49 protein-coding genes (2 of these 49 running past the window's edge) are annotated in these 57,468 nt (G+C 63.3%); 33 read left to right on the top strand and 16 right to left on the bottom strand.

What is annotated here, in order from left to right; all coding sequences use genetic code 11:
- From P3T21_RS13625 to P3T21_RS13615, 3 genes are all read left to right on the top strand, one after another.
- A protein-coding gene (locus P3T21_RS13625; protein WP_429256457.1) for an ABC transporter substrate-binding protein crosses the window boundary here: on the top strand, positions 1 to 266 show its end. It extends 772 nt beyond the left edge of the window; the window shows 266 of its 1,038 coding nt (coding positions 773–1,038); its start codon lies off the left edge, out of view; it ends in the stop codon at positions 264 to 266.
- Between the two features lie 91 nt (positions 267 to 357).
- Positions 358 to 1,170: an ABC transporter ATP-binding protein gene (locus P3T21_RS13620; RefSeq protein WP_429256456.1), complete on the top strand. Its 813-nt coding sequence runs from the start codon at positions 358 to 360 to the stop codon at positions 1,168 to 1,170.
- Positions 1,171 to 1,218: 48 nt separating this feature from the next.
- Complete coding sequence (locus tag P3T21_RS13615; RefSeq protein WP_429256455.1) at positions 1,219 to 2,043, top strand: ABC transporter permease; 825 nt, start codon at positions 1,219 to 1,221, stop codon at positions 2,041 to 2,043.
- Positions 2,044 to 2,158: 115 nt separating this feature from the next.
- Here P3T21_RS13615 and P3T21_RS13610 read toward each other — a convergent pair whose 3' ends face one another.
- Complete coding sequence (locus P3T21_RS13610) at positions 2,159 to 3,133, bottom strand: NADPH:quinone oxidoreductase family protein (RefSeq protein ID WP_429256454.1); 975 nt, start codon at positions 3,131 to 3,133, stop codon at positions 2,159 to 2,161.
- 160 nt (positions 3,134 to 3,293) lie between these two features.
- Between P3T21_RS13610 and surE the strand changes: the two genes are divergently transcribed.
- From surE to P3T21_RS13585, 5 genes are read left to right on the top strand one after another with little or no spacing between them, the layout of a single operon-like run.
- Positions 3,294 to 4,052: a 5'/3'-nucleotidase SurE gene (gene surE, locus P3T21_RS13605; RefSeq protein ID WP_429256453.1), complete on the top strand. Its 759-nt coding sequence runs from the start codon at positions 3,294 to 3,296 to the stop codon at positions 4,050 to 4,052.
- The gene (locus P3T21_RS13600) at positions 4,049 to 5,179 is read left to right on the top strand and encodes a protein-L-isoaspartate(D-aspartate) O-methyltransferase (RefSeq protein ID WP_429256452.1); all 1,131 of its coding nucleotides are present in this window, start codon (positions 4,049 to 4,051) and stop codon (positions 5,177 to 5,179) included. Before surE ends, P3T21_RS13600 begins: the two co-directional genes overlap by 4 nt.
- 5 nt (positions 5,180 to 5,184) lie before the next feature.
- Complete coding sequence (locus P3T21_RS13595) at positions 5,185 to 6,147, top strand: peptidoglycan DD-metalloendopeptidase family protein (protein ID WP_429256451.1); 963 nt, start codon at positions 5,185 to 5,187, stop codon at positions 6,145 to 6,147.
- An 11-nt stretch (positions 6,148 to 6,158) separates the two neighbouring features.
- Positions 6,159 to 7,250 (top strand): RNA polymerase sigma factor RpoS, encoded by a 1,092-nt coding sequence (gene rpoS / locus P3T21_RS13590; RefSeq protein WP_429256450.1) that lies wholly within the window; start codon positions 6,159 to 6,161, stop codon positions 7,248 to 7,250.
- A 4-nt stretch (positions 7,251 to 7,254) separates the two neighbouring features.
- Complete coding sequence (locus P3T21_RS13585; RefSeq protein WP_429256449.1) at positions 7,255 to 8,028, top strand: 3'-5' exonuclease; 774 nt, start codon at positions 7,255 to 7,257, stop codon at positions 8,026 to 8,028.
- A gap of 22 nt (positions 8,029 to 8,050) precedes the next feature.
- On the opposite strand, the gene P3T21_RS13580 is transcribed toward P3T21_RS13585, so the two are convergent.
- Positions 8,051 to 8,962, bottom strand: coding sequence for an endonuclease/exonuclease/phosphatase family protein (locus P3T21_RS13580; RefSeq protein WP_429256448.1), 912 nt, complete (start codon positions 8,960 to 8,962; stop codon positions 8,051 to 8,053).
- A 149-nt stretch (positions 8,963 to 9,111) separates the two neighbouring features.
- Between P3T21_RS13580 and rlmD the strand changes: the two genes are divergently transcribed.
- On the top strand, positions 9,112 to 10,458 hold the full coding sequence (gene rlmD, locus P3T21_RS13575) for a 23S rRNA (uracil(1939)-C(5))-methyltransferase RlmD (RefSeq protein WP_429256447.1): 1,347 nt from the start codon (positions 9,112 to 9,114) through the stop codon (positions 10,456 to 10,458).
- A 163-nt stretch (positions 10,459 to 10,621) separates the two neighbouring features.
- Here rlmD and P3T21_RS13570 read toward each other — a convergent pair whose 3' ends face one another.
- A complete protein-coding gene (locus P3T21_RS13570; protein WP_429256446.1) occupies positions 10,622 to 11,431 on the bottom strand; it encodes an outer membrane protein assembly factor BamD in 810 nt (269 codons plus the stop codon).
- A 140-nt stretch (positions 11,432 to 11,571) separates the two neighbouring features.
- On the opposite strand from P3T21_RS13570, the gene P3T21_RS13565 reads away from it, so the two are divergent.
- The 11 genes from P3T21_RS13565 (at position 11,572) to P3T21_RS13515 (ending at position 24,813) form a co-directional block, all read left to right on the top strand.
- Positions 11,572 to 12,843 (top strand): RluA family pseudouridine synthase, encoded by a 1,272-nt coding sequence (locus P3T21_RS13565; protein WP_429256445.1) that lies wholly within the window; start codon positions 11,572 to 11,574, stop codon positions 12,841 to 12,843.
- On the top strand, positions 12,840 to 13,673 hold the full coding sequence (gene pgeF / locus P3T21_RS13560) for a peptidoglycan editing factor PgeF (protein ID WP_429256444.1): 834 nt from the start codon (positions 12,840 to 12,842) through the stop codon (positions 13,671 to 13,673). Before P3T21_RS13565 ends, pgeF begins: the two co-directional genes overlap by 4 nt.
- 546 nt (positions 13,674 to 14,219) lie before the next feature.
- Positions 14,220 to 16,058: a class I poly(R)-hydroxyalkanoic acid synthase gene (gene phaC, locus P3T21_RS13555; RefSeq protein ID WP_429256634.1), complete on the top strand. Its 1,839-nt coding sequence runs from the start codon at positions 14,220 to 14,222 to the stop codon at positions 16,056 to 16,058.
- Positions 16,059 to 16,217: 159 nt separating this feature from the next.
- Positions 16,218 to 17,399: an acetyl-CoA C-acetyltransferase gene (locus tag P3T21_RS13550; RefSeq protein ID WP_429256443.1), complete on the top strand. Its 1,182-nt coding sequence runs from the start codon at positions 16,218 to 16,220 to the stop codon at positions 17,397 to 17,399.
- 202 nt (positions 17,400 to 17,601) lie between these two features.
- Positions 17,602 to 18,342: a 3-ketoacyl-ACP reductase gene (locus tag P3T21_RS13545; protein ID WP_429256442.1), complete on the top strand. Its 741-nt coding sequence runs from the start codon at positions 17,602 to 17,604 to the stop codon at positions 18,340 to 18,342.
- Between the two features lie 134 nt (positions 18,343 to 18,476).
- Positions 18,477 to 19,094 (top strand): polyhydroxyalkanoate synthesis repressor PhaR, encoded by a 618-nt coding sequence (gene phaR, locus P3T21_RS13540; RefSeq protein ID WP_429256441.1) that lies wholly within the window; start codon positions 18,477 to 18,479, stop codon positions 19,092 to 19,094.
- A 109-nt stretch (positions 19,095 to 19,203) separates the two neighbouring features.
- A complete protein-coding gene (gene rimO / locus P3T21_RS13535) occupies positions 19,204 to 20,595 on the top strand; it encodes a 30S ribosomal protein S12 methylthiotransferase RimO (RefSeq protein WP_429256440.1) in 1,392 nt (463 codons plus the stop codon).
- A 3-nt stretch (positions 20,596 to 20,598) separates the two neighbouring features.
- Positions 20,599 to 21,525 carry a sugar kinase gene (locus P3T21_RS13530; RefSeq protein ID WP_429256439.1) on the top strand — a complete coding sequence of 309 codons (927 nt, stop codon included), beginning with the start codon at positions 20,599 to 20,601 and terminating at the stop codon, positions 21,523 to 21,525.
- Between the two features lie 185 nt (positions 21,526 to 21,710).
- Positions 21,711 to 22,895, top strand: coding sequence for a beta-ketothiolase BktB (gene bktB, locus P3T21_RS13525; protein WP_429256438.1), 1,185 nt, complete (start codon positions 21,711 to 21,713; stop codon positions 22,893 to 22,895).
- A 39-nt stretch (positions 22,896 to 22,934) separates the two neighbouring features.
- Positions 22,935 to 23,567: a hypothetical protein gene (locus tag P3T21_RS13520; protein ID WP_429256437.1), complete on the top strand. Its 633-nt coding sequence runs from the start codon at positions 22,935 to 22,937 to the stop codon at positions 23,565 to 23,567.
- Between the two features lie 61 nt (positions 23,568 to 23,628).
- The gene (locus tag P3T21_RS13515; RefSeq protein ID WP_429256436.1) at positions 23,629 to 24,813 is read left to right on the top strand and encodes a cystathionine beta-lyase; all 1,185 of its coding nucleotides are present in this window, start codon (positions 23,629 to 23,631) and stop codon (positions 24,811 to 24,813) included.
- A gap of 33 nt (positions 24,814 to 24,846) precedes the next feature.
- On the opposite strand, the gene serB is transcribed toward P3T21_RS13515, so the two are convergent.
- Positions 24,847 to 25,686: a phosphoserine phosphatase SerB gene (gene serB / locus P3T21_RS13510; protein ID WP_429256435.1), complete on the bottom strand. Its 840-nt coding sequence runs from the start codon at positions 25,684 to 25,686 to the stop codon at positions 24,847 to 24,849.
- A 186-nt stretch (positions 25,687 to 25,872) separates the two neighbouring features.
- Here serB and P3T21_RS13505 point away from each other — a divergent pair, with 186 nt between their 5' ends.
- Together P3T21_RS13505 and ligD are read left to right on the top strand one after the other, a co-directional pair.
- On the top strand, positions 25,873 to 27,099 hold the full coding sequence (locus P3T21_RS13505; protein ID WP_429256434.1) for a cytochrome P450: 1,227 nt from the start codon (positions 25,873 to 25,875) through the stop codon (positions 27,097 to 27,099).
- Positions 27,100 to 27,287: 188 nt separating this feature from the next.
- On the top strand, positions 27,288 to 30,071 hold the full coding sequence (ligD, locus tag P3T21_RS13500; RefSeq protein ID WP_429256433.1) for a DNA ligase D: 2,784 nt from the start codon (positions 27,288 to 27,290) through the stop codon (positions 30,069 to 30,071).
- A gap of 83 nt (positions 30,072 to 30,154) precedes the next feature.
- On the opposite strand, the gene P3T21_RS13495 is transcribed toward ligD, so the two are convergent.
- Positions 30,155 to 31,093: a LysR family transcriptional regulator gene (locus tag P3T21_RS13495; RefSeq protein WP_429256432.1), complete on the bottom strand. Its 939-nt coding sequence runs from the start codon at positions 31,091 to 31,093 to the stop codon at positions 30,155 to 30,157.
- Positions 31,094 to 31,261: 168 nt separating this feature from the next.
- Here P3T21_RS13495 and P3T21_RS13490 point away from each other — a divergent pair, with 168 nt between their 5' ends.
- On the top strand, positions 31,262 to 32,278 hold the full coding sequence (locus tag P3T21_RS13490) for a zinc-binding alcohol dehydrogenase family protein (protein ID WP_429256431.1): 1,017 nt from the start codon (positions 31,262 to 31,264) through the stop codon (positions 32,276 to 32,278).
- Between the two features lie 167 nt (positions 32,279 to 32,445).
- On the top strand, positions 32,446 to 32,991 hold the full coding sequence (locus P3T21_RS13485; protein ID WP_429256430.1) for a DUF6013 family protein: 546 nt from the start codon (positions 32,446 to 32,448) through the stop codon (positions 32,989 to 32,991).
- A 27-nt stretch (positions 32,992 to 33,018) separates the two neighbouring features.
- On the opposite strand, the gene P3T21_RS13480 is transcribed toward P3T21_RS13485, so the two are convergent.
- Positions 33,019 to 33,834: an ABC transporter permease gene (locus P3T21_RS13480; protein WP_429256429.1), complete on the bottom strand. Its 816-nt coding sequence runs from the start codon at positions 33,832 to 33,834 to the stop codon at positions 33,019 to 33,021.
- On the bottom strand, positions 33,831 to 34,562 hold the full coding sequence (locus P3T21_RS13475; protein ID WP_429256428.1) for an ABC transporter ATP-binding protein: 732 nt from the start codon (positions 34,560 to 34,562) through the stop codon (positions 33,831 to 33,833). The genes P3T21_RS13480 and P3T21_RS13475 overlap by 4 nt, the downstream gene beginning before the upstream one ends.
- Positions 34,563 to 34,658: 96 nt before the next feature.
- Here P3T21_RS13475 and P3T21_RS13470 point away from each other — a divergent pair, with 96 nt between their 5' ends.
- The gene (locus tag P3T21_RS13470) at positions 34,659 to 37,052 is read left to right on the top strand and encodes an AsmA family protein (protein WP_429256427.1); all 2,394 of its coding nucleotides are present in this window, start codon (positions 34,659 to 34,661) and stop codon (positions 37,050 to 37,052) included.
- Between the two features lie 134 nt (positions 37,053 to 37,186).
- On the opposite strand, the gene P3T21_RS13465 is transcribed toward P3T21_RS13470, so the two are convergent.
- Complete coding sequence (locus P3T21_RS13465) at positions 37,187 to 37,684, bottom strand: hypothetical protein (RefSeq protein WP_228878737.1); 498 nt, start codon at positions 37,682 to 37,684, stop codon at positions 37,187 to 37,189.
- A gap of 463 nt (positions 37,685 to 38,147) precedes the next feature.
- Between P3T21_RS13465 and P3T21_RS13460 the strand changes: the two genes are divergently transcribed.
- The 3 genes from P3T21_RS13460 to P3T21_RS13450 all read left to right on the top strand — a co-directional run bounded on the left by P3T21_RS13460 (position 38,148) and on the right by P3T21_RS13450 (position 42,382).
- Positions 38,148 to 39,770, top strand: a complete 1,623-nt coding sequence (locus P3T21_RS13460; protein ID WP_429256426.1) for a sensor histidine kinase — start codon at positions 38,148 to 38,150, stop codon at positions 39,768 to 39,770.
- 59 nt (positions 39,771 to 39,829) lie between these two features.
- Entirely contained in the window at positions 39,830 to 40,303 is a 474-nt protein-coding gene (locus P3T21_RS13455) for a response regulator (protein WP_429256425.1), read from the top strand.
- Positions 40,304 to 40,378: 75 nt separating this feature from the next.
- Positions 40,379 to 42,382 (top strand): response regulator, encoded by a 2,004-nt coding sequence (locus P3T21_RS13450; RefSeq protein ID WP_429256424.1) that lies wholly within the window; start codon positions 40,379 to 40,381, stop codon positions 42,380 to 42,382.
- 94 nt (positions 42,383 to 42,476) lie between these two features.
- On the opposite strand, the gene mscL is transcribed toward P3T21_RS13450, so the two are convergent.
- The 4 genes from mscL to mfd form a co-directional block, all read right to left on the bottom strand.
- Positions 42,477 to 42,917, bottom strand: a complete 441-nt coding sequence (gene mscL, locus P3T21_RS13445; protein WP_429256423.1) for a large conductance mechanosensitive channel protein MscL — start codon at positions 42,915 to 42,917, stop codon at positions 42,477 to 42,479.
- Between the two features lie 144 nt (positions 42,918 to 43,061).
- On the bottom strand, positions 43,062 to 44,105 hold the full coding sequence (locus P3T21_RS13440; RefSeq protein ID WP_429256422.1) for a threonine/serine dehydratase: 1,044 nt from the start codon (positions 44,103 to 44,105) through the stop codon (positions 43,062 to 43,064).
- Positions 44,106 to 44,162: 57 nt separating this feature from the next.
- Positions 44,163 to 45,395: an acetylornithine deacetylase gene (argE, locus tag P3T21_RS13435; RefSeq protein WP_429256421.1), complete on the bottom strand. Its 1,233-nt coding sequence runs from the start codon at positions 45,393 to 45,395 to the stop codon at positions 44,163 to 44,165.
- Between the two features lie 117 nt (positions 45,396 to 45,512).
- Positions 45,513 to 48,989: a transcription-repair coupling factor gene (gene mfd / locus P3T21_RS13430; RefSeq protein WP_429256420.1), complete on the bottom strand. Its 3,477-nt coding sequence runs from the start codon at positions 48,987 to 48,989 to the stop codon at positions 45,513 to 45,515.
- Positions 48,990 to 49,108: 119 nt separating this feature from the next.
- Between mfd and ispD the strand changes: the two genes are divergently transcribed.
- Both ispD and ispF read left to right on the top strand, forming a co-directional pair.
- Entirely contained in the window at positions 49,109 to 49,819 is a 711-nt protein-coding gene (ispD, locus tag P3T21_RS13425; RefSeq protein WP_429256633.1) for a 2-C-methyl-D-erythritol 4-phosphate cytidylyltransferase, read from the top strand.
- A 31-nt stretch (positions 49,820 to 49,850) separates the two neighbouring features.
- Positions 49,851 to 50,330, top strand: coding sequence for a 2-C-methyl-D-erythritol 2,4-cyclodiphosphate synthase (ispF, locus tag P3T21_RS13420; protein WP_429256419.1), 480 nt, complete (start codon positions 49,851 to 49,853; stop codon positions 50,328 to 50,330).
- A gap of 168 nt (positions 50,331 to 50,498) precedes the next feature.
- Here ispF and P3T21_RS13415 read toward each other — a convergent pair whose 3' ends face one another.
- The 4 genes from P3T21_RS13415 to ompR form a co-directional block, all read right to left on the bottom strand.
- Positions 50,499 to 51,023, bottom strand: coding sequence for a carboxymuconolactone decarboxylase family protein (locus tag P3T21_RS13415; RefSeq protein ID WP_429256418.1), 525 nt, complete (start codon positions 51,021 to 51,023; stop codon positions 50,499 to 50,501).
- A 75-nt stretch (positions 51,024 to 51,098) separates the two neighbouring features.
- Complete coding sequence (locus P3T21_RS13410; protein WP_429256417.1) at positions 51,099 to 51,647, bottom strand: peroxiredoxin; 549 nt, start codon at positions 51,645 to 51,647, stop codon at positions 51,099 to 51,101.
- 242 nt (positions 51,648 to 51,889) lie between these two features.
- Entirely contained in the window at positions 51,890 to 53,239 is a 1,350-nt protein-coding gene (locus P3T21_RS13405; protein WP_429256416.1) for an ATP-binding protein, read from the bottom strand.
- A gap of 46 nt (positions 53,240 to 53,285) precedes the next feature.
- Positions 53,286 to 54,020 carry a two-component system response regulator OmpR gene (gene ompR, locus P3T21_RS13400; protein WP_006048917.1) on the bottom strand — a complete coding sequence of 245 codons (735 nt, stop codon included), beginning with the start codon at positions 54,018 to 54,020 and terminating at the stop codon, positions 53,286 to 53,288.
- Between the two features lie 228 nt (positions 54,021 to 54,248).
- Between ompR and P3T21_RS13395 the strand changes: the two genes are divergently transcribed.
- The 3 genes from P3T21_RS13395 to P3T21_RS13385 all read left to right on the top strand — a co-directional run.
- The gene (locus P3T21_RS13395; protein ID WP_429256632.1) at positions 54,249 to 54,581 is read left to right on the top strand and encodes a hypothetical protein; all 333 of its coding nucleotides are present in this window, start codon (positions 54,249 to 54,251) and stop codon (positions 54,579 to 54,581) included.
- A gap of 242 nt (positions 54,582 to 54,823) precedes the next feature.
- Positions 54,824 to 56,410 carry a DUF1800 domain-containing protein gene (locus P3T21_RS13390; protein WP_429256631.1) on the top strand — a complete coding sequence of 529 codons (1,587 nt, stop codon included), beginning with the start codon at positions 54,824 to 54,826 and terminating at the stop codon, positions 56,408 to 56,410.
- Positions 56,411 to 56,473: 63 nt separating this feature from the next.
- Positions 56,474 to 57,468, top strand: partial view of a DUF1501 domain-containing protein gene (locus P3T21_RS13385; protein WP_429256415.1) — the 5' portion only. The gene runs 280 nt beyond the window's last position; the window shows 995 of its 1,275 coding nt (coding positions 1–995); it begins with the start codon at positions 56,474 to 56,476; the stop codon falls past the right edge of the window.

Below are 57,468 nucleotides of genomic sequence, written 5' to 3'. Positions count from 1 at the left end.
AGTGGCTGCAGACGGCGACAGGCAGCGAGCTGATCAACACCGTGCCCGAAGCGTATCTGCTCGGTGACCGCGCGCTGTATCTCGATGCGTGGCAGCACGTGAAAGAGGCTATGTCGCCGGATGGTCTGATGCCGGCCGACGGTCCCGCGACGTCGCTGAAAACACTGCAGACGTTTGACGACACGATCAAGGGCAAGCCGATCGATCTGTCGAAGACGTGGACCAACGACTTCGTCAAGAAGGCGCTCACGACCGTCAAGGCGTAGCACTGTCGCGCGTGCGTGACGAGGCGGGCGTCTTCAACGGAAGCTCGCCGCCCGCACGATCCTCAACGTATTCGAAGAAGCGAGTCGAACGATGACCGTTGCCGCACTGGCGCTCGAAAACATCACCTGCACGTTCGCTGCGCGCGACGACCGTTCGCAGCGTTACACCGCCGTCAAGGACACGACGCTGCGTATCGCGCCGGGCGAATTCGTGTCGGTCGTCGGGCCGACGGGTTGTGGCAAGTCGACGTTGCTGAACGTGGGCGCCGGCCTGCTCGAACCCTCGTCGGGTGAGGTGACGGTGTTCGGTGAACCGCTGAAGGGCATCAACCGTCGCGCCGGCTACATGTTCCAGGCCGATGCGCTGATGCCGTGGCGCTCCGCAATCGACAACGTCATGGCGGGCCTGACGTTCCACAACGTTCCACTCAACGAAGCACGCAGGCGCGCCGATGAATGGCTGAAGCGCGTCGGTCTCGGCGGCTTTGGCGACCGCTATCCGCATCAGCTGTCGGGCGGGATGAGAAAGCGCGTCGCGATGGCGCAGACGCTGATTCTCGACCCCGACATCATCCTGATGGACGAGCCGTTCTCCGCGCTCGATATCCAGACGCGCCAGTTGATGGAAAACGAACTGCTCGACCTGTGGGCCGCGAAGCGCAAAGCCGTGCTCTTCATCACGCACGATCTCGACGAAGCGATTGCGATGTCGGATCGCGTCGTCGTGCTTTCGGCGGGGCCGGGCACGCGGCCGATCGGCGAGTTCACGATCGATCTGCCACGTCCGCGCGATGTCGCTGAAATTCGCACGCATCCGCGTTTTGTCGAACTGCATGCGCAGATCTGGAGCGTGCTGCGTGACGAAGTACTGAAGGGCTACCAGCAGCAACTGACGGCCGCCTGAGCGCGGCTTTCCACCGACTGACAACTACGTTCAGGGCAAAGAAAAGACATGTGGAAGCGTGTGCGTCCGAATCGCGCCAACCTGGTGATCTGGCAGTGGCTGCTACTCGTGCTGAGCTTTCTGCTCTGGTACGTGCTGACGAGTCCGACGCTGTTGCCCGCGTTCTATTTCGACGATCCGAACAAGGCGGCGTTCTTCTTCGGCGAACCGCAGAAGGTGCTTGTGCGGATCTGGGAGTGGTTCTCGAGCGGGGAGATCTATCTGCATCTGTGGATCACGCTGATCGAGACCGTGCTCGCGTTCGCGTTCGGCACGATCTTCGGCCTGGGTATAGGACTGTGGCTCGCGCTGTCACCGATGGCGAGCGCGTTGTTCGATCCGTACATCAAGGCCGCGAACTCGATGCCGCGCGTGATTCTCGCGCCGATTTTCGGTGTGTGGTTCGGGCTTGGTATCTGGTCGAAGGTCGCGCTTGGCGTGACGCTGGTGTTCTTCATCGTGTTCTTCAACGTCTATCAGGGCGTGAAGGAAGTGAGTCCGGTCGTGCTCGCCAGCGCGCGCATGCTCGGGGCGAATCGCAAGCGGCTGTTGCGCAATGTCTATCTGCCGAGCGCGATGAGCTGGGTGTTTTCGAGCCTGCATACGGCGGTGGGACTGGCGTTCGTCGGCTCGGTGGTCGGCGAATATCTCGGCTCGGCGCGCGGCGTGGGCTATCTGATCTTGCAGGCTGAAGGCACGTTCGATATCAACACCGTGTTCGCCGGCATTCTTGTGCTGACGGCGTTCGCGCTGATCCTGGATGGGATCGTCGGCGTGGCGGAGCGTCGTCTGATGAAGTGGCAACCGAAGAGTGGTGAAACCGAGAAGCTGTAAAAAGCCTGAGAGAAAGCAGGACAACAAAAAGAAAAACGGCGCGCGATCGACGGATCGACGGATCGCGTGCCGTTTTCGTTTCCGGCCGTTTTCGAACGTAACGCTTCAGGACGCTTCAGGGCGTGATGACGATCTTCCCGATCACGCGGCGTTCAGCCATGTCACGCAGCGCGCGCGGCGCGTCTTCGAGCGCGTAGCGCGCCGAAATATGCGGACGCAGCTTGCCTGCTTTCATCCAGCCGAGCATCTGCTCGAAGCCTGCGGCATTGTTCTGCGGCTCGCGACGCGCGTAGTCGCCCCAGAACACGCCGACGATGCTTGCGCCTTTCAGCAGCGTCAGGTTAAGCGGCAGCTTCGGAATCTCGCCGTTCGCGAAGCCGACGACCAGGTACCGTCCGCGCCAGCCGATGCTGCGAAACGCCGGTTCTGAATAAATGCCGCCGACAGGGTCGTAGATCACATCCGGGCCCTTGCCATCGGTGAGCGCCTTGATGCGTTCGCGCAGATCGTCGCGGGTGTAGTTGATCGTCGCGTCGGCGCCATGTTCAACGCAGATCGCGAGCTTCTCGTCCGTCGACGCAGCCGCGATCACGCGCGCGCCGAGCGCCTTGCCGATCTCGACCGCGGCGAGGCCCACGCCGCCTGCCGCGCCCAGCACGAGCAGGGTTTCACCGGCCTTCAGCTGCGCGCGATCGACGACCGCGTGGTGCGACGTGCCGTACGCCAGCGTGAACGCAGCCGCCACAGCAAAATCGGCATCGTCGGGAAGCGGCACGCAGGCGGAGGCGGGCGCCACCGCCTGCTCGGCGAACGCGCCTGAACCCGTGAACGCGACGATGCGCTGTCCGGGTCTGAAATTCCGCACGTCGGCACCGACCGCGCGCACGATGCCTGCGACTTCCGAACCCGGCGTGAACGGCAGCGGCGGCTTCATCTGATATTTGTTCTCGATGATCAGCACATCCGGAAAATTGACGCTGGCCGCCTTGACGTCGATCACGACCTGATCGCCTTGCGGCTCGAGATCGGGAAGCGTTTCGACGGTCAGGCTCTCCGGCGGACCATATTGACTACAGCGAATTGCGCGCATCGTGTCTCCTTATCGATTGTGGCTACGCATAATCATCCGAGTGTAAATCAACCCGAACGACCGTGCGATTCCCGTGCAGCCGCGCCGTGTATTGCGCATCGGCCGGAAGGACGTCTGCGTGCCGTGTTTCATCGCATAGTTCCTCGGTTACAATCGCCGCATGCGAATCCTACTCAGTAATGACGATGGTTATCTGGCGCCCGGCCTCGCCGTGCTTTACGACGCGCTGAAGCCGCTCGCCGACGTTACCGTGATGGCGCCGGAGCAGAACTGCAGCGGCGCGTCGAACTCGCTGACGCTGTCGCGGCCGCTTTCGGTGCTGCGCTCGGCGAATGGTTTCTACTACGTCAACGGCACGCCGACCGACTCCGTGCACATCGCGATGACCGGCATGCTGGATCACACGCCGGATCTCGTCGTGTCGGGCATCAACAACGGCCAGAACATGGGCGAAGATACGCTCTATTCAGGCACCGTCGCCGCCGCGACCGAAGGCATCATGTTCGGCGTGCCGGCCATCGCGTTTTCGCTTGTCGACAAAGACTGGGTGCATCTCGAAGACGCCGCGCGCGTCGCTGCGGAAATCGTTGCGCATTATCTCGATCATCCGCTGCCGGGCCATCCGTTGCTGAACGTCAATATTCCGAATCTGCCTTACGACCAGTTGCGCGAATGGCAGGTGACGCGGCTGGGCAAGCGCCATCCGTCGCAGCCGGTGATCCGCCAGAAAAACCCGCGCGGTGAACCGATCTACTGGATCGGCCCGTCCGGCAGCGCGCGCGACGCGAGTGAAGGCACCGATTTTCACGCGGTTGCGAATGGCCATGTCTCGATCACCCCGCTGCAACTCGACCTGACCCACACGCAGATGCTGCCCGCGGCGCGCGACTGGGCGCGCGCCGGGAGCGGCGCTTCATGACCAGCGAGCGCGCAAAGCGCTTTCCGCTCGGTCTCGCCGATCTCGTGCGTGAGCCGCGCCGGTCCGAGGGCCGGCCTGGTGAAACGCGCGCGGTGGCAGGCATCAAGCCGGTGGTCGCAAGCCCTGCTGCAACGAAGCATTCGACCGCAACGCCCGCGGCAGTGAAGCCCGCGATCGCGAGGCCCTCGATCATTAAACCGGCGAACGCCACGCCCGCGACCGTCAAACCGCTGGCCAGCAAGCCGGCCATCGCCAAACCTGCGACAACTAAACCTGCGATCGCCAGATCTGCCGCAGTGCACACAGCGATCGTCAAACCGGCGACAGTGAAACCCGCGACCGTCAAACCGGCAGCAGTCAAACCCGCGGCCATCAAACCGGCGCAGTTAAAAGCATCGCCGGTCAAACCGTCTCAGATAAAACTGGCCGCGCCGCGTTCCGAGCGCACCGCAGCACCGAACGTCGCGCTGAACAGCGCAATGGCGCTGACCTCGGAACGCGTTCGCGAGCGGATGGTCGAACGCCTGCGGGCTAACGGCGTGAGCGATCAGCGTGTGCTGAAGGCGATGTCGGTTGTGCCGCGCCACATGTTCGTCGATCCCGGTCTCGCGACTCAGGCCTACGAAGATGCGGCGCTGCCGATCGGTCATCACCAGACAATCTCGAAGCCGTCCGTCGTGGCCCGCATGATCGAGCTGGCCGCGGCGGGCCGGCTGCTTGCGAGCGTGCTGGAAATCGGCACTGGCTGTGGCTATCAGGCGGCCGTGCTGAGCCAGGTCGCACGCGATGTCTATTCGATTGAACGTATCAAGCCGCTCTTCGAACGTGCGAAGACCAATCTGCGGCCATTGCGCATTCCGAACATCCGTCTGCATTACGGCGACGGACGCATCGGTTTGCCGGCCGTCGCGCCGTTCGATGCGATCGTGATTGCCGCCGCCGGTCTCGATGTGCCGCACGCGCTTCTTGAACAGCTTGCGATCGGCGGGCGGCTCGTCGCGCCGGTTGGCTCGCAGGAAGGGCAGTCGCAGGTGCTGACGCTCGTCGAGCGCACCGGGCCCGCGCAGTGGCGCGAGTCGCGGCTTGATCGCGTTTTCTTTGTACCCTTAAAATCCGGAGTGATCTGAAACCGATGAGTATGTTGCGCGCGATGCAAACAACCAGCCTGAACGACTCGACCGTCATGACCGTAGCCCGGCGTAGCGCCTGCGTGGTCGCGCTCTCCCTGTTGACGGCCTGCGCGACGCGCTTTGACGCCGCGCCCGTCGTCGACCGCTCCGGTACGGGCGCGATCGGCACGCAGGCCGGCACGTCGGCGACGCAGCCGGCCGTGCCGCTCGGACCGCCGCCTCCGGGTTACTACCGTGTGAAGCCAGGCGATACGCTGTACCGGATCGCGCTGGAGAACGGCCAGAACTATCGCGACATCGCGAACTGGAACAACCTCACCAACCCGAACCAGATCGAAGTCGACCAGTTGCTGCGCGTCGCGCCTCCGGGTGCGAACGTCGCCGCGCTGACGCCGGGCGTCGCTACGTCGCCGATTGGTGGTGGCGGTGTGCAGGCCACGCCGCTCAACGGCGCGGCACCAGGTACCGCGGGCACCTCAGGTGTGACGACGGGTGTCACCGCCGCGCCGCCGGTCTACGGCTCGGGCCTGACGGCCACGACGCCGCCGGTCGCGACGCCGCAAGCCTCCGCAAGCGATGCCAACGCTGCCGCGAACGGCAACGTTGCGTTTGCATGGCCGGTGCGCGGTCCGATCCTCGGCACCTTCGACGATTCGAAGAACAAAGGCGTGAATATTGGCGGTGCGGCGGGCGATGCGGTAAAGGCTTCGGCAGACGGTCGTGTCGTTTATGCTGGAAATGGGCTGCGCGGATACGGCAATCTCATTATCATCAAGCATGACGCGACTTATCTCACCGCATATGCACATAACCGTGCTTTGATGGTAAAAGAGGGTGACGCTGTATCCCGAGGGCAGAAGATTGCCGAGATGGGCAACAGCGATTCGGACCGCGTGATGTTGCATTTCGAAGTTCGCCGGCAGGGCAAGCCTGTCGACCCACTGAAGTATTTGCCGCCGCAATAAGCGATACGACCATGCCGAAATCGAAGCGCCGCCCGCAGCAAGCCGGAACTGAGACAGTCAGCCGTGCCACGCCTGTTTCGGTGGAGGAAGGCGGCGCTGTGAACGACGAAGACAGCGCGGACGAAATCGACAACGCCGCCGACCTTGACGAACGTCAGGCCGGCGCCGAAGAGGCCGGCGACGCGCGCGAGGGCGCAAACGATTCCGTGCCCGACGCGGACGACTTTCGCGCACTGCTTCAGGCGGAACTCACCGCCGACACCATCCAGCATTACCTCAACCGCATCAGCGTCAAGCCGCTCTTGACTGTCGAGGAAGAGCAGCGTTATTCGCGGCTCGCCAAGGCCGGCGAATTCGAGGCGCGGCAGGTGATGATCGAGCGCAACCTGCGGCTCGTCGTCAGTATTGCCAAGGGCTATCTGAATCGCGGCGTGCCGCTGCTCGATCTGATCGAGGAAGGCAATCTCGGCCTGATGCACGCGATCGAAAAATTCGATCCGACGCGCGGCTTCCGCTTTTCGACCTACGCCACGTGGTGGATTCGCCAGAGCATCGAGCGCGCGATCATGAACCAGGCGCGTACCGTGCGGCTGCCGGTTCACGTGATCCGCGAACTGAACCAGGTGCTGCGCGCGAAGCGCCATCTGGAAAAGAATTCGATGAATGCCGGCGCAGCGGCGGACCGCCGTGACGCCAGCATCGACGACATCGCCTATCTGACCGGCAAAACCACCGACGAAGTCACTGACATCCTCGCGCTGAACGAGCACACGGCATCGCTCGACGCGCCGCTCGATCTCGATCCGGCCAGCAGCCTGCTCGACTTGTTGTCCGACGACCAGAGCCAGTCGCCGGATGCCGAGGTGCAGCACCGCGAGCTGGAAACGCTGACACGGGCGTGGCTCGCGCGGCTGTCGGACAAGCACCGTCATGTGATCGAGCGCCGCTTCGGCCTGAATCACATCGAGCCGGCCACGCTGGAAGAGCTCGCCGACGAAATGGGCCTGACCCGCGAACGCGTGCGCCAGATCCAGCAGGAAGCGCTGGTGCGCCTGAAGCGGTTCTTCGCCTCTAACGGTGTTCGCAAGGACGCCGTCTTATAACCTGATGACACCCATTCTTGTTTTCGACATCGAGACGATTCCCGATGTCGCCGGCATTCGCCGTCTCGAAGGACTCCCCGCCACGCTCACCGACGACGAAGTCGCCGAACACGCCTTCGCCGCGCGTCGCGAGAAGACGGGCAACGATTTCCTGCCGCACCATCTGCAGCGCATTGCGGCAATTTCGTGTGTGTTTCGTGACAACGCGGGGTTTCGCGTGCGCTCGCTCGGTACGCTGGCCGATGGCGAGCCGGCGCTGATCCAGTCGTTCTATCGGGTGATCGAGAAGTACACGCCGCAACTGGTGTCATGGAACGGCGGCGGGTTCGACCTGCCGGTGCTTAACTACCGGGCGCTGGTCAACGGCATTCCGGCGTCGCGCTTCTGGGATCTCGGCGAGGACGATCGCGATTTCAAGTGGAATAACTACATCAGCCGCTATCACGCACGTCACACCGATCTGATGGACGTGCTCGCGATGTACCAGGCGCGCGCCAATGCGCCGCTGGATGCGCTCGCGAAGATGTGCGGCTTTCCCGGCAAGCTCGGGATGGACGGCGGCCAGGTGTGGCACGCGTTCCAGCAGGGGCGCATCGAGGAAATCCGCAATTATTGCGAGACGGACGTCGTCAACACGTATCTGCTGTATTGCCGGTTCCAGTTGCTGCGCGGTGGCTTTTCAGCCGCGGAGTACGACGACGAAATCAATCTCGTCAAAAACGCGCTCGCGCAGGAACCGGCGGCGCATTGGGCTGAGTACCTGGCGGCGTTTGGGTAGAAGGTGGCGCACGAACGCATCCTTAATCCAGTTCAAGCACGATCGGCTGATGATCCGATGCGCGCGTCGCGCCGTCGATCTCACAGCTGCGCAGACGGCCGCTCAGATCTTCCGTCGCGAACACGAAATCGCAGGTTAGCGGACCGTTCTTCCACTGCACCGTGTCGTAGACGCCGGCAGTCGGTGGCGGCGTCGCGCCGGGATGCAGTGTCGTCCAGCTGTCGATGAACGCCGGGCTGCCCGGCAGCGGCTCCAGCATCCGCTGATAGGCCTCGCTCTCGAACGCACTGTTGAAGTCGCCGCAGACGAGTGCGCTGACCGGCCGTCCACTCGCAGTGAACGGGCCGATGGCGCCTTCGGCCGCCGCCGGGTGCTTCGCGTGGTCGACGGCTTCCAGCTGAAGCCGCCGCAGTTCGTCGACCTGCGCGAGCCGTTGCGGCAACGAGTAAAACTCCAGGTGCGTTACCAGCACGCGGACTGCGCCGCCCGGCGCGTCCAGCACGGCTTCGAGCGCGACGCGCTGCATCGACGGCGCGGCCGGATCGGCTGGCCACGGTAACGTGTGGTGGATCACACGCTCGACCGGCAGCCGCGTAACCAGCGCGTTGCCGAACTGGCGACGCCGCGATGCGCCTGACGCGCCGGCCGCGTCTGTCGCCTTCAGCGCACCCGATGTACCCGAAACACCCGAAGGCACCGCTGGCAAATCAGCGCCGATCGCTTCCAGCACCGCATACCCGGGCAACAGGCGAGCGAGCTCGGCAAACTGGTCGTCGCCCGGATGCCCGGCCAGCGCGCTGAAGCCGCGCGTGATTTCCTGCAGGCACAGTACGTCGAAATCGGCAAGACGGCGCGCCTCATCGAGTGTATGCGCGAGGTCGACCTTGCCGTCCGCGCTGCGTCCCCACTGCACATTCCAGTTGATCAGCCACATTGTCAAATCTCCGGTGCAGGTTGCGGTTCGTCTACAATCTCGCCTTTCCCCACAAGTCTGTCAGGAAGCCGCAGGTGTCTCGAACTGCCCATCATCGCTCGCGTAGAAACCGCTTCGCGTCCGCGTCCGCCAGAACGGCCGCAGGTGACGTGCCTGTTATTGCCCCCATTCTCGAAATCGACTCGCTCGACATGGAAGCGCGCGGCGTCGGCCGTACGGTCAATGAAGACGGCGAGCCGGGGAAGGTCATTTTTGTCGAAGGCGCACTGCCAGGCGAGCGTGTCACCTATTTGAGTTACCGGAAGAAGCCAAAGTTCGAGCAGGCAACGGTCGTCGACGTGCTGCGCGAAAGCGTGATCCGCACGAAACCGCAGTGCCAGTTTTTCGGCACGTGCGGCGGCTGCTCGATGCAGCATCTGGATATCCGCGCGCAGATCGCCGTCAAGCAGCGCGTGCTCGAAGACAATCTCCTGCATCTCGCGAAGCTGCGCCCCGAAACGGTGTTCCGGCCGATTCACGGGCCGTCGTGGGGCTATCGGTATCGTGCGCGTCTGACCGTGCGGGACATCGAGAAGAAGGGCGGCGTGCTGGTCGGCTTCCACGAAAAGAAGAGCAGCTTCGTGGCCGACATGACGAGCTGCGAAGTGCTGCCGCCGCATGTGTCGGCGATGCTGGTGCCGATGCGTCGTCTGGTCGAAGCGCTGTCCATCCGCGATCGCATGCCGCAGATCGAACTCGCGGTGGGCGAGTCGGTGACGGCGCTTGTGCTGCGCGTGCTGGAGCCGATCAACGCCGCCGACGAACAGCTGCTGCGCGATTTCGCCGACGCACACAACGTGCAGTTCTGGCTGCAGCCGAAGGGACCGGACTCGGTCGCGCCGTTCTACCCGCTCGACGCACAGCTTGACTACACGCTGCCGGAATACAACATCCGGATGCCGTTCAAGCCGACCGATTTCACGCAGGTGAACCACCAGATCAACCGCGTGCTGGTGAGCCGCGCGCTGCGTCTGCTCGCGCCGTCCGCCACGGATCGCGTGCTCGATCTCTTTTGCGGCATCGGCAACTTCACGCTGCCACTCGCACGGATCGCGAAGGAAGTGGTCGGCATCGAAGGCAGCGACGCGCTGACGACACGCGCGCTGGCCAACGCCGAAGAAAATGGCGTCGCGGGTCACACGTCGTTCGCGTGCCGCAACCTCTTCGAAGTCACCGCCGACGATATGCGCGCGCTCGGTCACTTCGACAAGTTCCTGATCGATCCGCCGCGCGAAGGCGCGCTGGCTGTAGCGAAGGCGCTCGCTGAGATCGCGCAGAGCGGCGATGGGCCGTTGCCGAAGCGCATGGTCTACGTGTCGTGCAATCCGGCGACGCTCGCGCGCGATGCGGGTCTGCTGGTTCACGAAGCGGGCTATCGTCTGAAGGGCGCGGGCGTGGTGAACATGTTCCCGCACACGTCGCATGTCGAATCGATCGCGCTGTTCGAGCGGGATTGAGGTAGTGGCGTTGAGGCGGCACTGAGCGATGCGATTTGCATTGCTGCTGAAGTAAACGCGCGCAGATGCAGACGCCACAAACAAAAACGCCACGGTTGTCCGTGGCGTTTTTGTTTGACCCGAGCCGACGAGGCTCAGGCCGCGATCAACGGTAAAGACCCGCTTAGAACTGCCACCAGGACTTTGCCGCGCCTGGACGTGCATGCCCCGTGACATACGGGCTGTCCGGGAACGTGCCGGCCAGCACGCGCTTCGTATCGTCGGCCAGTTGCGGCTGGTCGAGCTTCTGATACGACAGCATCATGATGTGCAGCGCGTCTTCGATTGCCGGCGCGTTCTTGTATTCCTTGATCGCGAGCTGCGCGCGGTTGATCGCCGCCACATACGCGCCACGACGATAGTAGTAGTCCGCCGCGTGCACTTCGTGCGAAGCCAGCGCGTTCACGATGTAGCGCATACGTTGTGCGGCATCCGGCGCGTACTTGCTGTCCGGATATTTATCGACGACCACCTTGAACGCGTCATACGACTCGCGCAGCGACTTCGGATCGCGCTCGCTCATGTCCTGACCGGAGAAGCGGCCGAACAGACCCAGATCGTCATTAAAGTGGATCATGCCCTTCAGGTAGTGCGCGTAGGCGATGTCCGGATGATCCGGATGCAACTGGATAAAGCGGTCGATGGCCTGATCGGCATTCGCCGTTTCGCCGTCTTTCCAGCTGCAGTACGCTACATTGATCTGCGCCTGTTGCGCAAAATGGCCGAACGGGTCGCGGCCTTCAAGCTGCTCGAAGTATTTCGCGCACTTGCCCCAGTCGCCGCCGGTCAGCGCGTCCTGCGCCTCCGTATATAATTTGTTGTTGGTCCAGACGGCGGTCTCGTCCGTCTTCTCGGGCAGGCCGTGGCAGGCTGCCACGATTGCGAGCGCCGCTGCACAGGCAACATATCGGGCCGCGCTTTTCGCTTTCTGCATCGCTGCCCGGCTGGTTGATCGTGCCGCTGCATGGGCCGCTGCCTGTGCCGCTGCTTGTGCCACTGTTTGGGCCGTATTAGTAATGATGTTCAAGGCTCGCATTTTCCAGTCTAGCTTTACGTCCAGGTGACCCAGACTCAATGACCCGCTCAAAAACTCCGGGTACCGCTGCCGGTACCCGGGATAGCAACGAAGATTATAGCCCAAGCGCCGAGCCCGACGACGCGCTGGCAGCCGATTCCCTCGACGACGATCTCGTTAGCGACGTGCTCGTCCCGCAACCCGCGCAGGTCGTCGCAGGCCGGCCGGCCGACGAAACGCCGCGTACCGTGCTGGTGCCGGACGAGATGGCGGGCGATCGCCTCGACAAGGTGCTCGCCAAAGTCTTCCCCGAATTCTCGCGTAACCGGCTGCAAAGCTGGATCGAGGCGCAGCGTGTGCGCGTCGACGGCGCGCCCGCGAAAATCCGTCAGCCGGTGCCGCTCGGCGCCACGATCGAACTGATTCCCGATCTTTTGCCCGAGCAGCTGGCATTTACGCCGGAGCCGGTGCCGCTCGATATCGTCTACGAAGACGACACGCTCGTCGTGATCAACAAGCCGCCTGGGCTCGTCGTCCATCCGGCGGCGGGCAACTGGGGCGGCACGGTGCTCAATGGCCTGCTGTATCGCTACGGCGCCTCGGCGGCCGGCCTGCCGCGCGCCGGCATCGTGCACCGGCTCGACAAGGAAACCTCCGGGCTGATGGTCGTCGCGCGTACGCTCGAGGCGCAGACGGACCTCGTGCGCCAGTTGCAGGCGCGTACGGTGAAGCGTCGCTATCTCGCGCTCGTGTGGGGCAACATGCCCGAGGAAGGCACGATCGACGCACCCATCGGCCGCGATCCGCGCGAGCGCACGCGCATGGCGGTGGTCACGAGCGCGGCGGGCAAGGCCGCGCGCACGCACTTCCGGCGCATCGATTCGACGATGTGGGAACGTCAGCCGGTGTCGGCGATTCACTGCGATCTGGAAACCGGCCGCACGCATCAGATCCGCGTACATTGCGCGCACATCGGTCATCCGCTGCTGGGCGATCCGGTGTATGGGCGCGCCCGCGGCAAGCGTTCCGTGACGCCGCTGCCGGACGGCTTCGCGCGGCAGGCGCTGCACGCATGGCGCCTCGGGTTGATCCATCCGCAGACGGGTCGCTCGATGCAGTGGCGCGCAGACGTGCCGGGCGACATGGCTGCGCTTTCGGCAGCGCTCGGTCTCGGTCGTGACGACGAAGGCGCGTTCGACGATGAATACGACAACGAATACGACGACGGCGAAGACGCGTACGACACATCCCCGGGCGATCTGCCGGACGACGAAGCGCACGAAGACGACGACAGCGAACACGACGACAGCGACAGGGACGAAACACGATGACCGCACCCGACCTGACGCTCGCCGATGTCCTGCAACCCGCGTGGCGCGTGTCGCCGCGCGTGCGCGCGCTGGTGACGACGCGTAACGGTGGCGTGAGCCAGCCGCCGTTCGGGCGCTGGAAGGACGGCGTCGATCAGCCGGGCGGCCTGAATCTCGGTCGCCGCGCGGGCGACGATCCCGCGGCTGTCGAAATCAACCGCGCGCGTCTGCTGGCGCTGACGGGCGCATCGGCTGCCTGGCTCGAACAGATCCACGGCGCGGAGGTGGTGAACGCCGCCGAGGTCCTCGCGGGCGCGCAGCAGGGCGCGGCGCCGGTGCGCGCCGACGCCAGCGTGACCGGTCAGCCGGGCACGATGTGCATCGTGATGATCGCCGACTGCATGCCGGTGCTGCTGTGCGACGCGAACGGTCGCGCAGTGGGCGCCGCGCACGCAGGCTGGCGAGGTCTGGCGGCAGGCATCGTCGAGAAGACCGCGATGCGCGTCGCGGACCTCGCGGGTTCCGGCATCGAAGGGCTGCACGCTTACCTCGGCCCGTCGATTGGACCGACGGCATTCGAGGTCGGGGCAGATGTGCGTGACGCCTTCATGAAGGGTGTCGACGGTGCACAACGCGATGCCACATCTCGGGCATTCGTGCCCCGTGCCGAAGCGGCCGGCAAATACTTCGCCGATCTCCCCGCACTCGCACGCATTCGTCTGAATCAGATGGGTATTACGCAGATCACCGATGCAAATGCCTGTACCGTGACTGAACGCGAGCGTTTCTATTCGTATCGACGCGATTCCGAAACCGGTCGTATGGCGGCGATGATCTGGCTTGCAGATTGAGCGCACGGCAGGCCGATCGAAACCGCGTGGCACCAGGGTTTGCGTGAGGTTGGCGGGCTTGCGGGCCTCGAAATTTGCTGCGCCGCCGGAATCGCGCGCAAAGCGGCGGCAAACTGCGTGGATGGTCGCGTGGTTGAGCCGCATATACGACAATCAGGCCGCCATTAAACGTAAAGCAAGCCTTGTATTCAGGGCTTTTTTTACATGTACCCAAAGCGTCGATAAATTGCGATCTCAACGTCGTTCAAAAGACATGGGGAAAACGATAATTAAAAAAATATCGCACTGCGGCAAAATCGGGATCAAGCATTGACATGCCTTGCAATGGGGAGCAAGAATGTTCCTCACCACGGGGCAGGGCGTGACGAGGTCGCGAGCAATCGCCCACGTGCGCAATCACCTGCCTCTCAACCAGTCCGTCAGGACTTACCGGTCAAAGCAGGTATGGCAGCATCAAAACGTTCTACGACTTCTTCCCGTAAGGCCACTTCATCGGACGCCCCGCAACCGCAGGCCGCACCCGATACCGCGACCCCGCCCGACGGGATGCAGCAGATGCTCGACGCCTGGACAAATGCGTGGCGTTCTGTCGGTAGTGCGGCGCAGCGCCCCGAGGGCAACGCTGCGGCGCCCTGGTGGGCCGGCAGTGGCTTCGCGAACGGGGCGTCGTTCCAGATGCCCGGCATGCCACAGATGCCGTCCTTTCCCGGCATGCCGGATTTCAGCAAGGCCGCGGCGTCGATGTTGCCGATGTCACCGTTTGGCGGCTTGAAGATGCCGTCGGCGGCGATTCCGCCTGAGCGCCTTCAGCAGTTACAGTCCGACTATTCGCGCGAAGCGATGCAGCTGATCCAGCAGGCCGCCGACACGAAGCCGACCATTCCCGAACTGAGAGATCGCCGCTTCAGCGCCGACGCGTGGTCGGCGACGCCCGCGTATGCATTCACGGCCGCGTGGTATCTGCTGAACGCGCGCTATCTGCAGGAACTCGTCGACGCGATCGATACCGATGCGAAGACGCGCGAGCGCATCCGCTTCGCTGTCCAGCAATGGACCGCGGCGGCGTCGCCAAGCAACTTCTTTGCGCTCAATCCGGAAGCGCAGAAGACGCTGCTGGAAAGTCAGGGCGAAAGCCTGCGCCAGGGCGTGATGAATCTGCTCGGCGACCTCCAGCGCGGCAAGATTTCGCAGACGGACGAATCCGGCTTCGTGGTCGGCAAGAATCTCGCGAATACGGAAGGCTCGGTCGTCTTCGAAAACGAACTGCTGCAGCTGATCCAGTACAAGCCGCGTACGGCCACCGTGCGCGAGCGGCCGTTGCTGATCGTGCCGCCGTGCATCAACAAGTTCTACATTCTCGATCTGCAGCCGGCGAACTCGCTGGTCGCGCATGGTCTCGACTCGGGGCACCAGGTGTTCCTGATTTCGTGGCGCAACGCGGACGCATCGATCGCACACAAGACGTGGGACGATTACATCGACGACGGCGTGCTCAAGGCGATCGATATCGTTCGCCAGATCAGCGGACGTGAACAGATCAATACGCTGGGGTTTTGTGTCGGCGGTACGATGCTCGCCACTGCGCTTGCAGTGGCGGCCGCACGTGGCGAACACCCGGTTTCGTCGATGACGCTGCTCACCGCGATGCTCGACTTCAGCGATACCGGCGTGCTCGACGTCTTCGTCGACGAAGCGCATGTGAAGATGCGCGAGCAGACCATCGGCGGCATCGGCGGCGGACAGCCGGCCCTGATGCGCGGCATCGAGTTCGCGAACACGTTCTCGTTCCTGCGTCCGAACGACCTTGTGTGGAATTACGTCGTCGACAACTATCTGAAGGGCCGCACGCCGGTGCCGTTCGATCTGCTGTACTGGAACAGCGATTCGACGAACCTGCCGGGGCCGATGTATGTCTGGTATCTGCGCAACACGTATCTTGAGAACAAGCTGCGCGAGCCGGGCGCGTTGACGGTGTGCGGCGAGTCTGTCGACCTGACGCGCATCGATGTACCGACGTTCATCTACGGTTCACGCGAAGACCATATCGTGCCGTGGCAAACGGCGTACGCATCGGTGCCGCTGCTCACGGGTCCGATGAAGTTCGTGCTCGGCGCATCGGGGCATATCGCCGGTGTGATCAATCCGCCCGCGAAGAACAAACGCAACTACTGGGTACTCAAAGGCGAAGACAGGAACATGCCGGAAACGGCCGACGCCTGGTTTGAACAGGCCGACGAAGTCCCCGGCAGCTGGTGGCCGGAATGGACGGACTGGCTTGACCAGTACGCAGGGAAAAAGGTGAAGCCGCGTGCCGAGCCCGGCTCGGCGGAGCATCGCGAAATCGAGCCCGCACCGGGTCGCTATGTGCTTCAACGCGACGCATAGTGGATGAATGACGCGGCAACGGCGGCAGGAACAGGCGACCGCAGCTGCAGCGTCGGTAGCAAGGTAAAGCGTATTTGAAGCAAGCCGCAATCGAAGCAGATGGATTTTTAACTTGACGGGCTGCGGCGCATTTAACCGCGGTGCCCGGAGGAAATGAAAATGACTGATGTTGTGATCGTATCGGCCGCACGTACTGGAGTCGGCAAATTCGGTGGGTCGCTGGCGAAAATCGCCGCGCCCGATCTTGGCGCGACGGTTGTCCGCGCTGTTCTCGAGCGTGCGGGCCTGAAACCCGAGCAGATCAGTGAAGTCATTCTCGGACAGGTGCTGACGGCAGGTTCGGGCCAGAACCCGGCGCGTCAGGCGTTGATCAAGGCCGGGCTGCCGGCCGCCGTGCCCGGCATGACGATCAACAAGGTGTGCGGCTCGGGGCTGAAGGCCGTGATGCTCGCCGCCAACGCGATCATCGCGGGCGACGCGGATATCATCGTTGCGGGTGGTCAGGAAAACATGAGCGCGGCGCCGCACGTGCTGCCGGGTTCGCGCGACGGCTTCCGCATGGGTGACGCGAAGCTGGTCGACAGCATGATCGTCGACGGTCTGTGGGACGTATACAACCAGTACCACATGGGCGTCACCGCGGAAAACGTCGCGAAGGAATACGACATCACGCGCCAGCAGCAGGATGCGTTTGCCGCGTTGTCACAGAATAAGGCGGAAGCCGCACAGAAGGCCGGCCGTTTCGATGATGAAATTGTTCCGGTTGAGATACCGCAAAGGAAGGGCGATCCGGTACGCTTCGCCACGGACGAATTCGTGCGTCACGGCGTGACCGCCGAATCGCTCGCGGGCCTGAAGCCGGCGTTCTCGAAGGAAGGCACGGTGACGGCAGCGAACGCCTCTGGTCTGAACGACGGCGCAGCAGCGGTGGTTGTGATGTCGGCGAAGAAGGCCGAAGCGCTCGGCCTCAAGCCGCTCGCCCGCATCAAGGCGTACGCGAATGCAGGCGTCGATCCGAAGGTGATGGGCATGGGCCCGGTGCCGGCATCGCGCCGCTGTCTGGAACGCGCGGGCTGGAGCCCGTCGGACCTCGACCTGATGGAAATCAACGAAGCGTTCGCCGCGCAGGCGCTCGCTGTGCACAAGCAGATGGGCTGGGACACGTCGAAGGTCAACGTGAACGGCGGCGCGATTGCGATCGGCCACCCGATCGGCGCGTCCGGCTGCCGGATTCTCGTCACGCTGCTGTACGAAATGCAGAAGCGCGATGCGAAGAAGGGTCTGGCGTCGCTGTGTATCGGCGGCGGGATGGGCGTGGCGCTGGCGCTCGAACGCTATTGACCTCGGGTCGTGAGTGCCGCGGAGGGCGGGGTGGGTACAGCGCCGCGCCCACGCTGGCGCCGGGCGTCATGCAGTTCGCGCGGAGGCGGGATTCCGGCACGCAGTCAGGCAGGGATTCACGCAGGGCAGGAAACGGAGACAGTAGTGGCGAGGAAGGAGGCTGCCAGTCGGCACCTCGCACAACGATAATGGAGTGTGGTTTATGTCACAGCGAATTGCGTATGTAACGGGCGGGATGGGCGGCATCGGCACGAGTATCTGCCAGCGTCTGCACAAGGAAGGTTTCAAGGTCGTCGCCGGCTGCGGCCCGAATTCCCCGCGTCGTGAGAAGTGGCTGGGCGAGCAGAAGGCGCTCGGTTTCGATTTCATCGCGTCCGAAGGCAACGTCGGCGACTGGGAGTCGACCAAGCAGGCATTCGACAAGGTGAAGGCCGAAGTCGGCGAGATCGACATCCTCGTCAACAACGCCGGCATCACGCGCGACGTGGTGTTCCGCAAGATGACGCATGAAGACTGGACGGCGGTGATCGACACCAACCTCACGAGTCTCTTCAACGTGACGAAGCAGGTGATCGACGGCATGGTGGAGCGGGGCTTTGGCCGCATCATCAATATTTCGTCGGTGAACGGGCAGAAAGGCCAGTTCGGACAAACCAACTATTCGACCGCGAAGGCCGGCATTCATGGCTTCACGATGTCGCTGGCGCAGGAAGTAGCCACGAAGGGCGTGACGGTCAACACCATTTCGCCGGGCTATATTGGCACGGACATGGTGAAGTCGATTCGCCCTGATGTGCTCGAAAAGATCGTGGCGACAATTCCGGTGCGCCGCCTCGGTCATCCGGACGAAATTGGCTCGATTGTGGCGTGGCTTGCGTCCGACGAATCGGGCTTTGCGACAGGCGCCGATTTTTCGCTGAATGGCGGCCTGCATATGGGCTGATCCAGCTGGCGCCCCGCCGTGGCGGGGCGTGCTGCGGGTCAGATGGTTCCGGCGGCGTCTCGCATTGCGCAAGGGGTTCGATTGCGCGTGCGACTGGCGCCGTTTCTGCGCTCACGGGCGCTTAAAGGCGTTAAATGACAACGACTACTACAAAGAAGACGACGGCCGAACGACTCATCAAGAAGTATCCGAACCGCCGGCTGTACGATACGGAGACCAGCACGTACATCACGTTGACGGACGTCAAGACGCTCGTGCTCGATCAGGAAGACTTCAAGGTCATCGACGCCAAAAGCAATGAGGACCTCACGCGCGCGATCCTGCTGCAGATCATTCTTGAAGAAGAAAGCGGCGGGTTGCCGATGTTTTCTTCGTCGATGCTGTCGCAGATCATCCGTTTCTACGGCCACGCGATGCAGGGCATGATGGGCACCTATCTGGAGAAGAACATCCAGGCGTTCATCGACATCCAGAACAAGCTGACCGACCAGTCGAAGACGCTCTACGAAGGCAACGCGATGAATCCGGAAGTCTGGTCGCAGTTCATGAACATGCAGGCGCCGATGATGCAGGGGATGATGACCAGCTACATCGAGCAGTCGAAGAACATGTTCGTGCAGATGCAGGAGCAGATGCAGACCCAGGCGAAGTCGATGTTCAGCACGTTCCCGTTCAACAAGCAGGCGAATCCGAATCCGAATCCTGAGTCGAAGCCGGAGCCGGAGCCAAAGCCGGAGCCCGAGAAGAAGTAGCGGGAGCGGTACAGGCCACGCGCGCTCCCGCGCTTTGCGCGCAGGCGGCCAGACACGGCGGCGCGGTACAATGCGGGGTTACGTTACCGCTATCCGCCGGACCATCCCTATGCCGCAGACTTCCTCCCCCATTACGCCGACGACGGCCGCCCCGAAGGTCGGGTTCGTGTCGCTCGGCTGCCCCAAGGCGCTCGTCGATTCCGAGCAGATCATCACGCAGCTGCGCGCCGAGGGCTACGAAATCTCTGGCACTTATGACGGCGCGGATCTCGTCGTCGTCAACACCTGCGGCTTCATCGACGAAGCCGTCCAGGAAAGTCTCGACGCGATCGGCGAAGCCCTCGCCGAAAATGGCAAGGTGATCGTCACGGGCTGTCTCGGCGCAAAGAAGAGCGCGAGCGGTACCGGCCTCATCGAGGAAGTGCATCCGAAGGTGCTCGCCGTCACCGGCCCGCACGCACTGGGCGAAGTGATGCAGCACGTGCACACCCATCTGCCGAAGCCGCACGATCCGTTCGTCGATCTCGTGCCGGCCGCGGGCGTGAAACTCACGCCGCGTCACTACGCCTACCTCAAGATTTCCGAAGGCTGTAACCACCGCTGCACGTTCTGCATCATCCCGTCGATGCGCGGCGACCTCGTGTCGCGCCCGGTCGCCGAAGTGATGCTCGAAGCGGAGAACCTGTTCAAGTCCGGCGTCAAGGAACTGCTCGTCATCTCGCAGGACACGAGCGCGTATGGCGTCGACGTCAAATATCGCACCGGTTTCTGGAACGGCAAGCCGGTCAGGACACGCATGACGGATCTCGTCGGCGCGCTTGGCGAACTCGCCGCGCAGTACGGCGCGTGGGTGCGTCTGCATTACGTGTATCCGTACCCGAGCGTTGATGAAGTCATTCCGATGATGGCCGCCGGTCCGTACAAGGGCCACGTGCTGCCGTATCTCGACGTGCCATTTCAGCACGCGCATCCGGAAGTGCTGAAGCGCATGAAGCGTCCGGCTAACGCCGAAAAGGTGATGGAGCGTGTGCGCGCATGGCGCGAGATCTGTCCGGACTTGACGATCCGCAGCACGTTTATCGCGGGCTTCCCGGGTGAAACGGAAGAGCAGTTCCAGACGCTGCTCGACTTCATCCGCGAAGCGGAACTCGATCGCGTCGGCTGCTTTGCGTATTCGCCTGTCGAAGGCGCGAGCGCCAACGAACTCGACGGCGCGTTGCCTGACGAAGTGCGCGAAGAACGTCGCGCGCGTTTCATGGAAGTCGCCGAAGAAGTCTCGGCGAAGCGCATCGCGAAGAAGGTCGGCAAGACGCTGAAGGTGCTCGTCGACGAGATCAACACGGACGGCGGCATCGGCCGAACGGCAGCGGATGCGCCCGAGATCGACGGCGTCGTGTATATCGCCCCGGCCACGAAAGCATCGAAGCGCTACAAGGTCGGCGATTTCGTTTCGGTGAAAATCACCGGCGCCGATGGCCACGATCTGTGGGGTGAGGTTTAAGCAATGACGTCAGCATGTCCCGACATCCTCGCGCTCGGTGAGGCGATGGTCGAATTCAACCAGTCGTCGAAAGATCAGCCGAACTATCTGCAGGGCTTCGGCGGCGATACGTCGAACTTCTGCATCGCGGCGTCGCGTCAGGGCGCGCGTACAGGCTTTGTATCGGCGGTGGGCGATGACCATTTCGGGCGCCTGCTGGTCGACCTGTGGCAACAGGAAAATGTCGATACGTCGACGGTGCGCGTCGATGTAGAGGCGCCGACCGGCGTGTACTTCGTGTCGCACGGCCCGGACGGTCATCAGTTCGACTATCTGCGTGCGGGTTCGGCTGCGAGCCGCTACGCGCCGCGTGACCTGCCGCTCGATGCGATCGCGGCCGCGAAGGTCATCCATCTGTCGGGCATCAGTCTCGCGATCAGTGTGAGCGCGTGCGATGCGGCGCTTGCCGCGATCGGGCACGCGCGCGCGAATGGCGTGCGGGTGAGCTTCGATACGAATCTGCGCCTGAAGTTGTGGCCGCTCGCGCGGGCGCGTGCTGTGATGCTCGAAGCGATCCGCCAGACGGACATCTGTCTGCCAAGCTGGGACGACGTCACCGAACTCACGGGCCTCACGGGCCGCGACGAGATCGTCGATTTTCTGCTGGCGCGTGGCCCACGCGTCGTTGCGCTGAAACTCGGCAAGGAAGGTTCCTACGTGGCGACGCCGGATGAGCGTCGCGTCGTGCCTGGCCGCGTTGTGAAAGCCGTGGACGCGACCGGCGCGGGCGACTGCTTTGGTGGCGCGTTTATCGCACGCATCGTCGCGGGCGACGATCCATTCGAAGCCGCGCGCTATGCGAACGCGGCAGCTGCGCTGTCGACGCAGGGTTTCGGCGCGGTTGCGCCGATTCCGGACCGGCAGTCGGTGGAAAACATACTGGCCAGCTAAAGCGTCGCGCTGGCTGATGTCGAGACGCGACCGGGTCAAAGCGCGACCCGGTCAAAACGTGACCCGGTCAAAACGTGACCCGGTCAAAACGTGACCCGGTCAAAACGTGACCCGGTCAAAACATGACCCGGTCAAAGGCGGCCAACGAGCTGCCGTCCAGATCATTCAAGGAAGAGGAGCGAGCAATGCAACGAGAAGTCGTAGTGGTCAGCGCGGTACGTACCGCAATCGGCGATTTTGGCGGCAGCCTGAAGGATTTCTCACCGACGGATCTGGGTGCACGTGTCGTGCACGAAGTACTGGCGCGCGCGAACGTGCCGGGTGAAGACGTCGGTCACGTCGTGTTCGGCAACGTCGTTCATACCGAACCGAAGGACATGTATCTCGCGCGCGTCGCGGCGCTCAATGGCGGCGTCGCGCAGCACGCGCCGGCGCTCACCGTGAACCGTCTGTGCGGCTCGGGTCTGCAGGCGATCGTCTCGGCGGCACAAGGCATTCTGCTGGGCGACACCGACATTGCAATCGGCGGCGGTGCGGAGAACATGAGCCGCGCGCCATATATGATGCCCGCCGCGCGCTTCGGCCAGCGCATGGGCGACGCCCGTCTCGTCGACATGATGCTCGGCGCGCTGAACGATCCGTTCCAGTCGATCCACATGGGCGTGACCGCTGAGAACGTCGCGAAGAAATTCGACATCTCGCGCGAAGCGCAGGACGCGCTCGCCCTCGAATCGCATCGTCGTGCGGCCAACGCGATCGCGAAAGGCTACTTCAAGGAACAGATTCTCCCGATCACGATTCCGTCGAAGAAGGGCGATACCGTGTTCGATACGGACGAACACGTGCGACTGAACGCATCGGAGGAAGACTTCTCGAAGCTCAAGGCCGTGTTCGCGAAGGAAAACGGCACGGTGACGGCGGGCAACGCGTCGGGCATCAACGACGCAGCTGCGGCCGTCGTGCTGATGGATCGCAGCGTCGCCGAAAAGCGTGGCGCGAAGCCGCTGGCGCGCCTCGTCGCGTATGCGCATGCGGGCGTGGATCCGGCGTACATGGGGATCGGCCCGGTGCCGGCCACGCGCAAGGTACTCGAACGCGCGGGCCTTACGGTTGCCGACCTCGACGTGATCGAGGCCAATGAAGCCTTCGCTGCGCAGGCCTGCGCGGTCAGCAAGGAACTCGGGCTCGATCCGGCGAAGGTCAATCCGAATGGTTCAGGCATTTCGCTTGGCCATCCGATCGGCGCGACCGGCGCGCTGATCACGGTGAAGGCGCTGTACGAACTGCAACGCATCGGCGGACGCTATGCGCTCGTGACGATGTGTATCGGCGGCGGCCAGGGCATCGCGGCGATCTTCGAGCGCATCTGATTTTCGGCAACACGCCGGCACGAAGGAAGGAAAGAAAGGATGCATCAATCGAAGTCGATGAAGCAGCGCGCGCCCTGGCGTGGCCTGATTACCGGCGCATGCGCACTGGCATTGCTGTCTGGCGCGGGCATGCTGTTGCCCACGCTGGCGCACGCGCAGAGCGACGCGGTCAAGGAACTGGCCGCGCCGCCGCCGATCGAGTTGCCGCTAAAGCCGAGCAGGGAGTTCGCGAAGTTCCCGCGCTACACGGGCACGCTCGGCACGCGCCAGATCGTGCTGCGGCTCGGCGCGAAGACCGACGATCCTTCCGGCGTGCACGGCGAATATCAGTTCACGGATAACGGTGAAGTCATCCTGATTGCGGGCGATCGTGACGGCGATACGCTCGAAGTCGAAGAGTCGAACGACGGCACGCATATCACCGGAAACTGGGTCGGCAAATTTGCCGCCGACGGCACACTCGCCGGCGAGCGGATGAACGTCGACGACTCCAATCCGCAGCCGTTCGATCTGCGTCCACTCGCGGCGGGTCAACCGGTGCCAGCTGCGGCTGCCGCCGCCGCGAAAGCGCCACCGCCGGCGGCGGCCGTCAAGTCTGGCGCCGCGGCTACGCCTGCGGCGAACAATGGTCATCCAGTTGGCGGCGTCAGCAATGTCACAACGGGCGACTGACGCGACCTGCTCGAACCCGCCTCGAAAATCACGCCACTCATTTCTGAACGACGAATCCACCATGACTGACACTCCATCCAGACGCGGCCTGCAGACCCGCATCGTGCGCGCGGAAGACGACCTCACACCCGGCTTCGAATCGTTTGCCGTGCCGGTCACACGCGCGTCGACGGTGGTATTCCCGGATCTCGCGGCGATGCGCGCGCTCGACTGGCGCAACGACGCGCAGTGGCGCTACGGTCTGCACGCAACGCCGACGTCGCTTGTGCTCGCGCAGCGGCTCGCGGCGCTCGAAGGCGGCAATCACGCGCTGTTGCAGCCGTCGGGTCTGTCGTCGATTTCGAACGTGTACTTTGGCCTCGTGAAAGCGGGCGACGATGTGCTGATTCCCGACAACGTCTATTCGCCGAACCGCGATCACGGCGACTGGCTGGCGCGCGATTTCGGCATTACCGCGCGCTATTACGATCCGATGATCGGCGCGGGTATCGCTGATCTGATCCAGCCGAATACGCGCCTGATCTGGCTGGAAGCGCCCGGCTCGGTGACGATGGAAGTGCCCGACGTGCGCGCGATCACGACGGTCGCGCGGGCGCGCAACGTCGTGACGGCCATCGACAACACGTGGTCGGCCGGTCTCGCGTTCCGTCCGTTCGAACAGGGCGTCGACATCTCGGTGCAGGCGCTGACAAAGTATCAGTCAGGCGGCGGCGACGTGCTGATGGGCGCGACGATCACTGCCGACCGCGAGCTTCATCTGAAGCTGAAGGCCGCGCGGATGCGCATGGGCATCGGCGTGTCGTCGGACGACTGTTCGCTGATTCTGCGCAGCCTGCCGAGCATGAAGATCCGCTTCGAGCAGCACGACCGCAGCGCGCTTGGCATCGCGAAATGGCTGAAGACGCGTCCGGAAATCGCGGCGGTGCTGCACCCGGCGTTGCCGGACTGTCCGGGGCATGAGTTTTACATGCGTGATTTCACGGGCGCGGGCGGGCTCTTTTCCGTCGTGTTCGACGGGAAATACAGCCCGGCGCAGATCGACACGTTCTGCGAGTCGCTCGAACTTTTCTCGCTCGGCTGGAGCTGGGGCGGCGCGCACAGCCTGGCGATGCCGTATGACGTCGCGTCGATGCGCACCGGGGCGCAGTGGCCGCATCGCGGCACGCTGGTGCGCTTCTATATCGGGCTGGAGGAAGAGGCCGATCTGCGTGCGGATATCGAGCAGAGTCTGGCGGCGCTGGGCTGAGGGTGTGGTGGCTGAGGGGCGTTGAAGGGCCCCTCAAAACAACCGCAGCAACCCATCAAGCCCAACGAAGTTAAACGCGACGCTCGCCGCCTGACGCACAACCGGTTTCGCCCGAAACGCCACCGACAGACCCGCTTCAGCCATCATCTTCAGATCGTTCGAGCCGTCGCCCATCGCGATGGCGCGCTCAGGCGCGATGCCGAGTTGCGCGCAGGTTTCGCGCAACGTACGCGCCTTGACCTCCGCATTCACGATCTCGCCCACAACACGCCCCGTCAGCTTGCCGTCGACGATTTCAAGCGTGTTCGCGCGCGTGAAATCGAGCCCAAGACGCGCCTTCAGTTTCTCCGTGAAGAACGTGAAACCGCCAGAAACCAGCAGTGTCTTCAGACCCGCGGCCTTCGCACCTGCGAGCATCTGTTCAGCGCCGGGCGAAAGCTGCAGGCGCTCGTCGTAAACCCGTTCCAGCGCGCTCGCGTCGAGTCCTTCGAGCAGCGCGACGCGGCGTGTCAGGCTTTCATTGAAGTCCTTGATTTCGCCGCGCATCGACGCTTCGGTGATCGCCGCCACTTCTGCCTTGCGTCCGCAAAAATCGGCGATCTCGTCGATGCATTCGATCGTGATCAGCGTCGAATCCATGTCCATCGCGACCAGACCAAAATCGCGCAGCTGGCGGCCCGGCTCGATAAACGCGTAGTCGAGATCGTGCGCGCCGCAGTACACGTCGAGATCGGGGCGCTGCAACGGGTCCGCGTCTTCAATACGAACCGTGCGGGCGTCGACGGGCGTCGCGTGACTGCCGCGCGCAAGCGCGACGAGCGGTTTGAAATGGGATTCAGCGATCGGCGTGAGGCTTTGGATGACGAGGTTCATGACGACGCAAATAAAGGCGGGGCGAGCACGGGACGCACACAGGGCGGAGACGCTGCACGCGTGGAAAATCCGGCTATTGTAACGGTTCAGCGCTGCACACCCGCGCGCATGCGTGCGCGGTGCTGCATACTCGCCTGACGAACAAGGCGCCCCGCATAAAAAAGCGGACCAAAACGGAGACACGCCATGCCCTCAGCCGCCGACGAACTCGCGCTCGCCCGCGATTTTGACCTGCGTCACCTGACGCCTGCGTTCTATGCCGATCCGTATCCGGTCTACCACGCGCTCCGTACGCATGACCCGGTCAAACGCATGCCCGACGGCTCGCTCTTTCTCACACGCTATCGCGACGTGCAGGCGGTGTATCGCGATCCAAAGACATTCAGCTCCGACAAGACGGTCGAATTCCGGCCGAAATACGGTGCGTCGCCGCTGTATGAGCATCACACGACAAGCCTCGTCTTCAACGATCCGCCTTTGCATACGCGTGTGCGCAAGCTGATCGCCGGCGCGCTGACCGCGCGCGCGATCGCGGCGATGGAGCCCGGTTTGATCAGGCTCGTCGACGGACTGCTCGATGCCGCCGCCGCGCGCGGGGAGATCGATCTGATCGGCGATTTCGCGTCGGCGATTCCGGTCGAAGTCATCGGCAATCTGCTGGACGTGCCGCATGAAGCGCGCGGGCCGTTGCGAGGGTGGTCGCTGGCGATTCTCGGCGCGCTCGAACCGGTGCCCAACGAACAGCAGCTCGAACGCGGCAATCGCGCCGTGACGGAGTTTGTGACCTGTCTGAAAGAGCTGGTGGCCGCTCGCCGCCGTGCGCCTGGCGATCCGCTACATGACGTGCTCACGCGGCTGATCGAAGGCGAAACCGATGGCGAACGTCTGTCTGAAGCTGAGTTGCTGCAGAACTGCATCTTCATTCTCAACGCCGGTCACGAGACGACGACCAATCTGATCGGCAATGGCATCGTCACGCTCAGCGAATGGCCGGAGCAACGCGCGGCGCTGCAACACGAACCGGAGCTGATCGTGAGCGCGGTCGAAGAATGCCTGCGCTTCGAAAGCTCCAACCAGCTGGGCAATCGCATGACCACTGACGATACGGAAATTGGCGGCGTCGCAGTTGCGAAGGGCACGCCGGTTACGCTGTGTATCGGCGCGGCGAATCGCGACCCGGAACAGTTCGTCGACCCGGATCGCTTCGACATCCGCCGCGAGCCGAACCGGCATCTCGCGTTCGGCTTCGGCATTCATCAGTGCGCGGGGGTGTCGCTGGCGCGGCTCGAAGCGCGGATCGCGATTGGCCGGTTTGTGCAGCGCTTCCCGACGTACCGGCTGGGCGGTGAGCCTCTACGAGGCGGGCGCGTGCGCTTTCGAGGCTACGCGGCCGTGCCTTGTGAGGTTGGCTGAAGGAGCGCGCGTTCGAGACCGCCGGGACCCGCATCTTTTTCCGGCGCCACGCAAGACTTACGGCTTCGCCGCGTGTTAGCGGCTGAAGCCTTAAGCGGCGCAGCGCGTTAAGGCATGGCGCCCGTGCCATGACTCTACCTGTGGCACGCTTGCTGCTTCGCTCCAGTTTCATGCTTCGAGGCCCGATCATGAGCGACAGACTCGACACCTATACCCGCAAGCGTCGCTTCGACGAAACGCCGGAACCGGCAGGCGGCGCGTCAAAGAAGCGCGTGGGTGTGAAAACGTCCGCACGGACGCACACGCACGCGCTGTCGTATGTCATTCAGGAACACGACGCGCGTCGGCTCCACTACGACTTTCGTCTCGAACTCGATGGAACGCTTTTGTCGTGGGCCGTGCCGAAAGGGCCGAGTCTCGATCCTTCGGTGAAGCGTCTGGCGGTGCATGTTGAAGATCATCCGGTCGAATACGGTTCGTTCGAAGGCACGATTCCCGAAGGCAACTATGGCGCGGGCGATGTGATCGTCTGGGATCGCGGCACGTGGGAACCGGCTGGCGGTGAAGCGCACGCACGCGAAATGTACAAGTCAGGCAAGCTCAAGTTCGAACTGCACGGCGAAAAGCTGCATGGCAACTGGATGCTCGTGCGCAGCCATATGCCTGGCAGCGGCGACAAGGAGCAGTGGCTGCTCATCAAGGAACGCGACGGCGAGGCCCGTAACGAAGGCGAATACGACGTGCTGAAGGAACTGCCGGGCAGTGTGCTCGATAGCGGCAAGCGCGCGCTCGCCGCAAGAAAGACGGCGGCGGCAAAACGCCCGGCCGCAAAAAGGCACGCAACCGCAGCCGATTCGAAGAAGACCGACATCGTCACCACGCGCAGCGCGAAATCGCTGCGTGAACTGGCCGCATCGCCGGCTATCGAAGGCGCGAAAAAGGCGCCGCTTCCGGCCAGCTTCAAACCGCAGCTGGCGACGCTCGTCGACGCCGCGCCATCGGGCGACGAGTGGTCGTACGAGATCAAGTTCGATGGCTATCGCGTGCTGGCCCGTATCGATCGTCATGCAAGGAAACAGGACCCGGTGCAGATTTTCACGCGCGCGGGCAACGACTGGACCGCGAAATTCGGCAAGCAGGTCGAGGCGTTCGGGACGCTCGATATCGAATCCGCGTGGCTCGACGGCGAGGTCGTGGTGCTCGACGACAACGGCGTGCCGAGCTTCCAGCTGCTGCAGAACGCGTTCGATGCAAACCGTCCGCAGGACATGGTCGTCTATCTGTTCGACGTTCCGTTTCTGAATGGCTACGACCTGCGCGGCGTGCCGCTCGTACAGCGTCGCGCGATCCTGAAGGCGCTGCTCGAACCAGCGAAGCGCGATGTGCTGCGTTTCTCGGACGACTTCGGCTCCAGGGCCGACGCTCTGCTCAAGAGCGCACGCGAAATGGCGCTCGAAGGCATCATCGGCAAGCGCCGCGACAGTCTCTATACATCGGGACGCTCGCAGTCGTGGATCAAGCTCAAATGCCGGCGGCGTCAGGAGTTCGTGATCGGAGGCTATACCGGGCCGGCGGGCAGTCGCGTCGCCTTCGGTGCGCTGCTGCTCGGCGTGTACGACGAACACGGCAAGCTGCAATACGCGGGCCGCGTCGGTACAGGTTTCGATACGGCGCTGCTGCGCTCCATCAAGGAGGAACTCGATGCGCGGGAAACGAGCCGCATGCCGTTCGCGAGCCCGCCGCGCGAACGCAGCCGCACGCCGGTGCACTGGGTGAAACCGGAGCTCGTCGCGGAATGCAACTTTGCGGAGTGGACCAGCGAGCAGATCGTGCGGCAGGCGTCGTTCGTCAGTCTGCGTCGCGACAAACCGGCGCGGCAGATCGTCCTGGAAGCACCGCGCAAAGGAGCCGAAGTGGAACAGACGCTCACCGAATCCATGAAGGAAGCCGCCACGCCGAAAAAGCGTGCGACGAAACAGGCGGCGAAAGACAAAGCCGTCGGCACAGCCACCGAAAAGCCCGCCAGGAAGTCCGCCACCGGACGCACCGCGGGCGACGCGACGAAAGCGGGCGAGACGACCGTCGCGGGCGTACGCGTCTCGCATCCCGAGCGCGTGATCGACAAAAGCACGGGCACGCAGAAAATCGATCTCGTGCGCTATTACGAATCGGTAGCGGACTGGATACTTCCGCATCTTCAACACCGCCCGGTCTCGCTCGCGCGTGCGCCCGAGGATATCGGCGGCGAGCTGTTCTTCCAGAAGCACAGCCAGAAGCTGTCGATTCCCCATGTGGCACAGCATCCCGATCTCGATCCCGGCCATCCACCGCTGATCACGATCGATAGCGTCAAGGCGCTCGTCGGCGCGGCGCAGATGGGCACAATCGAACTGCATACGTGGAACGCGGTGGCGTCGAGCATCGAGAAGCCGGATCGCGTCATATTCGACCTCGACCCTGACCCGTCGCTCGGCTGGGACAAGATGATCGAAGCCGCCTTGCTGACGCGCTCGCTGCTCGAAGAACTCGGCCTCACCTCGTTCTGCAAGACAAGCGGCGGCAAGGGTTTTCACGTCGTCGTGCCGCTTGCGAAACACGCGGGCTGGGACGAAGTAAAGGCGTTCTCGCAGGCGATCGCGCAGCACATGGCAACGGCGCTGCCCACGCATTTCTCGGCCAGGATGGGCGCGCAGAACCGCAGGAAGAAGATCTTCGTCGACTATCTGCGCAACAACCGTGGTTCGAGCACGGTCGCCGCTTATTCGGCGCGGGCGCGGCCCGGACTCGGCGTATCCGTGCCGCTCACCTGGGATGAAGTGCCGGAGACAACTGCCGGCGATCAATGGAACATTGCCAACCTGCACGAGCGGCTCGACGCACTGAAGGAAGACCCGTGGGCCGGCTATGCAAAAACGCGTCAACGCATCACAGCCGCGATGAAGAAGCGGCTGGACGAAGCCCGGCATGAGTGAGCGATGTCGCGGGCGCTTCGTTGCCCGCGGGGGGATCGCGCGGCAAACACCGATTTACTTTGATGAAAACGCCGCGCGTGGCATCAGCGCGGCGCCTGATCCCAATACGGCGGATCGCCGAAGTGCGCGGCGAGAAAGTCGATAAAGGCGAGCGTCTTCGGCGGAACGAAGGCGCGCGTCGGGTACACCGCCCAGATCGCTACCGTGTCCGCCAGCGGGTAGGTGTCGAGAATCGTCACCAGCTGGCCGCTGCGCAGATACGTCGCCACGTCCCACGTCGATTTCAGGGCGATGCCGAAGCCGTCGAGCAACGCGTCGCGGATCACTTCGCCGTTGTCGGTCGCGAAGCGGCCGTTCACGCGCACATTGACCCGGCCGGCTGGCGTCACGAATCCCCAGTCGCGTTGATCAGACAGGATCACGCATTCGTGGTCGACGAGATCGGACGGATGACGCGGCGTGCCATGCGCCGCCAGATACGCGGGCGAGCAGCAGATCACGCGCTGGTTCACGGCAAGCCGTCGCGCGACCAGCGACGAATCCTTCAATGCGCCGAGCCGGATCGCGACATCGATGCCGGCGTCGACGAGATCGACCATCTGGTCGGACAACCGCAGGTCGATGCTGACGCCCGGATTCTGCCGCAGGAACGCGGGCATCACCGGTGACACATGCTGCCGCCCGAACGACGACGGCATCGTCACGCGTAACCGGCCCTGTGGACCCGACTGCGCGCATCCGACCGAGCCACGCGCGGTCTCGGCGGCATCGAGCAGCGTCTGCGCGTGCGTCATGAATGCCTCGCCGTCCTGCGTGAGGCTGATGCGGCGCGTCGTGCGATGCAGGAGCCGCGCGCCCAGCAGCCGTTCCAGATTCGCGATCCGCGCGCTCGCCACCGCCGCCGAAAGGCCGAACTCGCGCCCGGCCGCCGACACGTTATTCAGCAGCGCCGCGCGTACAAATAGCCCGACGTCGAGCAGATCGAGCCGTTCGCGCCCTCGTTGCAGTCGGGAAGTGGCCATTATTCTGAAAATCAGGAAAATGTTTCAGTCATTATGACTGTTTTAGAAGAAGAAAGAACGGCCTACGATCGTGTGGGTCCGATCGAAATACGCTCACTGAGGCACAAAGCCCGGAGCGCATACCGGTCGCCACGTTTTCGAATTGAATCCACGCATCAGGAGTGCTCCATGAAAGCCGTCGGTCTTCATCGCTATTTGCCCATCGACAATCCCGAATCGCTCATCGACATCGAGATCGCTCAACCCGAAGCCACCGGCCACGATCTCCTCGTCAAGATCGAGGCGATCTCCGTGAACCCGGTGGACTTCAAGGTACGCGCGCCGAAAGACCAGATCGAGAAGACGCCGCGCGTGCTGGGCTGGGACGCAGCGGGTACGGTTGCCGCCGTCGGTCCTGATGTGACGCTTTTCAAGGTCGGCGATCCGGTGTTTTATGCAGGCAGCATTACGCGGCCGGGCGCGAACAGCGAATATCACCTTGTCGATGAACGGATTGTGGGCCGCAAGCCGGCTTCGCTCGATTTCACCCAGGCGGCAGCGTTGCCGCTCACGGCGATCACCGCGTGGGAAGCACTGTTCGCGCGTCTCGGCGTGTCGCCGGAAGGCAGGGACGCGGGACGTTCGGTACTGATCATCGGGGGCGCGGGCGGCGTGGGCTCGATTGGCATCCAGCTCGCGAAGCAGCTCGGCAAGCTGAAGGTGATCGCGACGGCGTCGCGGCCCGAATCGGCGAAGTGGGCGACCGAACTGGGCGCCGACCATATCGTCGATCACTTCAAGGACATCCCGGCGCAACTGAAGGCGCTCGGCCACGAACAGGTCGACTATGTGCTGATGTTCAACGACACCGACCGGCATTTTCCCGCGGCCGCCGCTGTCATCAAACCGCAAGGCGGCATCTGCACGATCGTGGAAAACGACAGGCCGGTTCCCGTCGAACTGCTGAAGGCGAAGAGCGCTGCATTCCATTGGGAATTCATGTTCACGCGTTCGATGTTCGGTACGCCCGACATGATCGAGCAGCACAAGCTGTTGACCGAAGTGGGGCGCCTCGTCGATGCGGGCACGCTGCGCACGACGGTCGGCGAGGATCTCGGTACGATTAACGCAGCCAACCTGCGCCGCGCGCACGCGGTGCTCGAAGCAGGCCGCGCGATCGGCAAGCTCGTGCTGACCGGGTTCTGATGCAGCGAAACGTATGAGCAGAAACGGCGTCGCCGCAAGCGGGGTAACACCCGATCCTCCGGAAGCGCGCGCGTCGCCGCTTGGCGGTAGACTGGCAGGGCATCGCGTAATAACGGCTGCGCGACCCGCATCGCGGGTGCGCAGCGGCACAACAACGAGGTGACGTTATGAGCCCCAGCCTGAGATGTTTCGCCGTTTCTGTTGCTGTAGTCGTATGCGGATTTGCGACGCTGTCGCAGGCCGCCACGCCGATCACGGTTACGTCGCAGTCCGCGCCGGACGGGCCGATCAAGTACACCGTCAAGGTCACGTCGAAGCAGTTTGGCAATGCGCAGGAGACGCGCCAGATCCGCTCCGGTCAGTCCGACGACTACACCTGGAAGACCGTGCCGCCAGGCGGCGCGGTGCCGGGCACGGACCAGTGTCCGAACTACGCCTCGCTGGCGGTCGACGCGAACGGCGCGATGATCCGCCAGATACAGGTGCGGCTCGCGCCTGTGGTCGCCAATGACGGCACCGCCACCGTGCAGATGAACTTCCAGGCGCAGACGCCGAAGGGCACGAAGTCGGTCACTGCAAACGGGCAAACGGTCAAGTGTCCGAACGACGTGACGGTGAGCCAGGTGGTGCGCTTCACGATGCCGACCAACGGCACCGCGAAGACGATCACGATCAGCGACGGTACGACGGTTGCCGTGTCGGCGCGTCGGTGAGGCGTTGTGGACGCGTGATGGTGAGGCTCACCGCCCGCTTCGCGGTGAGCGCTCGATCAGCCTCGACGCCAGAAACCGGTGCTCAGCCGAGAAGAGCCGGCGATAGGTGAGCAGCACCGCGCCCACGGTTCCCAGCGCCGATGAAGCCGCGATCAGAAACATGATCACGATCTGATAGCGCACTGCCTGCAACGGAGACTGTCCGGCCAGCACCTGGCCCGTCATCATGCCGGGCAGGCTGACCACGCCGACCACGGCCATCTGGTTCAGCGTCGGAATCATGCCCGCGCGCGCCGCCTGCCGCGCCGGACCCTGCGCCGCCTCCCAGCGCGTTGCGCCGAGCGCGAGCGCCATATCGACGCGATCACGTCGCGCGGTGAGTTCTTCCGTCATGCGCTCGATGCCAAGCGAAACGCCGGTCAGCGTATTGCCCAGAATCATCCCGAGAATCGGAATCGCATATTGCGGTTCGTACCATGGATGAATGCGGATCACGACAAAGAGTCCGACCGCCGCGACGAGCCACGAACTCACCCAGATCGACACGATGCTGTCCGCACGTTGTCCCGCGTACGTGCGCAGACCGCGATCTGCGCCCGCGAAGCCGGCGATCAGCGTCATCAGGATCATCAGCGGCAGGACCACGAACCAGCGGTCGTAGGCGAACACCCAGCCGAGCACATAACCGATCGCGAGCAACTGGACGATCGTGCGCACAGCCGCCCATGCCAGCTTGCGTTCGAGATCGAGCTTCAGCACCACCGACACCGCGCCGTTCACCACGATCAGCAGCGCCGCGATGCCGACATCCCATAAACTCAGATTCTGCAGGCCCTGATTCATCGGGTATCCTCCCGTGCTTCGCTGTGCGTGGCAGAAGGCCCAGCGGATGCAGCCGGTTCGCTGAGCACACCCGCACGCATCGTCAGATGCCGGTCGCTCACGCGTTTCGCCTGCGCCGGATCATGCGAGACCCACACCGACGCGCGTTGTGCGTCGCCCGATGCGAGCCACGTCCCAACGAGCGCTTCGATCGCATGGGATGACTCAGGGTCGAGCGATGCCGTCGGTTCGTCGAGCAGCAGCACTTCAGGCGCGAGTTGCAGCACGCGTATCAACGCGGTGATCTGCGCTTCGCCGCCGGACAGTTCGCTCGCCAGCCTGTCGAGGAAATCATGGCCGCGGCCGGCCTGCACCGCGAACGAAATCGCGCGGTCGCGATCGAACCGCACGTCGCGATAGGCGCCCAGCGTGTACGGATAACGCAGGTTGTCTTCCACGGTGCCGTCGAGAATGGCGGGCCGCTGCCGGATATAGGCGATGTTGCGGCGATAACGCGTAATCGTGGCGCGTGAAACGGGCTTGGCATGCCATCCGATATGGCCTGCATCGAGCGGATCGAGCAGCGCGAGCATGCGTAGAAATACGCTCTTGCCGGACCCGGACGGGCCGGTCACGGCGACGCGGTCGCCGGCGGACAGCGCAAGAGAGGTCGGCTGGAGCAGTACGTTGCCGCGCTGCGCATCGCGGCGGCAGATGTCGAATGCTTCGACGATCGGAATATCCGTCATGGTGGATCGGGCGGCGTGTGTGGCAGTGCGTCATGATAGACGCAGCAGGGCGGGCACGACACGTGCTGCGCTAACGATAAAGGGAAAGGAGCCTTCATGGCGGTGTCGCGACGTGCTGGAAAATTTTTCGCGTGGGTGCTGGCGGTTCTCGCTGTGCTCATCGCAGCGCTGGTCGTTTTCATTCTGACATTCGACTGGAACCGCGCACGTCCGTATATCAGCGACAAGGTCAGCGAGGCTATCGGCCGGCCGTTCGCGATTGAAGGCGATCTGAAGGTCGGCTGGCGCCATCCGGTCGGCGAGACGGGCTGGCGCTCATGGGTGCCCTGGCCGCGCTTTTCGGCGGAGAACATCACGGTCGCCAATCCCGACTGGTCGAAGCAGAAGCACTTTGCCACACTCGATGAAATCGATTTTCAGGTCAAGGTTCTGCCGCTGCTCGCGCACGACATCGTCATTCCCGCGATCAATTTCGTGAATCCTTCCGTCGATCTGGAACGACTCCTCGACGGTCGCAATAACTGGACGTTCAAGATTGCCTCGTCGAGCCCTTCGGAGTGGAAGCTCGAATTGCACGATATCCAGTTCGCCAGGGGCAATGTCGCGTATTCCGACCAGCAGAAGAAGGCCGACGTGCAGATGGTCATCGATACTCTCGGCCAGCCGGTTCCGATCGGCGATGTTATGAAACAGCAGGAAGAGGCGTCGCGAGGTTCGTCGGCGCAGGTGGTCGGCAAAGAGGGTGCGAGCAGGCTGACGCAGCAGGTTGATGCGGCGGCGGCATCGGAGGCGGCGGCTGAGGCGGCTTCGGCGTCGGGCGCTTCCGGGGCCGCGGGGGCTGAGAAGGCGGCATCGGGCACGGCGGTCGTCGCGACCGCCTCGGGCGCGAGCGCGCCGCAAGCCGTGTCGGCGCGCGAGACGGTTCCACCATACGGTATCGGCTGGACGATCAAGGGCACCTATAACGCGACGGCGCTATCGGGTAGCGGCAAGGTCGGCGGCGTGCTTGCCGTGCAGGACACCACCCGGCCGTTCCCCGTGCAGGCCGATGTGAAGGTGGGCGACACGCATATTGCCGTGGTCGGCACGGTGACGGACCCGGTGCATCTGGCCGCGATCGATATGCGGCTGTGGTTGCAGGGCGTGAGCGCGGCGCATCTCTATCCGCTGACGGGCGTCACGCTGCCCGACACGCCGCCTTACGCGACCGAAGGGCATCTGACGGGCCAGTTCAAGCCGGACGCCAGCGTCTTCAAGTACGAAAACTTTACAGGTCGGGTAGGGGGAAGCGACCTGAACGGGTCGATGACCTACTACGCACAGAAGCCGCGTCCGCTGCTGCAGGGCGAAATGGTGTCGAACCTGCTGCAATTTTCGGATCTCGCGCCGGTCATCGGCGCCGATTCGAATGCGAGCAAGGCGAAGCGCGGCGCCGCACCGGACCAGCCGTCGGGCAAGGCGTTGCCGGTCGAGGAATTCCGCACTGACCGCTGGAAGGCCATCGACGCCGACGTGACGTTCACCGGCCGCCGCATCATCAAGGACCCGAGCCTGCCGGTCACCGATCTCTATACGCATGTCGTGATGAAGGACGGCGTGCTGGCGCTGGAGCCGCTCAGGTTCGGCGTCGCGGGCGGGTCACTCGATTCGGATATTCATCTCGACGGCAGTGCCACGCCGCTCAAGGCCCGCGTTGGATCGCAGGCCCGCCATCTGCGGCTGAAGCAGCTGTTCCCGACCGTGAAAACGATGCAGAGCGCGCTCGGCGAAATCAACGGCGACGCCGCGCTGTCCGCGACCGGCAATTCGCCCGCGGCGCTGGCTTCGACATCGAATGGCGAAGTGAAGGCGTTGATCACCGACGGCACGGTGAGCCGTCTGTACATGGAGGCGGCCGGGTTGAACGTGGCGAATGTCGTCTACGAAAAGCTTTTCGGCAAGCGCGACGTGAAGATCAACTGCGCGGCGGCGGACTTTATCGTGACGAACGGTGTGCTCGATTCGAAGGTGTTCGCGCTCGATACCGACGACGCCGTCGTCAATATGGATGGCCACATCAACCTGAGCGACGAGTCAATGGACCTCAACATCCATCCGCACACGAAAGGCTTCCGCGTGTTTTCGCTGCGCTCGCCGCTGTATGTGAAGGGGACGTTCAAGGATCCGCACGTCGGCGTCAACGCGACGGCGCTCGCCGTACGCGGCGGCGCGGTGGTAGGCCTTGGATTGCTCAACCCGTTCGCCGCGCTGATTCCGCTGATCGCGCCGAGCAACAACAAACCGCTGCCATGCAACGATCTGCTCGCGCAGATGCGCGCGCGTCCCGATGCGCCGCCCGCCGGCCAGAAGATGACGACGCCGCGCGGCGTCGATGCAGCGGCTTCGGCGGCGAACGGCGCGCGGCTCTCCGTGCCGAGCGCACCGTCGCCGGCATTGGCGCCTGCGACGCGAATGTCGCCAGCCAGCGCGGCGGAATACAAGGGAAGCTGATTCCCGCGATTCCCCGACCTGGTCGCGCGTCGATGCATGCGCCGACACAAAAACGACAGTGGGGCGTTGCCGCCCGACTGTCGTTTTGAAATAACTACCGCAGCAACTACCGCAGCGAGAATCTGACCGGAAAACTACCGAAGCGAGCGCGGTGCGGCATCGCCGGCCGCGTCCTGTCTGCGCACACCGCGGCGCGCACCAGCGGCGGCCTTTGCTGCACCGAACTCGGGCAGAATCCGCGCACGCGCGCGGCTTGCGAATACGAGAAAGCCGAAGCCGTTTGCCTCGTACCAGTAGCCGCCGTTCTCGAGTCCATCGAGCGGCTGCTCCAGCGCATTCGCAATCGATTCGATACAGCGCCGACGCAGTTCAGCGACTTCAGGATAGGGAGGATGGGCGCCGCGTACACTGCACAGCAGCACATCGAGCCCCGGGAGGACATGAGCGTAGAGCACGGGTTCGTCTTGCGCACGGGCCCGCGCGATCTTGGTGTCGAGCTGGCCGAACGGTTTGAAATGCCGCAGTACCGCGAGGAACGACTCATCGCCGTCCGCCTTCGCGCGCCTACGCTTTTTCGGGAAGGACATAAAAATTCGCCTGAAAAAGAATTGCAAGAAACGCAGCGTCCTCATGCGACCACTCCCGGCTTCGCGCGCCGCACGTCGATCTTTTATAGCATACGGTGATGCCGGATTCACGGTGATTCGACGGTTCGTCCGCATCACTCCACCCGCACGATTCATGCTCTATCTGCTCGCCGCGCGCTTTCGCATCTCCGAACATCTAACACCATAATAGACTCAGCCGCCGCGCTGGTGACTCCGGCACCCATAAAAAAGGCATTTTTATGTGTGCCAGCACATGTGTGCCAGCACATCTCCATACGGCGTTGAAATATCGCGGATTCACGTCGATAATGGCCCGGCCCTTTATCTGCCGGCGGTTTGCCCGCAAAAGCCGGCCGCATTCGAGCCTGTGTCTTTGCGAAGGCCGACCGCTCGATCCAATGTGGGACCTGACGCTTGGGACCTGACGTGGGACCATCGCCGGGATACGACGGCACGTCGTCGCAACTGCAAGGACTGCCGGACCCTCATGAACCTTTATACCAAAGGCCTGTTGCTCATCGCGGTCCCCGGCGCCATCGAACTGGCGCTGCTCGGCGCCGTGTTCAACACGCAGGCACAGACCGCGCAGGCCGCGCAATGGGTTACGGGCAGCGCGCAGATTCTCTATCGTGCCTCGTCCGTCATGGGCCCGTTGCTGAGCGAGGCAGCGCGCGTACGCACAGCGCTCGTCACGGGCGATGCGTCGTTCGTCGGCGGCAACGAGGTGTGGCCCGATCTCACCGGAAAGCTCGCGCAGCTCGATCAGCTGGTGGCCGATAGTCCGCAGCAACGGCAGCGCGTGCGTGACATGCGTGAAGCCGTCGATGGCTATCACGCTCATGCCGACGCGGTCGCGCAGGCGCTTCGCAACAAACGCGACGTTACCGCGCTTGTCGCCACCGAGCGCGAGGACGTGCCCGCTTCGATCGCCGTGTTCCGCGATCGCCTCGACGCCTTTAATGCAGCGGAATCCGGTCTCGACGCCGCACGTCTCGCGGCGCTCTCGGAGAATCGCCAACGCCAGCAGTCCACACTGATCGCGGCGATCGTCGGGTCGATGCTGATCTGGGCAATCACGGCGCTGGTGGTCGCGCGCCACTTTGGACGACGGATCGCCGTTCTGACGGGCAACGCGGAACGGCTCGGCAACGGCCAGCCGCTCGCCGAGCCACTGCCCGGCCGTGACGAAATCGCCACGCTCGACGCCGTGCTGCACCAGACCGGCGCGCGCCTGCGGCTGGCCGGGCGCGAACACGCGACGCTGAAGGCGAGGCTTCAGGCACGCGCGGCCGAACTGGCGATCGTCAATGAAGAACTGCGGCAAGGCACGCAGGACAACGAGATGTTCATTTACAGCGTGTCGCACGATCTGCGCTCGCCGCTCGTCAACCTGCAGGGTTTTTCGAAGGAGTTGCAGGTTTCCTGGGACGATCTGCGCGCGACCGTCGAGTCAGCGAAACTGCCCGAACACGAACACCTGCGGCTGGCGGCCGTGCTCGACGGCGACGTGCGCGAGTCGCTACGGTTCCTGCGCACGGCCGTGACGCGCGCGGCCGCGATCATCGAAGCGCTGCTGTCGATCTCGCGCGCCGGTCGGCGCGAATATCATCCGCAGCGCGTGAGTGTCGGCAGAGCGGTGGCGCGGGTCGTCGACGCGTTGCAGGGCACCGTGCGTGAGCGCGCCGCGGTGGTGACCATGCGCGAGTTGCCGCCGGCGTGGGGCGATCCGGGCGCGATCGAGCAGATCTTCAGCAACCTGGTCGCGAACGCGCTCAACTATCTGGATCCGGCGCGGCCCGGCCGCATCGAAATCGGCGCGCTCGAGTCCGACGCATCGGACGCGCGCGGCGTGGTCCTGCCCCTCGCCAGCAGGACGCGCACCTACTATGTGCGCGACAATGGCCTTGGTATTCCGACTGCTTACATGCCGAAAGTATTTCGTGCGTTCCAGCGGCTGCATGGCGATATCGCGAAAGGCGAGGGCATTGGCCTCGCGCTCGTGCGGCGGATCGCCGAGCGGCACGGCGGGCGGGTGTGGGTGGAATCGACGGAAGGCGTCGGCTCGACGTTTTTTGTCGCGCTGCCGGAGCAGCCGGCGCGAAACGTATGAAGAAGCGCCACACATGAGCATGCGGCGCATTACAGACAGAAGCGGTCACGGAGGCAAACATGTCACACGGGGAATCGGTGGGCATCATCCTGATCGAGGATGACGACGGCCACGCCACCCTCGTCGAGCGCAATCTGCGCCGGGCGGGGCTGACCAACGGCTTCGTGCGCTTTGCCGACGGCCAGGAAGCGCTCGATTATTTCTTTGGCGAGCCTGCCGGCGATGCGGCTTCGGAACGGCCTTCGCGCGACGATCTCGCGAATTTTGTCGTGCTGCTCGATCTGAAGATGCCGCGTGTCGACGGCTTCGAGGTGCTGCGCCGGCTGAAGGAAGCGCCGGAGACCGCTGCGTTGCCCGTTATCGTGCTGACTACCACCGACGATCCGCGTGAAATCGATCGTTGTTATGAGCTTGGCTGCAACGTCTACATCACCAAGCCGGTCGAATATGATGCGTTTATCGAGGCCGTGCGGCGCCTCGGGTTTTTCCTGCAGGTCGTGAAGCTACCGCCGGGCCGGCAGATTGCGTCGTAACCGGCACCGCAATCAATCGCGCAACCTCGTGCGCAGGTTCGCCAGCAACAGGGCATTCGCATACGAAACGCCACCATGACCGACGACGCATCGCCACTTCAACCCGCCTATGTGCTCGTTGTCGACGACGACGAGGGCATTCTGCGCCTCGCGCGGAAGTCGCTCGACCGGGCGGGCTATCGTGTGACGACGTGCGCGACGGTTGACCGCGCGCGTGAACGCATCGCGCAGGAAGCGCCCGATCTCATCGTGCTCGACTATCAGCTCGACAGCGCGGAAACCGGCCTCGACTTCTTCCGCCGTCTGCGTGCCGAGGGGGTGCGCATTCCGGCCGTCCTCGTCACCGGCTTCACCGACGAATCGCGGGTGATCGAAGCGTTGCGCGCGGGCGTGTCGGACGTCGTGCCGAAATCGGGCGATTACCTCGACTATCTGCCGGAAGCGGTGGACCGCGCGCTGTCACAGGTGCGTTTGCAGAAGGCGTCGGCGGAAGCGGTGTTATTGCGTGATCGCGAACAACACTACCGCACCCTATCCGAAGCGTTGCCGCATCTGGTGCTCACCTGCGACGCGAACGGCGACTGCGATTTCTTTTCGAAGCAGTGGTTCGAGTACACGGGCCTGACGGAAGCCGTTTCGCACGGTCTCGCGTGGCTCGGAGCCGTGCATCCGGACGATCGCGAGGAAATCCGTCAGACGTGGCTCAAGGCCGTGCGCAGCGGTGCGACCGACTATCGGCACGAACTGCGCATCCGGCGCCACGACGGCGCGTATCGCTGGTTCGCCGCGCGTATCGTCGCCGTGCAGGATCCGGACGGTAGCGTAAGCAAGTGGTTCGGCAGTTGCACCGATATCCATCCGCAACGCGAAGCGATCGAGGAGCGCGAGCGGCTGCTCGCATCAGCGCAGACCGCCCGTCAGGTCGCCGAAGAAGCGAATCGCGCGAAGGACCGCTTTCTCGCGATGCTGTCGCACGAACTGCGCACGCCGCTCACGCCTGTGCTGGCCGGCGCGCGCGTGCTCGAAATGACGCCGGATCTGCCCGAAAGTGCCCGTGCGGGCGTGCGGATGATCCTGCGCAACGTCGAACTGGAAGCGCGACTGATCGACGATCTGCTTGATCTCACGCGTGTGGCTAATGGCAAGTTGCGGCTGTCGCTGGAAACGGTCGATGTGCACGACGTGATCGACAGCGTGCTCGAACTCTTTCGCAGTGAAATCCAGATCAAGCAGCAGGACGTGCATGTCGACAAGGCGGCGCAGCATCACTACGTGCTTGCTGACCGCGCGCGGCTGCAGCAGATGCTCTGGAATCTGATCCGCAATGCGGCGAAGTTCACGCCCGACGGCGGCCATATCTACGTGCGCACGCGCGATGAACGGATGCAGATCCAGATTTTCATCGAAGACACCGGCATCGGCATCGAGCCCGAGCAGATCGGCAAGCTCTTCAATGCGTTCGAGCAGGGCAGCCAGAACATGACGCGCCAGTTTGGCGGCCTGGGTCTGGGTCTCGCGATCACGAAGGCGCTGACCGATGTGCATGGCGGCACGGTCACGGCAAAGAGCCCTGGCGCGCATTGCGGCGCGACGTTTACGATCACGATGCCGACGGCCGCGAAGCCGGCCGAACCGGTCATGATCGACGCGCTGGCTGAGCCGCATCCCGAGGGCGGCCTCGCGATCCTGCTGATCGAGGATCACCTGGATACAGCCGAAGTGATGGCGCAGCTGGTTCGCGGCCTGGGTCACGAGGTGACGGTTGTGGGCCGCGTGGCTGACGCACTCGCGGCGACGCAGACAGAAGCGTTCGATCTGGTCGTGAGCGACATTGGCTTGCCGGATGGCACGGGGCTCGATTTCATCATGGCGTTCCGCGAACACTCAGACGTGCCCGCCGTCGCGCTGACAGGTTTCGGCACCGACGACGACGTGCGCCGTTGTCTTGCGGCGGGCTTCACGTCGCATCTGACGAAGCCCGTCAATTTCACGCAGCTCGAGCAGATGATCGAGAACGCAGCGAGTGCGAAGAGGAGCAAGGCTGACAGCGCAGATGATCTCGACCCTGCGTCTGCCTGACTTCCATCGATAAAACAGAAAGGCCTGCGTGACATTCACGCAGGCCTTTCTGTTTCCAGCGACGCTGTGAAAAGCGCAGGGTCAGCGGAAATGATCAGCGCGCCTGGCTCTTCAACGTATCGCGGATTTCGCGCAGCAGAACGACGTCTTCGGGCGTTGCCGGCGGCGGTACATCGACGGCCGGCTTACGGAGATTGTTGATGAACTTCACCATCAGGAAAATGATGAACGCAAGAATGATGAAGTTGATCAACACCGTAATGAACGAGCCGTAGCCAAATACGGCGACACCCGCGGTCTGCAGATCTTTATAGGAATCAGGATTGCCCTTGAACGTGTCGGGTATATGTCCGAGCCGGATAAACATGTTCGAGAAATCGAGGCCGCCGAGAATGACACCGACAACCGGCATGATCAGATCTTTCACGATCGAATTGACGATGGTGGAAAAAGCGCCGCCGATAATCACACCGACAGCGAGATCCATCACGTTGCCCTTGATGGCGAATTCCTTGAACTCCTTGATCACGCTCATTGTTGCTTCCTCCCTTGGAATCGAGGCAGATGCCCTCGGTTTTGCGTTTGCGGTCAGCACAATGATAGCCAACGCGAGGGTCAACGGGTAGGGTTTTGCTGGCGATGCCGCTACAAAACCGCGTGTCGACGATGATTCGCGCGGTCAGATGGATGCGTTCGCCTCGCGTTGAATCAATGCGCGTGCGCTGTCGATATGCGCGGTGAAGGCGGCGGGATCGATATTGGTCCCGCACAGCAGCACGCCTACGCGCTTGCCCTGCAACGTGTCGCGCAACGGGCCGAGCAGCGCAGCGGTCGCCGCGGCGCACGCCGGCTCGACGGCGATCTTCAACTGGTTGAACAGCGTGAGCATCGCGATACGCAGTTCATCGTCGGTGACGGTTACGATGCGGTCGATGTGCCGGCGGCACAGCTCGTAGCTGTATTCCTCGGTATACGGCGCCATCAGCGAATCAGCGATGCTGTGCAGGTGATGCAGCCTGACCGTGTGCTTCGCCGCGAAACTCTTGCTCATCGCGTCGGCGCCTTCCGGTTCGACGCCGTACACGTGCACACGCGGATTCGCGAGCCGCAATGCGGTCGATACACCGGCAGCCAGTCCGCCGCCGCCGATCGGCACGATAACGGCATCGAGATCGGGCGTCTGCGTGGCCCATTCATAACCGAGCGTCGATGTGCCCAGCACGGTGCGATAACCGTTAAACGGATGCACGAAGTAGCGGCCTTCCTCAGCTTCGATCCGGCGCACCACTTCGAAGGCTTCGGCGGGGCCGCCCGCCATCACGATCTCCGCGCGGTACTGCTCGCATAACGCGATGCGCGCCGGATTCGCCGAATGAAACAGTACGACCTTCGCGCTGATGCCAAGCCGCATTGCCGCATAGGCGACCGCGACCGCATGATTGCCGCCCGATACGCACGTGACGCCCGCACTGCGCTGCGCGTCGTCGAGTGCGAGCAGATTCGTGAACGCACCGCGCGCCTTGAAGCTCCCGCCCGACTGGAGCAGCTCGAACTTGAAATTGAGCATTGTGCCTTCGAGCGACGGGAAATCCTGCCGCTCAAACACGGGCGTGCGCACGACCCACGGCGTCAGCGCAAAGTGCTGCGCGGCGATGTCGTCGAGCGTCGGAATGGGCTCGCCGTCAATCGTGTGGTCGGTGTGATGCGGGGTGGCGGTGGACATGGCGTTGGCTCTGTGTGATTCGCGGTGACGTGACGGCCCGCGGGTCAATCGCGAAGCTCAGTGCGTATGCGCTTCCACGGACATGCTGTGGATGAACTTGCCCAGAAAACGCTCGCACGCAACCAGCTGATCGAGCGCGACGAATTCATTGGCCTTGTGCGCCTGCAGGATATCGCCGGGACCGCACACGATGCTCGGAATGCCCGCCAGCGAAAAGAGGCCCGCTTCAGTGCCATACGCGACCTTGCGTTTGTCCTGATCGGCCGTCAGCGCACGTACGAGCTGCGTGATCGCGGCCTGCTCGGATGAATCGAGCCCGGGCGCCGCGGCGATCTTCGTGATTTCGATCGCGGCCGATGGATGCTCGCGCAACATTTTCGGCAGCAGCGTTTCGCGCGCGTACTGATCGATACGCGCGAAGATCGGTTCAGGATCGAGCGTCGGCAGATTGCGGAATTCGAAGTCGAACCTGCATTCCGCCGGCACAGTGTTGATCGCGTTGCCGCCTTCGATCGTGCTGGTCTGCGCGGTGGTGAAGGGCACGTCGTAGAGTTCGTCGAACGGGCCTTCAGCGCGGAACTGGTCCGCCATATCGCGGATATAACAGATGAGGCGCGCGGCGTATTCGATCGCGTTGAGCCCCTTCGGTGTCAGCGACGAATGTGCAGCCTGGCCGCGCACGCAGCACTGATACGCGTTGATGCCCTTGTGCGCGATGATCGGGCGCATGCTGGTCGGCTCGCCGACGATGCAGCCCTCCGGCTTGATGCCGCGCTTCATCAGGTCGGCAATCAGGAGCGGTGCGCCGACGCAGCCCACTTCTTCATCGAACGACAGCGCTAAATGGATCGGCTTCGCGAGCTTCGTGTTCTGCATCTGCGGCAGCAGCGTCAGCGCCGCGCCGATGAAGCCTTTCATGTCGCACGTGCCGCGTCCGTAGAGCTTGTCGCCGCGGATTTCAGGCTTGAACGGATCGCTGTCCCATTGCTGGCCGTCGACAGGCACCACGTCTGTATGACCGGACAGCACGATGCCGCCATTCGTCTCGCCGTCGTGCGCGGGCACCGTCGCGAACAGGTTCGCCCATTTGCCGCTTTCGTCGTGCGTGAGGGTCGCTTCGATACCGTGCGCGCGCAGATCGTCGCGCACCATTTCAATCAGACCCAGGTTGGGATTGCGGCTGACCGTGTCGATCGACACAAGGCGTTTGACCCAGGGAAGCGAAGCAGGCGAGGCGGAAGCGGACGAAGAAGAGGCTGCGGATTGCGCTGTTTCAGCGACATGTGACATGACGGATCTCCAGCATCGTTATCGTTCGATCATACCCAAAAAACATACGCCGAGCCAAAGCCTCAAATAAGAAACGTGTGTTGCAGCGCGCATATGACGCGCTGCAACATGGCGTGTCTAGCGCGCCGCTGCGGCGGTGCCTTTTGTCGGCGCGCCGAGTGCACGCAACGTCTCTTTCACCGTCGAGACGCGTACGGCGAGATCAGGCGTACGCGTCTCGATGCGCAGCTTGTCCTGGCCGGCGAGCTTGATGTGCTTGTGCTTCTGGACCATTTCGATGATCCGCATGGCGTCGATCGGCGGATTCGGGATGAACTGCAGGCCAATCACCGTTTCGCCGGCATCGATCTTCGAAATGCCCAGCGGTTTCGCCGCCAGACGCAGCCGATGCGTTTCCACGAGCGCATGCGCCTGCGGCGGCAACTTGCCGAAGCGATCGATCAGCTCTTCGTGAATGCCGTCGATCGAATCGCTGTGCTCGCAGTTCGCGAGACGCTTGTAGAGCGACAGGCGTTCCTGCACGTCGCCGCAATAATCGGCGGGCAGAATCGCCGGCGCGTGCAGGTTGATTTCGGTGGTCGCGGCGAGCGGCGCGGTGAGATCCGGCTCGCGGCCTTCCTTCAACGCCTTGACCGCATCGTTCAGCATGTCGGTGTAAAGCTGGAAGCCGATCTCGTGAATCTCGCCCGACTGTTTATCGCCCAGCACTTCGCCGGTACCACGAATTTCGAGGTCATGCATCGCCAGATAGAAGCCCGCGCCGAGTTCTTCCATCTGCTGGATCGCTTCGAGCCGTCGCTGCGCCTGCTTCGTCAGACCCTGCGGATCGTGCACGAGCAGATACGAATACGCCTGGTGATGCGAGCGCCCGACGCGGCCGCGCAACTGATGCAACTGCGCAAGTCCGAACTTGTCGGAGCGGTGAATCAGGATCGTGTTGGCGCTCGGCACATCGATGCCGGTTTCGATAATCGTCGTACAGAGCAGCACGTTCGCGCGCTGCGCGACGAAGTCACGCATCACGCGCTCGAGTTCGCGCTCGTGCATCTGGCCGTGCGCAACGGCGATACGCGCTTCCGGCACGAGCGCTTCGAGCATCGCGCGACGGTTCTCGATCGTCTCGACTTCGTTGTGCAGGAAGTACACCTGGCCGCCACGCTTGAGTTCGCGCAGCATGGCCTCGCGGATCACGCTGTCTTCCTCGCGGCGCACGAAAGTCTTGATCGCGAGACGCTTCTGCGGCGCGGTCGCGATCACCGAAAAGTCGCGCAGACCTTCGAGCGCCATGCCAAGCGTACGTGGAATCGGCGTCGCGGTGAGCGTCAGCACGTCGACTTCGGCGCGCAGCGCCTTCAGCGCTTCTTTCTGGCGCACGCCAAAACGGTGTTCCTCGTCGATGATCACAAGGCCGAGCCGCTTGAACTGCACATCCGACGACAGCAGCTTGTGCGTGCCGATGACGATATCGACGGTGCCTTCGTTGATCTGCTGGATCGCCGCGTTGACTTCCTTCGTCGACTTGAAGCGCGACAGTTCCGCGATGCGCACCGGCCAGTCGGAGAAGCGGTCGGTGAACGTCTGCACGTGTTGCTCGGCGAGCAGCGTAGTGGGCGAGAGCAGGGCGACCTGCTTGCCGCCGAGCACCGCGATGAACGCCGCGCGCAACGCGACCTCGGTCTTGCCGAAGCCGACGTCGCCGCACACGAGGCGGTCCATCGGTTTACCGCTCGTCATGTCGCCGATCACGGCGGCGATTGCCGCGGCCTGGTCGGGCGTTTCCTCGAAGCCGAAGCTTTCGGCGAACTTCGTGTAATCGCGCGGATCGAGCGGGAACGCGTGACCCTGGCGCAGCGCGCGGCGCGCGTACAGGTTCAGCAGTTCGGCAGCGGTGTCGCGGATCTGTTGTGCAGCCTTGCGTTTGGCCTTTTCCCACTGGCCGGAGCCGAGCGAATGCAACGGCGCGCTTTCCGGATCGGCGCCGCTGTAGCGCGAGATGACGTGTAGCTGCGCGACCGGTACGTAGAGCTTGCTGTCACCCTGGTATTCGAGGTGCAGGAACTCGGTGTCGCCTTCGCCGAGATCCATTGTCACGAGGCCCATGTAGCGGCCGATGCCGTGCTGCGAATGCACCACCGGATCGCCGATCTTCAGCTCCGACAGATCGCGCACCATCGAATCGACGTTGCTTGCCTGTTCCTGCCGACGCCGCCCGGCGCGGCGCGCGAGCGGGCCGTACAGTTCCGTTTCGGTGACGACCGCGATGCCTTCGGCGGGAATCGCGAAGCCGCTCGACAGCGGCGACACGCCTAGCGCGAAGCGTGCATCGGTGGTGAGCCAGTCGAAGTAGCTGTCGGTCGACGCGGGCTTCAGATGATTGTCGACGAACAGTTGCATGATCGTCTCGCGCCGGCCCGCCGATTCTGCGGCGAACAGCACGCGATGCGGCGTCGTGTCGAGATACGCACGCAATGCGGCGATCGGATCTTCCGCGTGACGGTCGATGGCGAGGTTCGGCAGCGGCGTCGCCCAGCCGCCGCCCGCGTCGCCCGGCAGCACAAGTCGCGCGAACGGCTTCGCCAGCGTGAAGAAATCCTCGTCGGAGAGAAACAGGCGCTGTGGGTCGAGAATCGGCCGGTCGCGATCGTGCGAGAGGAAGTTGTGACGCTGCTTCGTGTCGTTCGTGAAGCGCCGGATTGCCGCTTCCAGATCGCCGACGAACGCCAGTTGCGCGCGCTCGGGCAAATAGTGGAAGAGCGTGGCTGTATCTTCGAAGAAGAGCGGCAGGTAATACTCGATACCCGCCGACGGCACGCCGTTGCCGATGTCCTTATAGATCGACGCGCGGCTCGGATCGCCTTCGAACACTTCGCGCCAGCGGCTGCGAAACACGGTGCGCGCGGCTTCGTCGAACGGAAATTCGCGGCCCGGCAGCAGGCGTACATCGCGCACCGGATAGAGGCTGCGTTGCGTATCGGGATCGAATGCGCGGATCGAGTCGACCTGATCGTCGAAGAGGTCGATACGGTACGGCAGCGGCGAGCCCATCGGATACAGGTCGATCAGCGAACCGCGCACGCAGTATTCGCCGGGACGCACGACCTGACTCACGTGCTCGTAGCCGGCCAGCGTCAGCTGCGACTTCAGCTTCGCTTCGTCGAGCCGCTCGCCCTGCGTGAACGAGAACGTGTACGCCGCCATGAACGACGCCGGCGGCATCCGGTACAGCGCCGTCGTGGCGGGCACGAGCAGGATGTCGCAACGGCCTTCGCCGAGATCATGCAGCGTGGCGAGCCGCTCGGAGACGAGATCCTGGTGCGGTGAGAACGTGTCGTAAGGCAGCGTTTCCCAGTCGGGCAGCAGGCGCACGCGGGCTTCGGGTGCAAAAAACGCGATTTCCTGCGTCAGACGCTGCGCATCGACTGCGCTCGCGCAGACGACCGCCAGCAGCGGCACCTGTTCGCGGTAGGCGAGGTGGTATCGGGCGATCAGAAGCGCATCGGATGAGCCGTGCGTGCCGTCGAAGGCGAAACGCTGGCCGGCCTTGACCAGCGCGACGGGCGGGGTGGACTGCGATGAAGCGGCGATATCTGGCATAAAGAAAAAGGCAGCCCTGGCTCACACGTGAGCGGCAAGTTTACGCGCGTCCCGAGGTGGATGCGAAGGACCTATTATAAAATCCGTCCTTCACTTTGACTTTCCCGGCGTTCGCCCTCGTGACTTCACGTCTTTTTGCCCTGATCCCCTCCGCCGGAACCGGCAGCCGTTCAGGCGCCGCGATGCCCAAGCAGTACCGTACGGTCGCGGGCCGAGACATGCTTTATTACTCGCTGGCCGCGTTCGATGCGTGCAGCGAATTTGCACAGACACTCGTTGTGATCGCCCCCGACGACCAGCATTTCGACGCCCGCCGGTTCGCCGGCCTGCGTTTCGCCGTGCGCCGCACGGGCGGGGCGTCGCGCCAGGCCTCGGTGCTGAACGGCCTGCATGGGCTCGCCGAATTCGGCGCCAGCGACGACGACTGGGTGCTGGTGCACGACGCCGCACGCCCTGGCATCACCTCGGCGCTGATCCGCTCGCTGGTCGCGGCGTTGAAGGACGACCCTGTGGGCGGCATCATGGCGCTCCCCGCCGCCGACACACTCAAGCGCATCACGCCGGACGGCGACAACCGGATTGCCCGCACCGAGGCCCGCGACGGCCTGTGGCAGGCGCAGACGCCGCAGATGTTCCGCGTCGGGATGCTCCGCGAGGCGATTCTGCGCGCCCAGCAGGACGGCCACGATCTCACCGACGAAGCCAGCGCCATCGAGTGGCTCGGCCATGCGCCGCGCCTCGTGCAGGGCAGTCTGCGCAACTTCAAGGTCACGTATCCGGAAGATTTCGATCTCGCGGACGCAATTCTCAGCCGGCCAGCGGCTTCCTGATTCAACAACGGACGACAGGACACCAGTACATATGGATTTCAGGATCGGACAGGGTTATGACGTGCACGCGCTCGTGCCGGGGCGGCCGCTCATCATCGGCGGCGTGACGGTGCCGTACGACCGCGGCCTGCTCGGCCATTCCGACGCCGACGTGCTGTTGCACGCGATCACCGACGCGCTGTTCGGCGCGGCGGCGATGGGGGACATCGGAGGTCACTTTCCGGATACGGACGAGCGCTTCAAGGGCGCGAATTCCCGCGTGCTGCTGCGCGAATGCGCGAAGCGGGTGACGGATGCGGGTTTTGTGATCGGCAATGTCGACAGCACCGTGATCGCGCAGGCGCCGAAGCTCGCGCCACATATCGACGCGATGCGCGCGAATATCGCTGAAGATCTGAACCTGCCGCTGGATCGGGTCAACGTGAAGGCGAAGACCAACGAGAAGCTCGGTTATCTGGGGCGAGGCGAGGGGATCGAAGCACAGGCGGCAGTGCTGCTCTCCCGTGCCTGATCGTTCTTCGTAGCGGGCGCGTCGGTCCAGTGGATTTCACGCGTCAGTTCCGACGGTATTAAAAAACGCCACGCGGTTATTACGCGTGGCGTTTTTTTGTGGCGCACCGTCCCGCATTGCGAGAAGGCTGCGCTACCGGCTGCTGTGCTCTTGCGCAGCGCCGGCTGCTTACTTCCCTTCAGCCGAAATCACCAGCGCTGCCGCGTTGATCACCGCGGCAATGCGACCGACGTCGCGTAGCTGCGTGGTGCTCATACCTTCGGCGACCAGGTTCTCCGCGTGCGACTTCACGCAGAAGTGGCACTTGCCGATGATCGAAGCCGCGAGTGCGTACATCTCGAAGCGACGTTTCTCCACGCCACCGTGCGACGCGTATGCGTTCATCCGCAGGCCGGCCGGTTGCGTCTTCAGATCGGCATTGTCGGCCATCTCGAGGTACGGATACCAGACGTTGTTCATGCCCATCAACGCGGCTGCCGTCAGCACGCCGTTCGTTTCTTCCGGCGACAGCGCGCCCGAATGGCGGATCGCATCGACGATCACATGGCTCTTCGCCGCGAACGCCGCCGCCAGCGCGACGCCAACCGCGTCCGTGCCTTCCAGCGACGAGCGGGCAATCGTGCCGTCCAGATTCAGGCGGATATCTTTCGCGTAGTCGGGAACGAGCTCTTTAATCGAGGCAAGGAATTCCATTGATATCTCCTATCAGATTGCCGATAAAAAAGCCCGCCGGCTCTTTCAAGCTTAGCGGGTTTTCCACTGCAATACTTACAGCGTCGAGCCGCCGACCGCGCGGTTGCACGGGCACAGTTCGTCCGTTTGCAGACCGTCGAGAATACGCAGCACTTCTTCCGGGTTACGGCCGACGTTCAGGTTGTTCACCGAAACGTGCTGGATCGTGTTCTCCGGATCGACGATGAACGTCGCGCGCAGTGCGACGCCGGCTTCCTTGTCGCGCACGCCGAGCTGGTCGATCAGTTCGCCCTTCACGTCGCCGAACGCGTAGTGGTTCAGCTTGTTCAGGTCCTTGTGCTCACGGCGCCATGCGAGCTTGACGAATTCGTTGTCGACGCTGCCGCCGAGCAGAACGGCGTCACGTTCGTCGAAGTCCTTGACCAGCTTGCCGAACTCAACGATTTCCGTCGGGCACACGAACGTGAAGTCCTTCGGGTAGAAGTAGATGATCTTCCACTTGCCCGGGAACGACTGTTCGGTGATTTCTTCGAACGCCGACACGCCGTTTTCTTCGTGATTGTTGAAGCCCGGCTTGGCTGCTGTGACGGTGAAAGCTTCGAGTTTATCGCCCACGGTTTTCATGCAGATACTCCTGTATGTGTTGGAAAAACAATCTGTTCAAGCTGCCTGCTCGTTGTAACGCATGCTGCGCTACACAAATTTCACTATAACTCTATTGATCAATCAAATCAATAGTTTTTAACTAACAAAGCGGATAGCTTTTATTCACTGGCCCGATAGGCATGAGCCATGCGTCTCCATTTTTTGGGTGTTACGAGGCTGCCGCCGTTCGGCGCGCGCCGGCCTGTGAAATGGCGGCCGGTTCAGATGCCCTTGGCAAGTGGGAAGTCGATCGTGACTTCGAGCCCGGGGCCAGGCGTCCGGTTGCGCAGACGCAGCGAGCCGCGATAACGGCCAACGAGCCGCTGCACGATCGCCATCCCTAAACCCGTGCCGTTCGCCTGACTGCGCGCCGAATTGACACGATAGAACGGTCGTGTGACAAGCGCGAGCTGGTCTTCGGGAATACCGGGGCCTTCGTCCACCACGGACAGTTCCACGCGCGAGTGCGACACGCGCGTTTCGATGACGACGCGCGGAATGCCGTCGCCGTCGCTCAGCCCATACTTGCGCGCGTTCTCGACCAGATTGCCGACGACGCGCCGCATGTCGGTTTCATCCGCCTCGACGACCGCCGACGGCGCGAGCCGCGTGACGAGGCGCATGCCGTCCTCGCTTGCCATACGCGCAGCCAGTTCTCCTGCGATCACGGAAAGGTCGACCGGTTCAGTCATTCGTTGCACTGGACGCGCGTAATCAAGGAAGCGGCCAATGATCATGTCCATCTGCTCGATGTCGTCGACCATCGCATCTTTCGTGCTTTGATCCGACGGACTCATTTCCGTTTCGAGCCGCAGCCGCGCGAGCGGCGTGCGCAGATCGTGCGAAATGCCGGCGAGCATCAGCGCGCGATCGGCCTCGAGCTGTTCGAGGTCGGTCACCATCTGGTTGAAGCTGCGGTTGGTTTCGGCGGCCACGCCCATGCCGCGCTCCGGCAGCGGCTCAGGCGATTGCCCGGAACCCACCTTGCGCGCGGCCATCGCTAGCCGCGCGAACGGTCTGTTCACGAGACTCGTGATGAACGCCGCGCCGAATAGCGATAGTGCGAGCGCAAAGATGCCCCATCCGGCCCACTGCAGGCCGGTGACGTTGTCGAGCTGATCGCGATCGAGCGCGACCCAGTAGTCGTCGTCATCGATCTTGAAGCTGATCCATACACCGGGGATGTCGTTGACCGTCTGCGCGATGATGGTATCGTCGCCGAGACGGCCACGGATGTCGTGTTCGATCAACCGGTTGAGCGACTCGTCCGGTTGCAGGCGGTATTTATCCGTGGTTTCGCGCGGGTACACGCGCACTCCTTCATTGCTTTCCAGATCCTGCAGCAACGCGCGCCGCAGGTCGGGATCGGAGTAAAGGAGGGCGGTGCGCGTGAGCTTCACGATGGCGACGAGCTGCAACGCCACGCGCTGCGCGCGCGGCTCGCGTTCGATCACCCGGAAGCTCTGGAACCATGCGGCGAGACTGACCGCGATCAACAGTGCGATCAGCAGAAAGGTCCGCCAGAAAAGGCCGCCGAACGCGAGCGTCAGGAGGCGCCGGTCGATCCGCATGGGCCCTTCTCGTCAGAAAGCAGGAGCGACAACCTCAGGAATACCGTCAAGCTGCGCCGTCGGGAATGAAAACATAGCCGAGACCCCACACCGTCTGGATAAAGCGCGGGCTGCCCGGATCCGGTTCGATGAGCTTGCGCAGACGCGAAATCTGCACGTCGAGGCTACGGTCGAACACTTCGTATTCACGCCCACGCGCGAGTTCCATCAGCTTTTCGCGCGACAGCGGCTGGCGCGGATGACGCGCGAATACCTTCAGCACGGAGAACTCGCCGGTGGTCAGCGGAATTTCCTGGCCGGCCTTGGTGAGCGTACGTGTTGCAAGATTGAGCGCGAACTCGCCAAACTCGAAGACCTCGGTGGTTTCGGATGGCGCGCCCGGCAGTTCCGACGGCGACTGACGGCGCAGCACCGCGTGAATGCGCGCGACCAGTTCGCGCGGATTGAATGGCTTCGGCAGATAGTCGTCGGCGCCCATTTCGAGCCCGACGATGCGATCGACGTCTTCACCCTTCGCCGTCAGCATGATGATCGGCGTGCGATCGTTGCTGCCGCGCAGACGCCGGCAGATCGAGAGACCATCCTCGCCAGGAAGCATCAGGTCGAGCACGAGCAGATCGAACCGCTCCCGGACCCACAGCTTGTTCATTGACGGCGCGTTTTCGGCGACATAGACATTGAATCCCTGTTCGCCCAGATAGCGGCGCAGCAGATCGCGCAGACGCGGATCGTCGTCGACGACGAGGATTTTTGAAGGGTTTTTGGTTTCCATAGTCGGCATCTTAGCGCGATTACAAAGCGGTGCCTGTTCGCACCAATTATCAGGTTACAGTCAGTTACAAAATTTACCCTGACAGTGGCACGGCGTAAAGCGTGCGCGCTTACACTCCTTTACTGTTTGCGGCTGTTCGGTAGATACTTCATTCGACAAAAACTTTAGCACCCCGGCCATTACCGGGGTCTGCACACGCATTTGAGGTACCGGTTGCCGCGCCACGAAGGGAAAAAAATGAAGGGAGGGGTTTGGCCGAACGTGCGCTTGCGCGTGATTGCACTGGCGGTTGCCGGCACGCTCTCTGGCACATTGGCTACCATGCCCGCCCACGCCCAGCCTGCGCCGGACCGGATGGCGAATCCCCGCTCGCCCGGGTACAACGGGAACAAGGTACCGCGTGCGCCGCACGCCGCAACTGTCGACCAGCCAGCATCGGACATCATGATGCACACCGCAGTTCCCCCCGATCTCGATCAACGTCGCCGCGATGGTCACATGACGCCCGAAGAACGCCGCCTGCTGCGTCAGCACATCGAAGATGCGGTACGTGAGCTTTACAAGCGGTAAGGCGTTTGCGTTCACCTGACGTTCGCCCGACGTTGACTGTCAGTCGAGAACGATCCCTTGCGCCTTTCGCGCGCATGAAAAATTTCGTAGCAATTCCATCGTCAACTATCGCGCGTCGACTGCCGTTGAGCGTGTAACGTAGATCTTCGTTGCCGGCGCGAACGCCTTCCTTTGATGCGCTCGCATCACGTTACGTTCAGGGACAATGGACGATGCAAACCTTCTCCACGCTCAATCGCTTGATGCCGGCGCTCGTTTGCCTCGCGTTGGGCGCCGGCATTGCGCCAGCGCTGGCTTCAGCTTCGACTTCGACTTCGACCGCGGTTGCGCAGGACGGCGCATCGCATGCGGCCCGGCCGAAGCATCATGCGGTCACATTGAAAGCGGGCGACGAAACGGACGCCATCCTCGACGCGGACGAAGTGCGCTTCTTCCTCACCCGCACCGGCTTCGCACCCGATAGCAATGAAGTCGCGCAATACGTCGGGCTCACACGCGAGCAGGCGGTCGACAAGGTGCTCGGCGGCGTGCGCACCGAGGCCGCGACGCCGTTGCCGGGCTGGGCGGCCGAACCGCTCCCGACACGCGCCGAACGCAAGGCGTGGACGCCCGACCAGCGTCGCGACGAACAGCGGATGCGTCGCCAGCGCTATGAAGAGTTGCGCGCGTGGTGGATTCGCGAAATGGCGACGACGCCTTCGCCACTCACCGAGCGCATGACGCTCTTCTGGCACAACCACTTCACGTCCGGTCAGGACAAGGTGCCGTTTCCGCAGGTCATGGCGCGGCAGGACGCGCTGCTGCGCCGCGAAGCGTTCGGCAATTTCGGCGTGATGCTGCACGACGTCGCAAAAGATCCGGCGATGCTGCTGTATCTCGACGGCGCGGGCAATCGCAAGGGGAAGCCCAACGAGAATTTCGCGCGTGAAGTGATGGAACTGTTCACGCTCGGCGAAGGCCACTACTCGCAGCAGGACGTATCGGAAGCGGCGCGCGCCTACACCGGCTGGAGTCTCGATCCCGATACGCAGACCTATCTCTGGCGGCCGAATTTTCACGACGATGGCAGCAAGACGGTGTTCGGCGAGAGCGGTCCGTTTGATGGCGATCAGATGCTCGATATCCTGCTCGCGCGTCCGGAGACCGCGACGTTCGTCACGACGCGGCTGTGGCGCGAGTTTGTCTCGGACACGCCGGACGCTGCGCAGGTTGCGAGCGTTGCCGACCGCTTCCGCGCGAGTCACTACGACATCAAGGTTGCGCTGCGCGGTCTGCTCCTCACTGACGCGTTCTGGCGCGACGACAATCGCGGCGTGCTCGTGAAGTCGCCGGTGGAGTTCGTGGTCGGCACGCTGCGCGCGTTCGACATCAGCTACGAGAACACCGCGCCGTTCGCCGCAGCGACGCGCAATCTCGGCGAGAATCTGTTCTATCCGCCGAATGTGAAGGGCTGGCCAGGCGGCCAGACCTGGATCAACAGCTCGACGCTGCTCGCGCGCAAACAGTTCGTCGAGCAGATGTTTCGCGCGACTGAAACTGCGGGCCCGCGTCGGACGCAAAGCGGTAATGCCATGGACATGAGCGACAACGCGGCGGGCTCGATGCAGCGCGCGATGGCGCGCGTTGGGCAGGGCGGCGTCAGATTCGACCTCGATGGCTGGCTCGCGCGCTACAACACAAAGCCGGACGCGAAGCCTGGGCTCTCGACCGAACTGCAGTTACAGCACGCGGTGCTGCCGCTTGCGCCCGTCGATGCGATCGCGACAGATTCGACGGGCAGTGCGTATCTGGAAGCGTTGCTGATGGACCCGGTGTACCAGCTGAAATGAGCGCGCGTCGATGGAAATGCAACAAGCGCAAAGGGTCGAACTAAAAGACGAACGAGGTGCGGCATGAAACGACGCGATTTCCTTGCGATGACATCCGCGGCAGGCGCCGCGCTGTGGTGGCCGGCGGCGTTCGGCGCGCAGTGGGGCGCGGCGCGCGAAGGTGCCGCGGCGTCGGACGGATCGCGGGACTTGTCGGGCGCGACGTCGGGCGCGCGGGATTATAGCAATCTGTTGATCCTCGTCGAACTGAAAGGCGGCAATGACGGCCTGAACACGGTCATTCCGTACGCCGATCCCGCTTACTATCAACTGCGCAAAAACATCGGCATCAAACGCGAGCAGATGATCCCGCTCGATGAGCGCACGGCGCTGCATCCCGCATTGCTGCCGCTGATGCCGCTCTGGCAGGATCATCAGCTCGCCATCGTGCAGGGCGTGAGCTATCCGCAGCCGAACCTGTCGCATTTCCGTTCGATCGAAATCTGGGACACCGCATCGCGTGCGGATCAGTATCTGCGCGACGGCTGGCTTTCGCGGGCGTTTGCGCAGCGTCCAGTGCCGGCCGGTTTCGCCGCCGATGGCGTCGTGATCGGCAGTGCGGAGATGGGGCCGCTCGCGAACGGCGCGCGCGCAATCGCGCTCGTCAATCCGGCGCAGTTTGTGCGCGCGTCGCGGCTCGTCACGCCGGTTTCACTGCAGGAGCGTAACCCCGAACTCGCGCACATTCTCGACGTCGAGAACGACATCGTGAAAGCCGCCGATCGTTTGCGTCCCGTGCCCGGCGCGCGCGATGGCCAGCTCCAGCTGAAGACGACGTTTGCGTCGGGCGCGTTCGGAACATCCATCAAGACAGCGATGCAGGTGCTGGCGGCTGGCGACACGGCGCAAGGCAAACCCTTGGAAGATCAGGGCGTCGCCGTAATCCGTCTGACGTTGAACGGCTTCGATACGCATCAGAACCAGCCCGGCCAGCAGGCTGCCTTGCTGAGGCAACTGGCGGAAGGGTTTGTGTCGATGAGATCGGCGCTGATCGAGATGGGCCGCTGGGATAACACGCT

The sequence above is a fragment of the Paraburkholderia sp. GAS334 genome (assembly GCF_050436625.1).
GTDB lineage: Bacteria > Pseudomonadota > Gammaproteobacteria > Burkholderiales > Burkholderiaceae > Paraburkholderia.
Note: the sequence above shows the minus strand (reverse complement) of the source record. Positions and strands in the feature narration are given on the sequence as shown.

What these genes read in the sequence shown, in the direction of transcription:
- P3T21_RS13410 (WP_429256417.1), bottom strand. Translation starts at nt 51,647, where the DNA reads ATGAAAACCGTGGGCGATAAACTCGAAGCTTTCACCGTCACAGCAGCC.
- P3T21_RS13460 (WP_429256426.1), top strand. Translation starts at nt 38,148, where the DNA reads ATGAACCTTTATACCAAAGGCCTGTTGCTCATCGCGGTCCCCGGCGCC.
- P3T21_RS13545 (WP_429256442.1), top strand. Translation starts at nt 17,602, where the DNA reads ATGTCACAGCGAATTGCGTATGTAACGGGCGGGATGGGCGGCATCGGC.
- P3T21_RS13395 (WP_429256632.1), top strand. Translation starts at nt 54,249, where the DNA reads ATGAAGGGAGGGGTTTGGCCGAACGTGCGCTTGCGCGTGATTGCACTG.
- P3T21_RS13480 (WP_429256429.1), bottom strand. Translation starts at nt 33,834, where the DNA reads ATGAATCAGGGCCTGCAGAATCTGAGTTTATGGGATGTCGGCATCGCG.
- surE (WP_429256453.1), top strand. Translation starts at nt 3,294, where the DNA reads ATGCGAATCCTACTCAGTAATGACGATGGTTATCTGGCGCCCGGCCTC.
- phaR (WP_429256441.1), top strand. Translation starts at nt 18,477, where the DNA reads ATGACAACGACTACTACAAAGAAGACGACGGCCGAACGACTCATCAAG.
- P3T21_RS13610 (WP_429256454.1), bottom strand. Translation starts at nt 3,133, where the DNA reads ATGCGCGCAATTCGCTGTAGTCAATATGGTCCGCCGGAGAGCCTGACC.
- P3T21_RS13550 (WP_429256443.1), top strand. Translation starts at nt 16,218, where the DNA reads ATGACTGATGTTGTGATCGTATCGGCCGCACGTACTGGAGTCGGCAAA.
- ispF (WP_429256419.1), top strand. Translation starts at nt 49,851, where the DNA reads ATGGATTTCAGGATCGGACAGGGTTATGACGTGCACGCGCTCGTGCCG.
- mscL (WP_429256423.1), bottom strand. Translation starts at nt 42,917, where the DNA reads ATGAGCGTGATCAAGGAGTTCAAGGAATTCGCCATCAAGGGCAACGTG.
- P3T21_RS13405 (WP_429256416.1), bottom strand. Translation starts at nt 53,239, where the DNA reads ATGCGGATCGACCGGCGCCTCCTGACGCTCGCGTTCGGCGGCCTTTTC.
- mfd (WP_429256420.1), bottom strand. Translation starts at nt 48,989, where the DNA reads ATGCCAGATATCGCCGCTTCATCGCAGTCCACCCCGCCCGTCGCGCTG.
- bktB (WP_429256438.1), top strand. Translation starts at nt 21,711, where the DNA reads ATGCAACGAGAAGTCGTAGTGGTCAGCGCGGTACGTACCGCAATCGGC.
- P3T21_RS13595 (WP_429256451.1), top strand. Translation starts at nt 5,185, where the DNA reads ATGAGTATGTTGCGCGCGATGCAAACAACCAGCCTGAACGACTCGACC.
- P3T21_RS13495 (WP_429256432.1), bottom strand. Translation starts at nt 31,093, where the DNA reads ATGGCCACTTCCCGACTGCAACGAGGGCGCGAACGGCTCGATCTGCTC.
- serB (WP_429256435.1), bottom strand. Translation starts at nt 25,686, where the DNA reads ATGAACCTCGTCATCCAAAGCCTCACGCCGATCGCTGAATCCCATTTC.
- P3T21_RS13465 (WP_228878737.1), bottom strand. Translation starts at nt 37,684, where the DNA reads ATGAGGACGCTGCGTTTCTTGCAATTCTTTTTCAGGCGAATTTTTATG.
- P3T21_RS13450 (WP_429256424.1), top strand. Translation starts at nt 40,379, where the DNA reads ATGACCGACGACGCATCGCCACTTCAACCCGCCTATGTGCTCGTTGTC.
- P3T21_RS13485 (WP_429256430.1), top strand. Translation starts at nt 32,446, where the DNA reads ATGAGCCCCAGCCTGAGATGTTTCGCCGTTTCTGTTGCTGTAGTCGTA.
- P3T21_RS13615 (WP_429256455.1), top strand. Translation starts at nt 1,219, where the DNA reads ATGTGGAAGCGTGTGCGTCCGAATCGCGCCAACCTGGTGATCTGGCAG.
- P3T21_RS13585 (WP_429256449.1), top strand. Translation starts at nt 7,255, where the DNA reads ATGACACCCATTCTTGTTTTCGACATCGAGACGATTCCCGATGTCGCC.
- P3T21_RS13515 (WP_429256436.1), top strand. Translation starts at nt 23,629, where the DNA reads ATGACTGACACTCCATCCAGACGCGGCCTGCAGACCCGCATCGTGCGC.
- P3T21_RS13520 (WP_429256437.1), top strand. Translation starts at nt 22,935, where the DNA reads ATGCATCAATCGAAGTCGATGAAGCAGCGCGCGCCCTGGCGTGGCCTG.
- ompR (WP_006048917.1), bottom strand. Translation starts at nt 54,020, where the DNA reads ATGCCGACTATGGAAACCAAAAACCCTTCAAAAATCCTCGTCGTCGAC.
- P3T21_RS13470 (WP_429256427.1), top strand. Translation starts at nt 34,659, where the DNA reads ATGGCGGTGTCGCGACGTGCTGGAAAATTTTTCGCGTGGGTGCTGGCG.
- P3T21_RS13580 (WP_429256448.1), bottom strand. Translation starts at nt 8,962, where the DNA reads ATGTGGCTGATCAACTGGAATGTGCAGTGGGGACGCAGCGCGGACGGC.
- P3T21_RS13415 (WP_429256418.1), bottom strand. Translation starts at nt 51,023, where the DNA reads ATGGAATTCCTTGCCTCGATTAAAGAGCTCGTTCCCGACTACGCGAAA.
- P3T21_RS13490 (WP_429256431.1), top strand. Translation starts at nt 31,262, where the DNA reads ATGAAAGCCGTCGGTCTTCATCGCTATTTGCCCATCGACAATCCCGAA.
- P3T21_RS13530 (WP_429256439.1), top strand. Translation starts at nt 20,599, where the DNA reads ATGACGTCAGCATGTCCCGACATCCTCGCGCTCGGTGAGGCGATGGTC.
- rimO (WP_429256440.1), top strand. Translation starts at nt 19,204, where the DNA reads ATGCCGCAGACTTCCTCCCCCATTACGCCGACGACGGCCGCCCCGAAG.
- P3T21_RS13390 (WP_429256631.1), top strand. Translation starts at nt 54,824, where the DNA reads ATGCCGGCGCTCGTTTGCCTCGCGTTGGGCGCCGGCATTGCGCCAGCG.
- P3T21_RS13475 (WP_429256428.1), bottom strand. Translation starts at nt 34,562, where the DNA reads ATGACGGATATTCCGATCGTCGAAGCATTCGACATCTGCCGCCGCGAT.
- phaC (WP_429256634.1), top strand. Translation starts at nt 14,220, where the DNA reads ATGCAGCAGATGCTCGACGCCTGGACAAATGCGTGGCGTTCTGTCGGT.
- P3T21_RS13505 (WP_429256434.1), top strand. Translation starts at nt 25,873, where the DNA reads ATGCCCTCAGCCGCCGACGAACTCGCGCTCGCCCGCGATTTTGACCTG.
- P3T21_RS13570 (WP_429256446.1), bottom strand. Translation starts at nt 11,431, where the DNA reads ATGCAGAAAGCGAAAAGCGCGGCCCGATATGTTGCCTGTGCAGCGGCG.
- P3T21_RS13600 (WP_429256452.1), top strand. Translation starts at nt 4,049, where the DNA reads ATGACCAGCGAGCGCGCAAAGCGCTTTCCGCTCGGTCTCGCCGATCTC.
- ligD (WP_429256433.1), top strand. Translation starts at nt 27,288, where the DNA reads ATGAGCGACAGACTCGACACCTATACCCGCAAGCGTCGCTTCGACGAA.
- pgeF (WP_429256444.1), top strand. Translation starts at nt 12,840, where the DNA reads ATGACCGCACCCGACCTGACGCTCGCCGATGTCCTGCAACCCGCGTGG.
- P3T21_RS13620 (WP_429256456.1), top strand. Translation starts at nt 358, where the DNA reads ATGACCGTTGCCGCACTGGCGCTCGAAAACATCACCTGCACGTTCGCT.
- P3T21_RS13440 (WP_429256422.1), bottom strand. Translation starts at nt 44,105, where the DNA reads ATGTCCACCGCCACCCCGCATCACACCGACCACACGATTGACGGCGAG.
- rpoS (WP_429256450.1), top strand. Translation starts at nt 6,159, where the DNA reads ATGCCGAAATCGAAGCGCCGCCCGCAGCAAGCCGGAACTGAGACAGTC.
- argE (WP_429256421.1), bottom strand. Translation starts at nt 45,395, where the DNA reads ATGTCACATGTCGCTGAAACAGCGCAATCCGCAGCCTCTTCTTCGTCC.
- P3T21_RS13455 (WP_429256425.1), top strand. Translation starts at nt 39,830, where the DNA reads ATGTCACACGGGGAATCGGTGGGCATCATCCTGATCGAGGATGACGAC.
- P3T21_RS13565 (WP_429256445.1), top strand. Translation starts at nt 11,572, where the DNA reads ATGACCCGCTCAAAAACTCCGGGTACCGCTGCCGGTACCCGGGATAGC.